The sequence below is a fragment of the Pontibacter sp. T17 genome (genome assembly GCF_057219875.1).
The window spans coordinates 1,601,772-1,657,814 of record NZ_JBXVVW010000001.1; the positions used below are offsets into that span (position 1 = coordinate 1,601,772).

The window sequence follows — 56,043 nt, forward strand, 5'->3', positions numbered from 1 at the left end:
TCGGGTAGCAATTCCAGCACCAATTCGGTTAGGGGCCTGCGCCGTGTCATTATTTTTCTGAGAAGCTCGCGTGCCCTTGAAGGCTCCAGACGAAACAGCCGTCGTAGCGCCTTCCGATACACATCGCCCATGATTTCATTCTGGTAGGGGTTCAGGTTCTGGCTGCCCGCCATCAGCAGAAACAGAATAAAACCAGCCGACCCGCCGAAGACCAATGACAGCGCCGAGACATCGGCAGTCAAAATCCCAAACGCTATAAGCGTGAAAACCAGCAGAATCCGCAGGCCATACCAAGTCCGCAGTTCTTTCAGGGCGGTGGTGCGCAACACTACTTCCTGTGCAGTCTCCCCATCCGGCTGGTCCTCTGCTTCTTTCAGCGCCTTCTTCCACCGTTCCTGCCAGGCCGTGAAGGGCTCCCAGACCATCTTGCGCACGCGGGAGAATTGAAGCCCTGCAAGTAGTCCCAATACCAAAAACACAATTGTCATACCTACTGGAAAGATGCAAAAAATGCGCCTCGGTTGTCTGTTCTCATAAAGTTGTTCTGCCTTTCAGCGTGAGTACTTCCTGCCGCCCTGTGCTGTAGCTTGCAGCATGGAAACCCCCCTTCACGATCCCACCAGGCCCCTTCACGACAGCAAGGAAACCTTCGGCCAGCGCATGGCCGACAAGGTAGCTGCGTTTGGCGGCAGCTGGACCTTCATCGGCTGCTTCGCCTTCGTCCTCTTCTGCTGGATCGGCGTCAACACCGCTCTGCTTGCCCAGCCCTACGACCCCTATCCCTTCATCCTCCTCAACCTCATTCTCAGCTGTCTGGCTGCCATTCAGGCGCCCATCATCATGATGTCGCAGAACCGTATGGAGGCCAAAGACCGCCAGCGTGCCATCCGCGACTTCCACGTCAACCGCAAAGCCGAGCGCGAAATCCGTGAGCTCCACACCAAGCTCGACGACCTCACCATCCAGCACCGCCAGCTCCTGCAACTCGTCGAGGAGATGCACCGCCGCCAACAGGGAACGTGAAATTATCGTGCTGATAATCAATAGTTCTGCTGGTTGTTGCGGCGGCGCATACTAAACCGCATCGTCGCCAGCGTTATGCAGGGGCTCTTTTACAATTGGGGGTGTATTGGACTTGACGGGTTGATCTGAGGCAAGGTAAGCATGCAGCGCCATGAGGGTTGAGCGCTTTAACAACCGCCTTCACGGCTATAAATGCCAACAACAACAACTACGCTCTGGCTGCCTAATTAAACAATTAGGCCCCTGGCTGTCTCCCGCTCTGGCTGTCTGTTGTCGGGGCGATGAGGCATCATCAATAACAGAATCGGGCTGCGACGTCCATAAGCAGCTTTAAACTTTATGGGCTGGCGCTGTGGTGTTTGGTTCGCTTTGAGCCACAGCGTAAGATCCCCGAAGCGGGATAAGCATGTAGAAAGCTTTGTGGCAGCCTTCGCCGGACGCGGGTTCAACTCCCGCCACCTCCACCAGTAGCACAAGCCCCGACACACGTCGGGGCTTTTTTGTTTGTGAGGCCCAACATTCGGCAGCCCTTGTGCCCGCCCCGCCGGACGTCCCCAGCATTGACAAGCTGAGGTGGGTGGGCTTCTGCGTAAAAGACAGCCTGAATGCCTGGAATTGTCATGTTGCCCAACCACATGGGCATTTCAACATGTGTAGGCTGGTAAATTCCCGGTGGTAGTTGTCAATCCCACTGTTGCGGCGGCAATACAGTGTAGTAATTCGATTGGTTTCAGCTGGCCCATTTTATATCGGTTCCATACAATTTGAGCAGGAACCAGTGGAGCTGGTAGATTGCTTTGCCATAAATTCCTACTAAATGAAAATGAGAACCTTTTGCAAAGCAGTAGCGGCTGCCTGTTTCCTGAATTTTGGCTTTTCTGTAAATGCCCAACAGACACCCACTATCTACCGTCTGTTACAGGTTACACCAACCGATTTCACTGCTAACCGTGACAGTGCAAATGCAGATCCCTATTATGCCTTGCGCAAACTGATTATTGGGAATAACCGTTTTATTTCCAATAAAACAGTTCGCCCCCGTCAGACGGCTGCCGATCTTCGCAATACTAGTGGCGGGCAAAAACCTTTTGCCACTATAGTAGGTTGCTCAGACAGTCGGGTGCCAAATGAAATTATTTTCGACCAGGGTGTAGGCGATCTCTTCATTCTCCGGACAGCTGGTCAGGTGATGGCACAGGCGTCTTACGGCTCAATTGAGTTTTCGACTGAAGCCTTGAAAACAAAACTCATTGTGGTGCTGGGCCACGAGTCGTGCGGTGCTGTTCAGGCGGCAATTAACCCTCCTGCAAATCCTCCCGGTCATATCGCTACCCTGATCAATGCAATCAAGCCAGCGGCTGTGCGTGTCAAGCGAAGCAATCCGGCGGCTGAGCAGGTTTTGCCAACTGCCATCCGTGAAAATGTAATCAACCAGGTAAATGAATTGCGCTCGCTTGAGCCAGTATTAAGCAGTCGGTACGAACGTGGGGAAATTCTCATTGTTGGCGCGGTTTACGATCTCGACAGCGGTGTCGTAGAATTCATTGAAGAGACCATTACAAGCCTGCCGAAATTCAGGTCTGCCAATCGATGATACCTGTCAGTTCTGCTGTTCCAGTACTGTACGATTTTGCCCCAACATGAAACATTTACTTTTGACACTGGCACTTCTGCTGTGTGCGGGCACTGCTTTTGCTCAACAGCTGAACCCACAGTGGGGTGCCTGGTATATGTATTTCTTCCAGAAGCGTTACACCGAGAGCCGTTTTGGATTCCAGGGTGATTTTCAATACCGGGCATGGAATCTCGGCAACGACGTGGAGCAGCTGCTTCTGCGGGCTGGGGCAACCTATACCCCCAGGTCCAACGACGTGACCTTCACAATGGGCTACGCCTACGTGGGCACTGGGCCTATCGGAGAAGGAGATGTGCTTTTCCCAGAGCATCGGTTTTATCAGGAAGCTCTGATGCCGACATCTGTCCTGAAGCGGGTGTTTCTCACGCATCGCTTGCGCTATGAGCAACGCTTCATACAGAACCAGGATTACAGGACCCGGTTTCGCTATATGTTGATTATGAACATTCCTATCAACAAACCCCGGCTATCGCGTGGTGCGGTCTATGCATCTGTTTCCAACGAGATTTTTCTCAATGGCGAGCGTGCCAGCGTCAATGAAGTGCCCGTGCAGTTGTTTGATCGGAACCGGGCGTTCTTTGGTCTCGGTTACGGTCTTTCAGACCGATCGCGGGTGCAGTTTGGGGTCATGCGACAGGCAACGACTGGCGGGGCCAAGTGGCAGTGGCAGTTTGCATTGTTGCAAAACCTGTAGCGCAAAGCCGCGTCGCCTCCACCAGTAGCACAAGCCCCGACACCCGTCGGGGCTTTTTTGTTGTGGGGGGAAATAGTCAATCTCGATTCTTATTTTAAGTCCACTTACGTCTTCAGGCCTGGGCTACGCGCACTTACGCAGAGGCAACTACCAAAAACCAGCTAGTTGTACAGCCTTATGCTCGCAGCCTTTTCTGCTACACCGCCAGCCTTGCCATCCTCAGTGAGGGTATCTGAAAGTAACTTCCCCCATGCTCCCCGACTTCGACGAACTCCTGAACCTCCCGTTGCCTGCGCCTACCCAGCCGGTGCGCACGTTCTTCGATGTGTCGGGCTTCCCGCGCCGCGAAACCGTCGTCACCAACTGGTACGCCTACTTCCTCTCTACCAACCAGGACCATACCCTCGGCGATCTCTTTCTGCAAGTGCTCGTGTCCGCTATTCAGCAGAGGCGCACAGAATTTGTCTGGAGTGGCAACGTCGCGTATGCCCACACCGAGTACACCACCACCAAGCGTAATTTCATCGACATCGTCATCTCCGATGCAGAAGACATCAGCGAGGCCCAGTGCGCCATTGTGCTGGAAATGAAGGTGGACGCCGGCCTCTACAACGACCTCGCCGACTATTTCGATTCCGTGCCAGCGCCGCCGGACTGTAAGGTTGGGGTTCTCCTTACAATCGCACCTGTTTCCCCTGGCAGCATCACCGACGCCCGCTTTGTCAATCTTACCCACGCTGAGCTGAGTTACGCCATCCAGCAGCGCACCGCAGTCTATCTCCCCCAGGCCGATGACCGCAGCCGCTTCTATCTGCATGAGTTCCTGCTCCACCTCCACAACATGACCACCCCGCCCCTCAGCCCCGAAACATTCCAGTTGCTGGCAACCCATGGAAAGCAGATTCACCGCTTGGCCGAACTCAAGAGCAAGGCCGAGACAATACTCATGGAACAGATTGCAGCAGCGGCCAATGCGGTAGATGGCTGGGCAGGGCTGTTCTGTAGGGACCCGAATGCTGTGCTGGTGCTAACGGGCACGCCCTTGCGCGTGTATGTTTCAGTCGAGAAGTTTTTTGCCGAGGGCACTTTGGGCGTAACCGTTTGGCTGGTACACGAACTGCTGGACCGCTGGGACACCTGGCAGCAGACAGAGGCGTTCCGGACGTTCAGCGCCGCGTATCCAAACCTGCCTTTCCTCCTCGGCGATGTTCAGAAAAACCAGCGACAGATTACCCACGATAAACAGTACCCACTATTGAATCCGCAGGTTTCTGATCTTCAGGTAGTAGCGCGTCAGGTGTTGGCGATTTTGGAAGCCGAATGGCGAGTGCCATTAACTGCCCTCTACACTGCGCTGGCTCATCAGTAGCAATGATACCCGAAGATTGCAGTCAATGTGTTGCAGTGGGCTTTTGACAATATGGCTCACGCCCAAAAACTCCCCCTCTCCCGGAAACCTTCCCGCCGCTTCGCCTGTCTAGTACTCCAACTGGCCCTTGTGCCCGACCCGCGGTGCCACTGGATGCTCCGCAACTTCCTGTGTAAGAACTGCTCGCACACAGGCTGGCGCCATCGGCTGCTGTATCTGGTCCGGGGTTCGCTGTTAGTTGCTGTGCTGTACTTTCCGGTCTGGGTCGGTGCCTTGCGCTTTGTCGGGCATGAAGGGTGCGGTAGTTCACTTCACTCCATGTTACGTTACTTCGCCGCCATATTTTTGTGGGTCGCAGGCACTGCGTATGCCCACGCCCAGCAAAACCTCTTCAATATTCCCAGTGGGGCCATCACACCCCAGGGCGAGGTTTTCTATCAGCACCAGGTCAACGTCTATGGTCTGGGCTATATCGCCAGCAAACAGCACGTGGTCTTGGGCCTTGGCAATGGCTGGGATGTAGGCGCCAACCTACTGGGGCTTTCCTTCCGCGACCAGGGGCGGGGATTTGTGCTTCAGGAAAACGCCATCCCGCAGGGTAGCCAACTGAAACCCGCACTCGTGGCTACCTGGCAGAAGCAGTGGCAGCTAGCCGACCACTGGCGCCTCAACCTGGGCGGGCAGTTCGGCGGCAACCTCTCCCAGTCGCTCAACAGCAAGCAGTTTCTGGCCTTCAACTACCTGCTGGCGGTGTGGCAGCAGGGCCACACCCGGCTGGTGGCCGGGCCATATTGGGGCACGCCCACCTATCTGGGGCCGGGCAATCAGGCAGGCCTTCTGGTTGGGGCGGAGTACGGCCTCACCGATCGTCTTCTTATCATGGGCGACTGGATCGTCGGCACAAACGACGAGTCGGTGATGGTGGCAGGCATCGCGTGGTTGGCCACACCCCACATTCAGCTGTGCCTCGGCGGGCAGCTGCCCAGTTTCGACAGCGACAACAAGCCTGCTATCGTCTTCGAGCTCAACCTGCTCTCCTGGCGCGAATGGCCCGCCGACAACGACGACTCAGCGCACTGAGGGTCTGTTACGTACAGTACGTAGTTATCGCCGCCCCCTCCCCACTTTCAGTGAGGGGAAAACCGCAGAAAGAGTGCATCTTAAGGCGCAAAGCCTGAACTCTGCCTCCTTCTGCCATGCGTTTCCTCCGTCCGTTCCTGCTGGGATTTGTCCTGTCGCTGCCTGTTGTGTTGTCGGCACAGCCTTTGGTGCGCCCCAACCCCCGCACCGCCACTGCCGACCAGCTTCTGCGCTACAGCTGGGCCAGTACCAGCCCTGCCGATAAGGTCACCATGCGCTGGCATCTGTATAAGCGCTTCCCCGGCACAGTACATGCACTGCTGGGGCAGGCCTATCACGAGGCCCGCTACGGCGACGAGGCCAAGGAAATCCAGCTCTACCGGCAGGCCCTCGCCAAAGACCCCGACAACCCCTACGCCCTCTACAATCTGGCAGTCTCCCTGGCCGACACACGCCCCTATGAGGCAGAGGCGTTGGCGCAGCGCATCATTAATAAGGACCCCAACTTCAACCACCAGCAGGTATTCCGCATCCTCTATTTCAATATTTACGTTGAGGCACTGAAGAACCAGACCAAAGCCGACTCCCTCATCCGGCACTGGAAACCCCGCCTGGGCGACAGCTACATCTTCCCCCTGCTGGAAGGCATCCGACTGGAGGTGCAGGACAAAAACTACGTTGCCGCTGCTGCCCAGTACGAAGAGGCTCTCAGCTCGCCCGGTGGAGAATACTTCTTCGAAACCTGGCAGCGCCTGATGAACCTTCAGACCGGGCCGCTACTGGGACGTTCCGGCACTGCTACGCTACAAGATAAATACAACAGGCTGGGCCGCCTCATCAGCCATGTAAAGGAGGAAGTAACCAATACCCCTCAAGGACTCTCGCTTGATCAGGCGGCCTTTGTCTCTACCGCCGCCGAGTACATCGCCGACATCCTCAAGTCTGACGATTACGAGGACGTCAGTCTCGAGATGTATCAGGCATCCTGGCTGGCGATGCCCCGGATTGAAGTGGCGGCCAAGTGGTTCGAGTTGCGTCGGGCCCGAAACGGCAACCCAGAAACCTGGATGGAGTTTGCCCAGCAGGTGGCGGCCTCCCACAGTGACCTCGCCCTGGCACAGGCGCTTCTCGGCCGCGCTTATGAGTACAGCAACAACCTGCCCAAAGCCGCCGAGTGCTACAAGAAGGCATTCAGCACAGGCCTTACCTCCACTGACCGCTGGAACATTGCCCAGCAATACTATCTGCCGCTCATGCAGAACCTTCAGGGCGATGTCGATGGCGCCTATTCCCTGATGATAGGCCTCTTGGGCAACGACTACAAGGACAAGGCCAATGTACTGGTGGAAATGTACTACAACCGCGTGCTGGCAGGTAAACTGCCCGAAGCACGTACCCACCTAAACGAGACTGCCGACTTCCGCCGAAAGCAGAACAACATCAATGAGGGCTTTTTTACCCGGAATGGCATGTTTCTGGCCCACTGGGCCGAGCTCGACAGCATCGCCCGCACAGGCTCTTTCATCCGCTCGACAGTTGGTATTGCGGCCACCGCAGGGCTTGTCACCGACTGGGCCGCGTTCGCTCCCGACGGCCGCACCGCTCTTATGGGTTATGGCCCTATGGAGCTTTGGGACCTTCAGCAGAAGAGTAAGATTGTCTCCTACCTAGGCCCAATGAGTGGCTTACGGGCATTCTCGCCCGATGGCCGCTATTTCGCCATAGTCACCCGCCACACATCCGACTTTGCCGGGTGTGTGCTGCTGGTTATCGAAACGGCAACCGGCAAACTCGTGAGCCGCTACGCCACTGCGTTGGCACTTGAGGGGCCCAATTGGTCGCCCGATGGCAAGCGGCTGGCTTTTGTGGTGGATGGCAACCAGCTTCTCGTGCTCGATGCCTTTACCGGCAAGCAGATTGTCAGGGGCTACCCTGCATTCGGCAAGCCTCAGGTCAAGCTCAAGGTTTCGTTCCTCGCCGACGGCAACTCGCTGGCGGTGGCCCAGGGCTACTTCGGTGGCAGAATTGGCATTCTCGATGCCAACACTCTGGCGGTGCAGCAGATACTTTCAGGCCCCGACTTTCCCCATGCGCTGGGTGTCAGCCCCCGCACGGGGCAGGTGCTGGTGGTCGACAACAACCGCACGCTTTTCATGTATACCCCCAGCACGTGGAAGCCCCGGGCTGTGCGCCTGCCTGTCATCCCCAACCGCATTGTCTTCAACCCCAAGCGAAACGAAGCCATCTTCAACGACTGGGGCGGCCGGCTGGAAAACCGGGGCCTCGTACTGGACCTTGATTCACTCATCAGTCGCGCCTCTTTCAATATGGGGCCATATGATGATGTGACCTATGGCTACCTCGGCGACGGCGACGGCATTATCGCCACCGATCCCGACTGGGGTGGCGAAATCCGTATGTTCTCAGGCCCACGCCTGTCCGTTCAGGATACGCTCCGAGGTGAGTCCGACCGCCTGCTGACGGGCTTCTATCACGCTCCGGCCAAGGCGCTCATCACCTGGGACGATGGGGGTGTGCATTACTGGGGTCTGGAGCAGGGGCGTCGATTGGGGGGCTGGCTCTCGAGGGTGGAATTTGTCATGCCGGTTCCTGAAGAAGCAGGGGCGGGGCTCATTTTTCTCCGCTACAAAGGGCTGCGCACCTTCATTTACCATCAGGAGGAGCCACGTTCCGTGCCCCGCGTCATCGACAGCCTGGACTTTCGCGTAACCTGGGCTGGCTACAAGGCTGGAAAGTGGCTGCTGGCTGGCCGCGATTTCTATCCGATGGACAAGGCTACCGACCGCGTCTGGCTTACCCTCCGCGATGGCAAGACCTGGAAACCCCTCGGCCGTTGGCAGATGCCAGCTGTCATGGGCCCTCGTTTCTTTGAAGAGCTCACGGGCGTGGGCATAGCGGGTATTGACCTCAGCCCCGATGGCAACCGCATAGCTGTGGCAACCTGGTGGGTCGATGGCTGGCGGAGAGGCCTGTCCTATGGCAGCAGGGTTCGGGTGCTCAACATCACCGATGGCCGAATCGCCACCTATACGCTCGCCAGTTCGGCACGCGCACAGGATGTCTGGTTCGATGGCAACGACAACCTCGTTGTGGACAAGCAGCAGTACCGGCTTGCCGACTGGGAGAACATCGCCTACCGCAACGACCGCCCCAATCCAGTCATTCGCGACTTTGGCCAGGCACGCAGTTTCCGCGGCCTCGACATCCCCGACATGAAACTCAAGGTAGACGGCCGTTCCACCAACGAGCTCATCTTCCACAACGCCGAGTCGGGCCGGCAGGTTGGTACACTGGTAATTCGGCGTGGCGGCGAATGGGTGTTCTTCACTGATGCAAACCAGTACGAAAGCAGCTACAGCGCTCCCCAACGCATGTTCCTCTACGAGAAGGGCAATCTGGCCTTGCCCTTCGACCAGTTCTTTGAGTCTTACTTCCAGCCCCATCTCTTTGGCGAAACGCTCACCAATGTGAAGAAGCTGGGCGGCCTTGAGGGCGGCGGCCTCGGCCTCTCGGGCTCCGGCCAGGGTGGGGGCGGTGTCAGCGAATATGCAGGCCTTGGCAATGTGGGTACAACGGGCAAAGGCGGTGGCGGTGGGCGCAGCCGCACGGGTGCAGTAAAGCCCCGCAATGCTCCTGCTGCCGCAGCATCATCCCCACAGGCCGACGCCGCCAATCCGGCCCCCACCATGCAGGAACTGATGGGCGAGCAGCTCCTGACCAATGCCCGTCAGGTGCCAGTGGTGCGTATTACCTACCCACAGCCCGGGCAGAAGCTGCAGGGCTCTACCCGTGTACTCCTGGAAGTAGAAGAGCAGGGTGGGGGGCTGTTGGAGGTCCGGCTCTACCAGAATGGCAAGTTGGTAGGCATTGTAGACCACTCGGGCCGGGGCGAGAATCCTCCTGGTACCAAGCTGGAAGAAACTTTCAGCCTGCCGCTCGTCTCGGGCACCAACGAATTGCGTGCTGTGGCTGTCAGCAAGGCCCGCGTGGAGTCAGCCCCAGTGGTGGTGAAAGTAGAGTCTGAAGCGCTGCAACCACAGTCCAGCCTCTACATACTCGCTGTCGGGCTCGACAAATACCGAAACAGCCAGTATGACCTCAACTTTGGCACCGCCGACATGCAGGCTTTTGGCGATGCGGTGAAAGGCGTAGGCAAAGACATATTCCGAACCATCAACGTCGTAAACCTCCGCGATGCCCAGGCTAACCGTGCGCGGCTGGTCGCCGTGTTCGATTCGCTCCAGCAGCTTGTCAAGCCCGAGGACGTCTTCATTTTCTTCTACGCCGGCCATGGTGTGATGTCAGAAGGAGATGCTGCCACCAGCCGGCCAGCCGACTTCTTCTTCGTCCTGCATGGCGTAACCCAGATGTTCGGTAACGACGACCTGCTCCAGGCCCAGGGTTTCTCGGCCTCCGAGCTCAAAGCTAGATGTGCGGCCATTGCGGCACAGAAGCAGATGGTCGTGCTGGATGCTTGCCAGAGTGGCGCGGCTGTAGAAACCTTCGCCGTCCGTGGCGCCGAGAAGGAAAAAGCCATCATGCAGCTGGGGCGCAGCACGGGCGTGGTAGTCATGGCTTCTACAGGCTCTGAGCAGTTTGCCTCCGAGTTCCCCAAACTGGGCCACGGAGTCTTTACCTATGCGTTTCTCGAAGGGCTGTCTGGCAAGGCCGATGGCGGTACCCGCGATGGCAAAATCACCGTCAAGGAGCTGGAATCCTACCTCACAGACCGCATCCCCGAACTCACCCAGCTCTACCGCGGCAAACAACAGTGGCCCAACAGCTACTCCAAAGGGCAGGACTTCCCAATCGGGCTTGTCAAACACTGACAGCCCGCCCGTCCATAAAGTGTCTGGAAGCAGCAGGGGCAGGTCACGCGTGGACCTGCCCTTGTTCTACCCAGCGCGCAAAAGCTTGATAGTCGGCCGCAATAGCCTTTTTCATACTGCCAATAAACAGCTTGCCCAGCAGACTCATCAGCCAGCCCGAGCCTGTGATTTCCCCGTGCATCTCCAGACGGGTACCGCTGTTATCAGGACTCAGGTTGTAGGTAAAGACATAGAACCCGCGGCGGCTGCTGCCTTTGCTGCCATCCACCATCAGCGTGAAGGTGCGCGGCCGCTCATAGCGCGTGATCTCGAACAGTTCGGTGGCTTCGCGCCCGAACAGGCGGCGCGTCTGCCGGAACTGCGTGCCCAGACCTAGCTGTGGGCCACCCTCGTGGGTCGTTCCTACCAGACCCGGCATCCAGTGCTTCAGGTTTTCGGGGTTTACCAGCCGCTCAAACACCACTTCCGGTGGTGCGGCTATATGCTGTACCAAATTGAACGTCAGGGACATAAAAAGGTTGTCTTGTAGTCTTACAAGCTACATTTTTTTTGAAACGTCCGCCACCCCTTGGCCTGTTTCGCACATTTGGGCATCTTGCAACCATGAAAGCCCTTCTTGCCTTCCTCGCCGCAGCCTGCTTGCTGGCGGCCTGCGCCAATAAGACCGAAGACCTGAAGAACCAGGTAATGACAGTGCACGACGAAATGATGCCCGTGCACAACCGCTTGCATAAAATGGCCGCCCAGTTGCGACAGGCAGAAGACTCGCTCAAGCAGTCGCCGGGCATTGCCGCATTACCCCAGGTGCATGTAGCGCTGCTGGAAGTAAGCTCGGGCATTCAGGCAATGGACGTATGGATGGCCCAGTTCGATATTGAGAAGGCCAACGCCGAGGGTGGCGAAGCCTATCTCCAGGACCAGTTGCTGCAGGTGAACATCATGAAAGACCTGATGCAGCGTGGTGAAAAAGCAGGCGAAACGCAGCTGAAAGCATTGGGCCGCCCTGTGCCTGTAGACCCCCGCGCCCAGGCCCCGGCTGCGGCGCAAGAGGGGCATGAAGGCCACAGCCACTGATTGGCCCGGCTCTTGCGGTTGTAATTAACCGACAGTTTAAAATGGTTAATATCGCGTAACCTTAGGGTTACGCAGGTCCTCTTATTTGCCTGCGTTTTCTGCTTTCCCAGCACTTCGCAGGCATGAACCACTACTTTACACGCTTACTGGGGGCCCTGTCCTGGCTCCTCTTGCTTGGTCTGATTTTTCCCTATCAGGGAAAAGCGCAAATCGCCATCACCACCTACCCGCAGTCCTACAGTCAGAGTTTCAATACGCTTGCGGCTACAGGTACTGGAGTGGTCTGGACCGACAACTCTACCTTGGCTGGCTGGTATTCGAGCCGTACCACTTACAATACAGGCACTGGCAGCAGCAACACCGGTGCATTGTACAGTTTTGGCACGTCTACTTCGGATACCAACCGCACGCTTGGCTCGGCTGCTTCTGCAGGGACGGGGACTGTGCTCTACGGTGTGCAGTTCCAGAATACGGGCGGCGGCACGGTCACTTCCTTCGACCTCTCGTTTGTTGGCCGTCAGTGGCGAAATGGTGGCAACTCAGCTTCCCAGACCCTGAAGGTGCATTACAAAATCAGTTCAAGCCCTATTGTTTCGACAGGAACGCTTACCGCACTGCCTACCTCTTCTACTGAGCTTACTTCCCTGGCATTCACGTCGCTGGTGAACACCGCTACTGCCGCCGCAGTTGTCGGCACGGCCTCCGGCAACTTCACCAACCTGTCAGGCAACGTTTCCGTTACCATTCCTGCCGGTAGTTATCTGGTACTGGTTTGGGAAGACCTCAACGACGCAGGTAACGACCACGGCCTTGGTATCGACGACGTGCAGGTAGTTTTCAATGGCACTCCTGGCGCTGCGCCTGTCATCACTGCGCCGGCCACTGTCGCTTTCGGCAATGTCCCCACCGCCAGCAGCAAAGGCGCCAGCTACACCCTCTCCGGCAGCAACCTCACCAACGACATTGACCTTACCCTCACAGGCGCCAGCTATCAGATTTCCAAGGACAGCAGCACCTGGGTCAGCAACCTCACCTACACCGTAGCCGAGGTTGCTACTTCGCCCAAGGTGTATGTGCGCTTCAGCCCCACTTCCGATGGCGCGGCTGCGGGCAGCATTCTGCACACTTCCACTGGCGCCAGCGATGTCACCGTCAACCTCACTGGCACGGGCTTCACCCCCGCCCAGCTCATCATCTCACAGTATTACGAGGGCCTGAGCAACAACAAGTGGATCGAAATCACCAATACGGGAACCACCACTGCCAATCTCGCTGGCTATTATCTCGTCCTTTTCAGCAACCGGACAACCTCTCTTCCGGTTGGTGTTGCCCCTAACAGCAATTATGCACTTACTGGCACCCTTGCCCCAGGTGCGTCGCTGATATTCCGTAACAGCGCAGCGGCACTTCCCGGTGCGGGCAACATCACGGGCACTGCCATCAGCACGGCTGTCTGCAACTTCAATGGCGACGACCTTGTGGCCATCTCACTCTCCACAGGCACCGCCAGTTGGGCCGACCGAATTGATGTGGTAGGCACCATCGGTACCTGGGGGCAGGACGTCTCGCTCTACCGGAATGCCAACATTACTTCCGGCAATGTCAACTTCGCTTCCGGCGAATGGACACAGGTCGGCAACGACATCGTTGACGGCGCCAACAGCACCCAGACCGAGCAGATTGGTGTTCATATCTACGAAGGCGGAACGCTGCCTTTCATCAGCACTACGCCTTCAGCACTCAGTTTTGGTGGAGTAGTCATCGGCAACAACAGCACCCTTACCTACCAGCTGCGCGCCGGCAATCTGGCTGGCAGTATGGTCACGGTAGATGTACAGGGTGGAACTGAATATCAGGTATCCCGCGATGGCATTACTTTCGGCGATACCATTCAGTTTGCATCCGCCCAGCTGGCCACAGCCCAAACGGTGTATGTGCGTTTCGCTCCCACGGGTACAGGCATTCTCAGCAACACTCTGCAGGTAACGGATGGCTCCTCCAGTGTCACAGTCAATCTCTCCGGTATTGGACAGGTCGCCTCTGTGTTCGCTGAAGACTTCGAGGGCTGCCCCACTGTGACGTTCTCTGCCGTGAGTGTTACCGGCGCCCAGGCATGGGGGTGTACCACCTTCGGCAACAATGCCACCAACGGCTATCAGATGAACGGCTTCTCGGGCTCGGCTCAGCTGAATGAAGACTGGCTGATTTCGCCCGCCTATGACCTCTCCGGTATTGCCGATTTTGCCGTGTTGCAGTTCTACAGCATCTCGGCCTTCGCTGGCAACTCCTTGGAGCTGTACATTACCACCAACTATACCGGTAACCCTGCCACCACTGTTTGGCAACAACTGGACGGCCGATTCCCCGCCGCCAACTCCAGTGTCTGGACGCTTTCTCAGGTAGACCTCAGCGCCTACAAGACCTCCAACGTACGCATAGCGTTCAAGTATACTTCCACTACTGCGGCGGCTTCACGCTGGACGCTCGACGACATCGCAATCATCAGTTCGGCTACGGCGCCTCCGGCGGCTGTGGCAACCTCACTCAGCCCCTTGCAGAACTGGATTTTTGGTTACACCACCGCCGGTGTACCCACCGCTGGGCGCAGCTTCCTATTCAAGGTAAGTGGTGCCGACACGCTTACTGTAACTGCACCTGAGGGCTTCGAGCTCTCGACCAATGATCTCGCCTACCTGCCCCAGCTTACCTTCGGCAGCACCGCCCTTGCCGATACCCAGACGCTCTATGTGCGCTTTGCGCCTTCGGTGGTCATGCGGGCTTTTGCTGGCGGTATCTCCTTTGTAGGCAGCGGGCTCAACCGCACGCTCGGCTACTTCTCTGGCACCACCTTCCCGCCCGACAGCTCCTTTGATGTCGTTACCTGGAACATCGAGTGGTTTGGCAGCACTTCCAACGGCCCCGGTAATGAGACGCTCCAGCGCGACAACGCCATTGCAGTGCTCAATACCCTTGCACCGGAAGTAGTGGTGGTAGAAGAGATATCCGATACCGTTGGCTTTGACAATCTGGTGGCGGCGCTCCGTGTCGGCACTGGTCGTAATTATGTAGGCACACTCTCGCGCTTTACCTCTAATACGTTCTCTGATAATAACCAGCGCGTAGGCTTCATCTACGATACCAGTTATGCACGGTTGGCTCCGGTAAGCGCATTGCTGCCCGAGAACCCCCGCGCCATGTTCAAGAGCATATACAGCTACAGCAGCGGCGCAAATTTCCCCGGCTATCCGGGTGGTGATGGCACCAACTTCTGGGCCAGCGGCCGTCTGCCTTATATGATAGGGCTGGATGTAACCATTGGTGCGAATACCCAGCGGGTGTATCTGGTTGCAGTGCATGCCAAGGCCAACACCAATCCGCTGGCTACCTCCTACGCCCGGCGCGTTTACGACAATCAGGTATTGAAAGACTCGCTTGATTTCTACTTCGGCGGCGAGAATGTAATGCTCCTGGGCGACTATAACGACGACCTCGATGCAACAGTGAACGAACAGGCTGGCACCACGGCTTCTTCCTATGCAGTGCTGGTCAACGATTCGCTCAACTACGAGTTCCCCACTTTGGCGCTCAGTAACGCTGGCCTTCGCAGCTATGTAGACCGCGAGAACATGATTGACCACATCATGCACACCAACGAAATGCAGCGGTTGTTCATCAGTGGGTCTGCCAATGTTTTCCCGCCCGATTACTTTGCTTCGCTGGGCATTGCCAACTACAGTACTACTACCTCCGATCACCTTCCGGTGATGGCCTCTTACGACCTTCGTCAGCCGCTTACGCGCGTACTGTACGCTGGGCCGGGTGGTGCAGATGCCAACCCCGGTACCACGCCAGGCCGCCGCAAGCTCACCATGGCTGCCGCTGCTTCCGATGCACTGGTCACTGATAATACCATCCTTCGTATCGCTGCCAATGGCACCTATCCGGCGGCTACCCTCACCGATGGCGTAACCGTGGAGGGCTATGCTACCGAGGCTTACACCACCCGTGCTGCGGTAACGGTAGGCGCACTCACAGTGAATGCTCCCGGCAAGACTGTAACACTGGATTCGGACCTTTCGGCCAGTACGCTCAGCCTCACCGCTGGCAGTGTAGCCACTGGTGGCAACATATTGGCTGTCACCAGCACCGATTCCACCGCCATTTCTGCCACCGCTGGGTGGGTGAACGGCAGTCTGCGCCGCTATCTGGCCCCTGCCACCCCTTACGCGTTCCCCGTTGGCTCGACATCTGCACCGCAGACATTCGAGGTGCGGTTCGACAGTATCATCGTGGGGCCCAGCTATCTCACCGTTACCTTCAACAGCACAGCCCCCACTTCACTCGGCTTCCCGCTGAACGACGGTGGCCGACTCTTCCCCGCAGCTGGGTTGTTGGATGCCGGTTACTGGACCGTAACCCCCAACGTTCCTCTGACCAGCGGCACCTACAGCGCCCGGGGCTGGCTCACTGGCGCTACCAACGCAGGCCTTGCCAATTACATTCTGGTGAAGCGCGATGGCCCGGCGCAGCCCTGGACCAATGCTGGTTCTGCCGGTACGTTCTCGGAAGTCGGCAGCACCGTGTCGGTAGGCCGCACTGGCCTCACCAGCTTCTCTGAGTTTGGCTTCGGCGGCTCCAACAGCCCGCTACCAGTAGAACTGCTGGCTTTCGACGCCCGTGTACAGAATCGTATGGAGGCCCTGCTCACCTGGTCTACGGCTTCGGAACTCAACAACGAAGGCTTTGTACTGGAGCACAGCCGCACCACTGACAACTTCCGGCAAATTGCATTTGTACCCGGCTCTGGCACCACCACCGAGCAGCAGTCCTACAGTTTCACTGTGCGCGAACTCGGGAATGGCCGCCACTATTTCCGCCTTGTACAGCGCGACTTTGACGGTACCACCTATGTCAAGGGTATTCGCGAAGTTGTAATTGACCTTGATGGTGCGCTGCTGCCGCTGGCCGATGTCGTGAAAGTATACCCCGTACCTACCCGCGACCAGCTGACCATCGAGCTGCTGGAAGACCTCAGCAGCGTCCGCGCAGAGCTGATGAATGTGCATGGCCAGGTAGTACGCCTGTGGCTCCTCAATGGTGATAGCTTCCGACAGGTGGACGACCTCCCGGCGGGTGTTTACTTCCTGCACCTGAAGGCTGCCGATGGTCGCGCTACTACCATCCGCATCGTAAAGCAATAACTGGGACTTTCCTGTGAACGAAAGCGGGGCCCAGACAGGGCCCCGCTTTTTTGTTGCAGTTCGATCTAGTCTCCCTTTTGATAGGCCTGTGGCGTGGTGCCCGTTTCGGTGCGGAAGTCATTGGTGAAATGTGCCTGATCAAAGTAGCCGAGGTCCAGCGCCAACTCGGTGAGACGCGGGGGCGGTGTGTAGTCCAGCCGCTCCAGACTCTCGTGCACCCGGTAGCGCCGAATCACCCACTTGGGGGTTACACCGATGTAGTCGGCAAAGAGGCGTTGCAGGCTCCTTTCCGAGCAGCTCATGTATGCGGCTATCGCCTGTGTGCTGCTTAGTTCCGGCTGTGCGCTGATGGCTTCCAGAAGGCTATGCAGCGCCCCAAGAACAGGGTCATGGGGTGGCAGATAACGCAAAAGAAGCGCCTCGGCCAGCGCCACCTTTCCGGCGTTGCTGTCGGCCTGTACAATGGCTTGGTGCAGGGTATGTGCCTCAGTTTTCGGCAGCCAATAGCTGAGCGGCACACGCTGGTCGCGCAGCTGGTGCATTGGTTGCCCAAGAAACGGGCGGAATCCTCCGGGCCGGAACTTGATGCCAAATGCCCATCCACTGCCCTCCAGTGTTTTCCGGAAGCGGGTCGTCATCACCCCCTGTATATAGCACTCCGCGGGGTCAAATACGATGTGCACACTGGGATAGGGCAGTACCTCCGAGCGCGATGGCGGCTGGTTGGTGAGGTCCCATGCCACAGGCCAATAGTGTTCTATGAATGGTGTCAGTGCCGCGCTGGGAAAGTGTCGCTCCAGCCGGATGCTGTGCAGGGCCTCCTGCGGGTACAGAATGCCTTTGGGCAGCCGCCCCAGTCGGTTCCAGTCCAGCATACGCGCCATACGGCAAAATCGTCAGCCCTGTCGCACTTTTCCAATACCTCCTGTCGGAAAAACCGTTGCTTTGGCTACCATTATCATTGCACGCTATGAAGAAAACCCTCAACAGTCGTTTCAAGGTGGCCCACTGGGATGAGAAACCCTATCGTGAGGCCGACGGCTTCAAGTTTACCCACTCCAATGTGGCTTACACCTATGCCGGGCCCATCGAAGGCACGAGCAAACTGGAATACCTGATGGTTTATACCCCCAGTGGCCACACCAGCTTCATTGGGTTGGAGGAATTCAAGGGTCTGCTCGACGGAAAGCAGGGCACTTTCGTGTGGCAGCACACGGGCACCGACAATGGCCTCGGTACCAACGGCACGTTCTTCGTTGTGCCGGGTTCCGGCACAGGCGAGCTGAAACACCTGCGCGGCGAAGGCCACATTGCGCTCAATGGCCACGCCGACGACTACCCCATCGAGTTCACCTACTGGTTCGAGCCCGAGGGCATCTGACGCGCCTGGGCCAGCAGTTGCCTAAACTGCGTATCGCCATAGCCGTATACACCCAGTTTGGCCTGAAAGCGCCGGAAGAGCTCGGCTTCCGGGATCGGCCCATCGGCCAGCAGAATCCGCAGTACTGCCACCGGGTGTGGTGGCGACTCCAGCCGCCCCAGCTGCGCTGCCACGGTATCGGCCAGATACGGAAATGCCTCAGAGGGTGTTTGGCCAAGTGCCGCAAAGCGGTTCCAGTCGGCATCGGCGTAGGCTTCCCACAGGTGGCAGGCCAGTTGCATGTCTGCCGCTGATATACTGTGGGCCTGCTGAAAGGCGTATGTCAGGTCTTCGCCATCCAGCGGCCCAAACTCGGCCCAGCGGGCCGTAACAGGCTCCAGCGGTGCAAACACCCGCCAGCAGGCGGGCCGTTGGCCGTGGGCGTGCAGCAGCCAAAGGCAGCACCACAGGTTTACCTGGCAGAACAGGTCTTCGCCAAACCAGGTATACACCTGTGCATCTGCCGGAATGGTCACCAGGCGTTCCAGTTCGGCCTGCACCTGCTGACGGTAGTCGGCAGGGCTGGCGCCATAGTGTGCGGCGAGGAAGGCGGCGCGGGCCTCCCACAACGACGAAAGGCCCAGTCTGCTCACCGGGCCTTCCATCAACACCTCCCGGCACACAATGCTCTCCCCGAGCACGCTACGCGGGAGTTTCTGTGCCAGAGCGTCGCCGTTGAGCAGGTGGTAAGTCATGCCCTAAGCTACGCTCTTTCTGCATCAGCAGATAGCTTTGGCTGGAGTGCGCGGCACTTCCTGTTGTAGGCTGCCCAACTGCGCCGCATATCTGACCACCAGGCTGGTGATGTCATCCGAGCGCAGGTTATGGCCCAGCCCTTCGGTCACTGACACCTCGGCATGGGGCCACACTTCTTTCAGGTCCAGTATGTAGTGCAGGGGTGCCATGCGGTCGGTGCGGTCGTGCACCAGCAGGGCAGGCACCAGCACTTTCTGGGCCAGCCGGGGCAGCAGATAGTGTGAGGGGCGGTTGCCCAGTCGCTTCTCCAGCGTGTCTTCCACCAGCCGCAGGGTGCGGGGCGTCAGGCCCAGCGTGCGGCGGTAGTGCTCCATGAAGTCGCTGACGTTGGCGGTGGCAGCCAGCAACACCAGCCGGTTGGGCGTCAGTTCGGGGTGGTTATGCAGCATCAGTACGCTGGCAAATGCCCCTATGGAGTGGCCGACAATAGCTTCAAACGGACCGTGCTGGCGCACTACCTCGGCCAGCACCTGGGCGTAGCGCACAAGATTCAGCAGGTTGCCTTCCGAGCGGCCGTGGCCTGGTGCATCTATGGCTATCACCGTGAAACCCAGTGCTGTCAGCTGCTCTATGTAGTTTTTCCAGAAGTAGGTGTGGCTGTTCCAGCCATGCACCAGCAGCATGCGGCGTGGGCCGTTGCCCCAGCGGTAGCCACGGATGAGGTCGCCGTTGTCCATGACAGTGAAGGCGTCTGCTTTTTCCAGAAAGTGCGCATGATGAGGCTTCAGTCTGGGCCGCTGTGGCCGGCAAAAGAGCCGGAAGCCGAGGTCGCCTGCTTTTTCAGGCGCCACCAGGCCCCAGGCGTTCAGCCCGAGACCAATAGAGCGGAGTATGAGTGTGGTAAGCATGGTGTGAGCGAGATTATATTTGATACCGATTGGTATGTGTTTGGTCAAAAAAAGGTCATGCCTCTATCGTACGAAGCCAGTTTTCCAGAATGCCCATCACGGCCTCTATATCGCGTGAGCTGCCTTCGACTCGGCTCATGAACACGCCGCCTTCTACCATGGCAAGTATGTAGGTGGCGCTGAGCGGTACATTGGTGTCGGGTTTCAACTGACCCATCTCTATCCCTTTGGCCAGCAGACGTTCCAGCGTAGCGCGCAGACTGGCCAGCATCTGCTGTGTCACTACCCGCAGGCTGGGGTGGGCGTCGTCGGCCTCGATACCGGCATTCAGCAGGGGGCAGCCACCCGCCACCACTGGGTTGTGCACATACGCTGCAAAGAACCGGAACACTGCCCGCAGCTTGGCTGGTGCGGTGGTTTCGGCTTTGATGACCGCGCCCAGTCGCTCCGATACCCGCGCCATCATGAACTGCAGTGCCTCGATCTCCAGCATCTCCTTGTTCTCGAAGTGCTGGTAAATGGCGCCCTTGGTCAGGCCCGTGGCATCGGTGATGTCCGACAGCGACGTCGCCCGATAGCCCTGCTGGTTGAACAGCGCCGAGGCATGTTCAATCACGGTTTGGCGAGTAGCTTTCGGGTCACGCATGATGCAAAAATACCGATTGGTATTTACTTGTCAATAGCCAGCATGAAAAAAAGGGGCATGATGCCCCTTCTTGCCTGCGAGAGGCATGTTTTTACTGTTCGTCCAGCAGCAGGGCCAGCTTTTCCAGCCCTTGTTGGCCCAGTTCCACTGCGCCAAAGCCTTTCACCTGCTCGCATTGCTCGCGGGTGCGCAGCACCAGGTGCATGGTCAGCAGGGTGCCGGTGGCCGTGGGCGCAAAGGTCACGGTTACGTGGAAGCGCTCGGGATCGTCGTCGAGGTCGCTGCCGTGCAGATACACCAGCTTTTCCGGCGGCACCACTTCCAGATACTCAATCCGGTTGGGGAAGAGCATGCCTTCGGGCCCGTGCATGTTGTAGCGCCAGCGGCCTCCGGGGCGTACATCCATTTCCAGCAGTTCGTTGCTGAAGCCGTTGGGCCCCCACCAGCGGTTCACTTTCGCGGGGTCGGTCCAGGCGTCAAACACGCGGTGTGGCGGGTGGTTGTAGGCCCGGCTCAGCTTCAGCTCACGGTCGACAGTGGGGGTGTTGAAGTAGTCTATCAGCATGGCTCAGGCGCGGGTAAGCGTGTGCAGATAGGCTTCCAGCTGCTCAAAGGTGCCGGTCCAGCCCTGCGTCATGCTGGCGTGGTTGTCGTCAAACATCTGCTGCTCGCTGGCGGTGGCGTCATAGGCATACCACTCGATGTGGATCTCGGTTCGCTGGTCGGTCAGTGCTTCAAATCGCACCCGCGTATACATGCGCTGGGGCCATTCGGGTGCCAGAGGGTGCCGGCCCAGTCCACCGTCGGGGTCCGAGAAGCCGCTGAGCATCACCAGTCGCTCGGGCGGCACAATCTCCAGGTATTCCCATTTGCCCCACATCTCCACGCCTTCTGCATTGGCCATCCGGTAGTGGAATACCCCACCGGGGCGGGCATCGTTGCGCGCATTGCTCACGATGAAGCCCTTCGGGCCCCACCAACGTTCCAGATGGGCGGTTTCGGTAAAGGCTCTAAACACCAGTTCGCGGGGCGCCTGTACTACCCGTGAGATACGGAAGGGAGTGGTGGCGGGCACTGGAGGCATGGGAGTCTGCGACATAGGTATAAGTCAGTGTGAGTGAGTAGGAAAGGTTGCGTTACGCCAGCGTGGCGAGGTAAGTGTCAAGCTGCTGGAAGGTGCCTTCCCAGCCGGTGTGCAGGCTTTTACCGTGTTCGGCAAAGAAGGCCAGTTCTTTCTCGGTGGCATTGTAGGCCTGTGTCACCATGCGCACTTCGGTTTTGCCATCTGGCGTAGCATGAAAGCTCGTGCGGGTGATCATCCACGAGGGCCAGTCGGGGGCCATGGGGTGGTGCGTCAGGCCGCCGTCTTTGTCAGAGAAGCAGGAGATGGTGGTGAACGCGTCGGGCGGCGTCACCTCCAGATACTCCCACTTGCCCCACATGGCGTTGCCGTTGGGGTCTTCGATGCAGTAGTGGAAGATGCCGCCGGGCTTGGGCTCGTTCCTGGCGGCAGTTACAGTGAAGCCTTTCGGGCCGAACCACTTCACCAGATGCTCGGTCTGGGTGAAGACGTTGAATACCAGCTCGCGTGGGGCGTTCAGCACCCGGCTGATGTGTACGGCTTCGCCAGCGGCCAGGTCGTAGGGCAGGGGTTTCGAGTGGGTCATGTTGCGTGTCAGTTGGAGTGGGAATAGGGTCAGTTTTTTTCCAGTGTTGCCAGCAGGGTGTCCAGCAGCTGGAAGTTCTGCTCCATGCCGTCGGGTATGCCATAGTCCATGTTCTGCTGGCAAATGGCAGGTGTATCATAGGTCAGCACGTGCGTTACAAGGGTGCCGCCCTTCGCCTCCTCAAACCGGATGGTGACCCTGTAGGGCCCCCCAGTCCAGTCTTCCTCAAAGGCTTCCAGACTTACCAGCAGCCGGTTGGGCTGTACTTCCAGAAACTGGCCCAGCAGTACAATGTCACGGCTGCCGGGGCGCTGCCACAGGTAACGATAGCGGCCTTCGGGGCGCAGGTCCAGCACGCATTCGGCCAACACCAGGCCCGGTGGGCCCAGCAGCCATTGCTTCAGCAGGGCCGGTTCGGTGAAAGCGCGGTACACCCGTTCGGTGCTGGCCCGGAAGTGCCGCACGATTTCTACTTCGGTATCGGTAGGGTAGGAGACAGCAGAGCGCATGGGAGTGGGGAAAAGAAGTGCATTTCAGCTCTTTTGCAGTGTTGACAGCAGGGTGTCGAGGTTCACGTAGCCACTTTCCATACCGTCGGCCATGCCGCTGGCGACAGCCCCATCGCGAGCCTCGGGGCTCTCGAACAGCATGTGGCAGGTGACGGTGGTTTGGCCGCCATCGTGGCTCACGAACAGGTTGGTGAGCCGGCAGGTGCCGCCCATGTCGGGGTCCATAAAGGTTTCGTCGGCTACGATTTTCTCCGTCGGCACGATGTCGAGATACTCGCCCACAAACTCCACTTCAGTAGGGCCTTGGGCGGGGCCTTCCACCTGGCGCCAGATGTAGTGGTATTTGCCGCCAATCCGGAAGTCCATTTCGCAGACCGGGAAGCTCCAACCGGGCGGGCCCGTCATCCACTGCTTCAGCAGCTGGGGTTCGGTAAAGGCACGGTACACCAGCGCGCGGGCCGCTTTGAACGAGCGCGCGACCACCAGTTCGCGGTCGCTGGGCAGGGATACGGTAACAGGCATGGGTGTGAGGGGAAAAGGGTGAATAAATAAATGAGTGTGAGTGCAGTAGGGGTCAGGGCTGCGGCGGCTGTTGGGCGTCGGCCTGTTGCAGTTCTTCCAGCAGGGCTTCCAGCCGGTCAAAGCGGTCTTCCCATAGCTGGCGGTATTGCGCCACCCAGTCGGCTGCTTCCTGCAACGGCTTGGGGTCCAGGCGGCAGGGGCGCAGCTGGGCGCGGCGGCTGCGCTTCACCAGCCCGGCACGCTCCAGCACCTTCAGGTGCTTGGTCACGGCAGGACCGCTGAGGTCAAACGGCTCCGAAAGTTCCTTCACGGAGGTTTCGCCCTTTGCCAGCCGCTGGAGCATGGCCCGCCGCGTGGGGTCGGCCAGGGCGGCAAAAGTGGCGCTGAGCTGATCGGTATCCATTGTTTGCTTACAGGTTAATTAACCTGAAGGCTAAGTAATGGCGGGTCTGCTTCAGATGCAAGCCCAAGGGCTGATTTTGTTTTCAATATATTGAAAACCAGTGTATAAAACTTTCTGGTTAAATACGAAGGCATGGCTTTGTCCTTCTGCTGCCTACCTTATCGTATGCAGAAAATCGCCCCATTCCTCATGTTCTCGGGTGCACAGGCGGGCAAGGCCGAAGAAGCTGTGCGCCTGTATGTGTCGCTCTTCCCGGATTCCGAAGTCCTGTCAATCGAGCGGTTTCAGGCGGGTGAGCCCGGCGGTACCGAGGGTCAGGTGAAGCAGGCGCGCTTCCGGGTGGCAGGGCTCGAGTGCCGGGCGCTGGACAGTGCCTATCCGCATGCCTTCGGCTTCACGCCGTCGCTGTCGCTGTTCGTCGCCTGCGCCAGTGTCGACGAGCTCAACCGCCTCTTCGCGGCCCTCTCCGCCGACGGCGCCGTGCTGATGCCACCGGCCAACTACGGCTTCAGCCAGCACTTCACCTGGCTCTCCGACCGCTACGGCGTCAGCTGGCAGCTGAATGTGGAGTGAGGGGGAGTTTGTAACGTGCCCTCAACTCAAACTTCTCCACAAGTAAAACACCAGATAGCTTTGCCAGCCGCGGTAGCGGGCAAACAGCTTCTCGGCTTTGGGCCGCTGAATGGGCAGCGGAAAGTCCTTCAGGCGGTGCAACGCCTGGTTCAGGCCGGCGTCGCCGTAGGGAATGCTGTCGGGGTGGCGCAGGCACTTCATCAGCGCGTACCGGGCCGTCCATTCGCCGATGCCGCGTAGGGCTGTCAGTTGGGTAAAGGCGTCTTCCGGCGCGGGGCCACGCAGGTCGGCGTCCAGCGTGGGTGTATTGGAAAAATGCTGCGCCAGTCCCAAAACATATTCGGCTTTGCGGCCCGAGTACTTCATGGCCCGCAGGTCTTCCACTGTTGCGCCCAGCAGTTGCTGCGGCGTCGGGAACAGCCACAGCGGCCCCAAGGGGCCTGCCACCTGCGTGCCGTAGGCTTCCACCAGCCGGCGCTTCAGGGCATAGGCAAACGTCAGGTTGATCTGCTGCCCGATGATGGCCCAGCACAGCGCCTCGAACAGGTCTGGTATGCCCACCAGCCGTAGACCGCGGTATCGATCGGCCAACGGCGCCAGTTGCCTGTCCTTCTGTAGCAGTTGGTAGAATGGCGTCAGGTCGCGGTGGGTGTCCAGCCAGTCGGCAGCGTAGGCAATGGCAGCGGCGTGCAGATGGGGTGGGGCGTCGGTCTCCAGGTGCAGCAGGGACTGCCCATCGGCCGGATACAGGTGTAGGATTGCGGGTGCTGCGCTGCCGGGCAGGAGCACCGCGCGCGTAATGCTGGCGGGTCCCAGTTGGTACAGACAGTCATCGTAGCCGCGGTCCAGGTACCAGTGGCACTCGGCAAAACGGAAGTCGGACTGTGTGGCCAGCGCCAGCCGATGGGGCAGAGAAGTAGTGCCAGACATGCCCCAAGGTCTGCAATGCGCCCGGGCTGTGCAATGGCCCGGGCCAAGCGCGCAGAAAACCGGAGTTCTGTCATTATTCGGGAACATCGGCTGCCGTTCGTTGGTAAAGACAGTAAGAGTAATTGCGAGATAGCCTCATAATTAGATGGATCAGCGGCCCCACTTCATCCGGAGTGGGGCTTTTTTGTTTGTGCATCAATGAATTGACGCAGGAAGGTGGCGGGGGTGGCGCGTCTGCGGGTGGCACCTTTCGGTGTCCCTCACCTGGCTGCCCTGCAACTTGCCGGCATGGATAACACGCTCATCGCTCTTTACACCAACGCAGTCGAGTTCCAGAACCGGCTGGAAGCCCTCTACGATAATCTGATGGAGGCACTGGAAAAGCATATCAAGGAAGGCGCGCCCCTGCCGGAAGGCTACAAGCAGCTGAATCGGATTATCGGCTTGTACCGCACACAGGCAGGCGTCTGTGCCCGACTTTCGGCACAGGTGGCCAAGGGACAGCAGACACTTGAAAAGCAGGTCCAGAAGCAGTTTGAACGCCTGACTGGCCAGCAGGCTGCGCCGACTCCAGCGATGCCCCTTTCAGAAATGGGCACCGACACAGATGCAGAGTCCACAGATACAGGAGAAGCACCCGTGTTGGCAGGCGGAATGGCCGCAACCGCACAGCAGCCCCACAGCAAAGCTGGAGCGACCTCGCCGCAGACACGCGTGCGCGACCTGGACGACACCCATCCGGCAAAGCAGTTCCTGGCCGAACTGGCCGAACTGCGCCGCCAGCTGCGCCTGCAACAGGAGTGAGGGTGTGGGGAACAGGCACTACGTCATTTCGAGCGCGCGCAGCGGCGTGAGAAATCTACTCGTGGGCTGTCGTAGGCAGCCCCGTGCGCCCCTGCGGAGAGGGAGCGCAGTACAACAAAAAACCCCGCGTGGTGCGGGGTTGTAGTGGAGGATAACGGAGTCGAACCGATGACCTTCCCGACAGGTCGGGACGCTCTCGGCCGTGCGCTTGCCCTCTACAGCCCCGTGCGCCCCTGCGGATGGGGAGCGCAGTACAACAAAAAACCCCGCGTGGTGCGGGGTTGTGGTGGAGGATAACGGAGTCGAACCGATGACCTTCCCGACATGTCGGGACGCTCTTAGCCAGTGTGTTGCGCAATATAGGCTTCGAGATAGGCGCGACTCTTCATGCGCTTGAGGGTGCGTTCAGCCTGCGCAGCTTCAGTTCGGGAGGGAAAAGGCAGCGCCAATTTCAGCTCCCAAGGAGCGCCACTGCGGGTGGAAGTATTGCGGCCCGTGTTATGCTGAAGTAGGCGGTTGTCGATATCCGACGTAATGCCGATGTAGTATCTGTTGCGGGAGGGGGAGAAGAGGACATAAAGAAAGCAGGGCTCCACGGCAACAAAAAACCCCGCGTGGTGCGGGGTTGTAGTGGAGGATAACGGAGTCGAACCGATGACCTCTTGCATGCCATGCAAGCGCTCTAGCCAGCTGAGCTAATCCCCCGTGTCTTCAAAGTGGATGCAAAGATAGGGGCAGCTACACATGCAGCGCAAGAGGGGGCGCAAGAAAAACCCGGAAAAAGCGCCAAGCACCTGAACGATCGTTCGTTAGATTTCAATTTTTTGGCATTTTCCGCGCGGAATTGGCACAGGAGGCGTGGGCTTTGTGTTAACTTGTAAGACCGCCAATTACCCTGGCCCGGCGAAAGCTTTCGTGCGTCGGCGGGCTGGGGCGGCGGAGAGTCAACCAAATCTCCATTCATTCATTTAGTATGGTTTCCTCCCCTGTGGCCAAAGATGCCACGACGGCACCCAGCGCCAATGGCACCGCTGGGTCCAACCGCCAGATCCGCAAAGTTGCGGTTCTGGGTGCAGGGATCATGGGTTCGCGCATCGCGATGCACTTCGCCAACATCGGTGTGCCCGCGCTGCTGCTCGACATGGTGCCCCGCGAACTTACCCCCCAGGAGCAGGCCGCTGGCCTCACCATGGACAGTCCCGCTGTCCGCAACCGCATCGTCAACGGACTGTTTGATACGGCGGTAAAATCCAGCCCTGCGCCGCTCTATGACAAGAGCTTCACCAACCGCGTGGAGCTGGGCAACTTCACCGACCACATGTCCCGCATCGCCGACTGCGACTGGGTGATTGAGGTCGTCGTCGAAAACCTCGACATCAAGCGCAAGATCTATGAAGAAGTAGAGAAGCACCGCAAGCCCGGCACCCTCATTACCAGCAACACCAGTGGCATTCCCATCCACATGCTGTCGCAGGGCCGCTCCGACGACTTCCGCCGCAACTTCGCCGGTACGCATTTCTTCAATCCGCCCCGCTACCTGCGTCTGCTGGAAATCATCCCCACGCCCGATACCGACCCCGCCGTCACCGACTTCCTCATGGAATACGGCGACCGCTTCCTCGGCAAGCAGACCGTACTGTGTAAGGACACCCCCGGCTTCATCGCCAACCGCATTGGCATGTTCGCCTTTGCCGACACCTTCCGGCTGGTGCTGAAGCACAACCTGCTGGTGGAGGAAATAGACGCGCTGACCGGCCCCGTCATTGGCCGCGCCAAGTCTGCCACCTTCCGCACCTCCGACATCGTAGGCCTGGACACCGCCATGAAGGTGTGCCAGTTCCTTTACGACACCTGCACCACCGACGAGAAGCGCGACCTCTTCCAGGTGCCCGACTTCGTGAAGAAGATGGCCGAGAAGAACCTGCTGGGCGACAAAACCGGCGGCGGCTTCTACAAGAAGACCAAAGGCGCGGGTGGCGAAAGCGAAATCGTGAGCCTGGACCTCCACACCTTCGAGTACAAGGCCCAGACCAAGCTGCGCACCGATGCCCTCGGCACCGCCAAGAAGAGCGAAAACCTGCCCGACAAGCTGCGCGTGCTCCTGGCTGCCGACGACAAGTACGGTGCCTTCCTGCGCGAGCTCCACTATGGCCTGTTCGCCTACTGCTCCAATCGCATCCCCGAAATCGCCGACGAGCTCTACCGCCTCGACCAGGCTGTAGCCGCCGGTTATGGCTACAGCTTCGGCCCCTTCGAAGCCTGGGACATCCTCGGCGTGAAGGACACCGTTGCCAAGATGAAAGCCGACGGCATAGCCCCCGCCAAGTGGGTGGAGGAAATGGTGGCCGCCGGGCACGAGTCGTTCTACAAGGTGGAGAAAGGCAAGCGCCTCTACTACGACCCCGCCTCCAAGAGCTACAAGGCCGTTCCGATGCCGGAAGGTGCCATCGTGCTGGACAACATCCGCAGCACCAACGTCATCTGGAAGAACATCGGCTGCTCGATCTTCGACCTCGGCGATGGCGTGCTGGGCGTAGAGTTTCAGACCAAGATGAACACCATTGGTGCCGAAATCATCGAAGGCGTACACCACGCACTGGACCTGGCCGAAAAGTCGGGCCGTGGGGTGGTCATCGGCAACCAGGGCGAGAACTTCAGCGCGGGTGCCAACATCGGCATGATCTTCATGATGGCTGCCCAGCAGGACTGGAAGCAGCTTGAAGAAGCCGTGCGCGTGTTCCAGAACACCTCCATGCGTCTGCGCTACAGCAGCGTGCCGGTGGTGCTGGCTGCTCATGGCCTCACCCTTGGCGGCGGCTGCGAGTTTGCCATGCACGCCGACAGCACCCTCGCTGCCGGTGAAACCTACATGGGCCTCGTAGAAGCCGGTGTGGGCCTGCTGCCCGGTGGCGGCGGCACCAAGGAACTGGCCGTGCGTATCTCCGACGAGTACATGGCTGGCGACATCGAGTTGAATACCTTCCAGCACTACATCATGAACGCCATGATGGCCAAGGTGGCTACCAGCGGCGTAGAAGCGTTTGGGCTGGGCCTGCTGAACCGGAAGAAAGACCGCATGGTCGTGAGCAAGGACCGCCTGCTGGGCGATGCCAAGCGCCGCGTGCTGGAGCTGTCGGCTGCGGGCTACACCGCGCCTGCCCCCCGCAAGGACATTCGCGTGCTGGGCAAGAACGGGCTGGGCGGCATTATGGTAGTGGCCCACACCATGCTGGCGGGTGGCTACATCAGCGAGCACGACAAGCTCATCGCCGAGAAAATCGGTTACGTGGTGTGCGGTGGCGACCTGTCGCAGCCCACACTGGTATCCGAGCAATACCTGCTGGACCTCGAGCGTGAGGCCTTCCTCCAGCTCGCTGGCACTCCAAAGACCCTCGAGCGTATCCAGCACATGCTCACCACTGGCAAACCCCTGCGCAACTAACCGGCAGCGTGTTGCCCTGTTTTTTCATCCCAATCTGACATCATTTCCATGAATGCATATATCGTAGCCGGTTGTCGCACTGCCATTGGCAAATCCGGTCGTGGTGGCCTTCGCTTTGTCCGTCCGGACGAGATGGGCGCCCACGTTGTGCGCGAACTCCTGAAGCGCGTTCCCAGCTTCGACCCAGCCCGGGTCGACGACGTCATCGTCGGCAACGCCATCCCTGAAGGCGAGCAGGGCCTCAACTTTGCCCGCTACATCGCCCTGATGTCGCTGCCGGTATCCGTGCCTGCGGCGGTGGTAAACCGCTACTGCGCCAGTGGTCTGGAAGCCATTGTGCTGGCGGCTGCCAAAATCCACTCTGGTCTGCACCACGCGGTGATCGCTGGTGGCGCCGAAACCATGTCGATGGTGCCAATGGGCGGCTACAAAGTAGTGCCCAGCTACGACATCGCCGCCAAACATGCCGACTACTACTGGGGCATGGGTATGACCGCCGAGGCTGTAGCACAGGAGTATAAGATTGGCCGCGAGGAGTGCGACCAGTTTTCCTACGAAAGCCACCAGCGGGCCATCAAGGCTATCGAAAGCGGCAAGTTCAAAGACGAAATTGCGCCGCTTTCGGTAGAAGAAGTATATGTGAAGGACGACAAGCGCGCCACCCGTTCCTGGGTAGTGGACACCGACGAAGGCCCCCGCAAGGACACCTCTGTGGAGGCCCTGGGCAAGCTGAAGCCTGTGTTTGCCGCCAAAGGCGTAGTGACCGCCGGCAACAGCTCGCAGACCTCCGATGGCGCTGGCTTTGTGCTGGTGGTGAGCGAGCAGGTGCTGAAAGAGTTCAACCTCACGCCCATTGCCCGCATCGTGGGTTACAGCGTGAAGGGCGTAGAGCCGCGCATCATGGGCATCGGTCCGTTGGAGTCCATCCCGCAGGCGCTGAAGATGGCAGGCCTGAAGCAGGACGACCTCGATGTCATCGAGCTGAACGAGGCGTTCGCCACGCAGTCGCTGGCCATCGTGAAGACCCTGGGCCTTGATACAGCCAAGGTGAACCCGAATGGCGGTGCCATCGCCCTGGGCCACCCCCTCGGTGCCACAGGCGGTATTCTCACCGTCAAGGCGCTGAACGAGCTCAAGCGCCGCAACGGCAAGTATGCCATGGTATCTGCCTGCGTAGGCGGCGGTCAGGGCATTGCCGGCATCTTCGAGCGTCTCAACTGATTTTCTTCACCAAGATTCCCCTAACACACACAATATGAGCCAGGTAGCTCAAAGTAAACTCGTCCGTGGCGGCGAGTTTCTGGTACGCAAGTTCAACGCCGCTGAGGCCTTCATCCCTGAAGACTTCAACGAAGAGCAGAAATCCATGGCCGAAATGGCGATGGACTTCATTAATACCGAGGTATTGCCCAAGGTGCCCGAGCTGGACAGCATGACCAACCCCAAATTGATGCCGGAACTGTTGAGCAAGGCAGGCGCACAAGGTCTGCTGGGCCTCAATATTCCCGAGGCCATGGGGGGCTATGGGCTGGACACCAACACCGGTATGTTCATCACAGAGCAGATTGGCGCTGGCTATTCGTTCTCAGTGGCGCTGCTGGCGCACAGCGGCATCGGTACGCTGCCCATTCTGTACTTCGGTAACGAAGCGCAGCGGGCCAAGTACCTGCCCAAGCTGGCAACCGGCGAATGGAAAGCTGCTTATTGCCTCACCGAGCCCGGTAGTGGTTCCGACGCCCGTGGTGCCAAGTCGAAGGCTGTGCTCTCGGCCGACGGTAAGCACTACATCCTCAACGGCCAGAAGATGTGGATCACGAACGGGGGGTTTGCCGACGTGTTCACTGTCTTCGCCAAGGTTGACGGCGAGAAGTTCACGGCCTTCATCGTAGAGCGCAGCTACCCTGGCATCACCATGAACGAAGAGGAGAAGAAGATGGGCATCAAGGGTTCCAGCACCCGCCAGATCTTCTTCAACGACGTGCATGTGCCCGTAGAGAACGTGTTGGGCGAGATTGGCAAGGGCCACCGCGTGGCTTTCAACATCCTGAATATCGGCCGCCTGAAGCTGTCGGCGGCGTGTTTGGGTGGGGCCAAGCTGGCCATGGCCAACGCCGTGCGCTACGCCAACGAGCGCGTGCAGTTCAACCAGCCCATTGGCAAGTTCGGCGCCATTCAGCACAAGCTGGCTGAAATGGCCATCCGCATTTACGCCAACGAGTCGGCCACGTACCGCTCCACCAACGACATCGACGCATTCGAGAAGCACCTGCACCACGACGGTGCGGCCTTCGAAACCGCACTGCTGAACGCTGCCCAGGAGTTCGCCAGCGAGTGTGCCCTGATGAAGGTGCATGGCTCGGAAGTGCTGGACTACGTGGTGGACGAAGGTGTGCAGGTGTTCGGTGGCTACGGCTTCTCGGCCGAGTTCCCGATGGACCGCGCTTACCGCGACTCGCGCATCAACCGCATCTACGAGGGCACCAACGAGATCAACCGCATGCTCTCCGTCAGCTACATCATGGGCAAGGCGCTGAAAGGCGAATTGGACATGATGACGCCCGCCATGGCCGTGCAGCAGGAGCTGATGGCTGGTGGAAGCGGGCATGCCGCTTTCGAGGGCTACCTCGGGGCCGAGCACGCCGCCGTCGAGAACTTCAAGAAGGCCATCCTGATGGTAGCCGGGGCCGCCGCCCAGCGTTACATGGCCGAGCTGGAGAAGGAGCAGGAAGTAGTGATGCACATCTCTGACATGCTCATCGAAGTGTATGCACTGGAATCTGTGCTCCTGCGCGTGCAGAAGCTGGAAGGCCGCGAGGGCCAGGCATACCGCGAGGACATCCTGCGCACGCTGCTGAGCGCCGCCGCCGAGCGCGTGTATGCCCACGGCAAGGACGCCGTTACCCGCATTGCCCAGGGCGACATGGCCAAGGGCATGCTGTCGGGCCTGCGGAAGTTCACCCGCACCGAGCTGTTCGACACCGTGGCGGCCCGCCGCCGTCTGGCCGAAAAGCTGCTGGAAGCTGGCGAGTTCTGCTTCTCGGTGTAACCGACCGCTTCTGTTTTAACGCACACAGCCGGGCTTGCGCCCGGCTGTGTGCGTTGTTGCGCCTTCCCCCGCCTCTCCGATCCAGTATCACCCTGCACGTCATTTCGAAGGTTGCCCCGAGGCATCGGGACTTCCTGAGAAATCTACTTTTGGGCTGCGAAGCAGTCCTCTACAAGCAGAGAAGGCGGCAAGCCGCCTACAGGTAGATTTCTCACGCTGCTTCGCTGCGCTCGAAATGACATGAAGAAGGGGGCGCTCGCTCGAAATGACGTGGCGCGAATGCTTACGCAAAACCGACCTGCACAATTTGCTCAGGCTCTACACACAAAAACAGCCGGGGGTAAACCCGGCTGTGATATCTGGTGCGTTTAGCTGGTGGCCTCAGAAGTTGGCGCGGATGGCTTCGGCCATCTTTGCCAGCTCTTCGTCGGCGACCTTCACGCGCTGCGGGCCCTGAAAGTTGAGCTCGGAGATGGCGTTGATAGGGATGAGGTGGATGTGCGCGTGTGGCACTTCCAAGCCTACTACGGCCACGGCTACTTTGGTGCAGGGCACGGTTTTCTTCACGGCCTTGGCCACATGCTTGGCAAACAGCTGCAGCCCGATGTAGGCTTCGTCGTCCATGTCGAAGAGGTAGTCGACTTCCTGCTTGGGGATGCAGAGCACGTGGCCGGGGCGCACGGGCATGATGTCGAGGAAGGCCAGGTAGTCTTTGGTTTCGGCTACCTTGTGGCCCTGGATTTCTCCGGAGACGATCTTGCTGAACAGGCTGGACATGATGTTTGTGTTCGAGGCGTGAAAGAGACCTGAAACTAGCGGGAGATTTCGAGGATTTCAAACTCCATCTGGCCGGCGGGCACCTGAATGGAGGCTTTGTCGCCCACGGCTTTGCCCAGCAGGCCCTTGCCGATGGGGCTGTCCACGGAAATCTTGCCAGTATGGAGGTCGGCTTCCTTGGGGGCCACGAGGGTGTAAGTGACCACCTGCTTGGTCTTGGTATTCTTCAGCTTTACTGTGCTGAGTACCAGTACCTTGCTGTTGTCCATGTTGCTGTCGTCCAGAATGCGGGCGTTGGCAATCATGGTCTCCATCTGCTGGATGCGCAGCTCATGGAGGCCCTGGGCCTCTTTGGCGGCATCGTATTCGGCGTTCTCGCTCAGGTCGCCTTTCTCGCGCGCTTCGGCGATGGCACGGGCGATTTCCTGACGCCCTTTGCTCTTCATTTCGTGAAGCTCCTGCTTCAGCTTTTCATACCCCTCACGGGTAAAGTACGACACCTCAGCCATAACACTGATGCTTGAATGTGATTGCCTAAAAAGTGGGGATCAGCGCAGCACAGACGGGGTTTGTCCCAAGGCGGCCTTTCGGCGGCCCGGAGCGCAGTGAGGGCGCGGGGACAGGTGCATGCGGTTCGCGTTAGAAAAAGACAAAGGCCGGCGCTGCCGCCTGCCTTTAGACAAAGATAAGGCTTTTCCGGAAAAAGCAACTCCTCTCAGGCCTTGCCTTCGGTAGGGGTGAGGTGCTCTACCTGCACCAGCACCACTTTGTTGCGAAGGGCCTGCTGCACAGTGAGTTTGAGACGGGGCAGCAGGAGCACCTCGCCGGCTTCGGGAATGCGCAGGGCCAGGTGCAGGATGAGGCCGCCGAGGGTGGTGTAGTCGCCTTCTGGCAGACCCAGGGCGTAGGTTTCGTTGAGGTAGGTGACCTCTAGCCGGGCACTGAAGCGCCACACGCCAGTAGCCATCTGCTGCTCTACCATGCCATCGTCGCTGTCGTCGTCGTGCTCGTCCTCGATTTCGCCGAAAACAGCTTCTACAAGGTCTTCCAGCGTGACCAGCCCGGCAGTGCCGCCATATTCGTCCACCACGATGCAGAGGCCCTTGTGGTTTTCGCCAAACTGGGCCAGCACCCGTGCGGCACTCATGGTATCGGGCACCATGAGGGCAGGCTGCACCATCGAGGCCACATCGGGCGGATTGCCGAAGAGGGCCAGTGAGTGCACGAAACCCAGTATGTTGTCCAGCGACTCCCCGTAGACGATGATGCGGGAGTGCTCAGTCTCGATGAATTTCTGGCGCAGGGCTTCCAGACCAGCCTGTGCGGGGACGGCGACGATTTCGGTGCGGGGCACCATGAGTTCGCGGACGCGGGTGCTGCTGAAGTCGAGCGCTTTGGTGAAAACCTGCTGTTTGAGGTCGTCAGGGTCGTTAAAGTCTTCCTCGGCATAGTCGAGCAGCGACTCCTGATAAGCGGCCCCAGCGGGCAGAATGGGGTAGGTGTGGTTGGTATTGCTGTCGCCGCGGCGGTGGCGGGCTTTGCCAGCGATGGCGCCCAGTACTTTTGTAAGGGTCAGGAGGAAGGGTTCGAGCCAGCGGACGGCAAGGTCGGTGGCATCTAGCGTGGCTTCGGGGCTGCGACGGCCCCACCAGCGTGGCAGCAGGTCGGAGAGGACGAGGATGGTGACGAGGGTGCCCGCGGCCAGGCCCAGGAACGACAGCCAGTCGATGGTCTGGAATTGCAGATAGACTGCCACCACCAGCCCCGACCAGGCGAGCAGCATGCCTACGAGTCGGCCGGCCCAGAGCATACGGAGGGTCTGCTGGGGGGCAGTTCGGAAGGCGGCCATCAGACGCTGCCCCCGTCGCACAACCGCGCCATCGCGCAGGGGGCTGCGGAGGGCGAAAGCCAGCGAGGTTTCGCGTGCAGCGTGCAGGGCTGTAAGCAAGAGCCCAGGCAGGATGAGGAGAAGCGTGAGGAAGACCATACGATCACTCGGCAGAGTCGGTGGGGGGCGGGTTCTGGCGCTCGTGTTTCTCGCGAAGGATGCGGCGCTGGCGGCGCGCGCTGTAAATGCCCGCACAGAGGGCCACCATCACGAGCATGATGCCGCGGTTGGTCCAGCTGAGCGACTCCCAGCGGATGGCCATAGCGAGGAGAACGGCCAGCCCGGCCACGAGGTAGAGGTATTCGAAGAGGCGGTTCATGCGAGTGGAATCATTTTTCAAGGGCGACAGTGCCCTTGAACTTGGTAATGCGATAGGTGGTGAAGGCGGTGTTGGAAACGAGGCCGTCGCCGAAGAGCAGTTCCTGGGCGGTGGTGATGCGTACTGGGGCGTCGGTACGGATCTGGTCGGTCTTCTGCTCCCAGGTCAGCTGTTCGGTCTCCAGCTTTTCGCCTTTCACATTGATAACGACAACTTTGCCTGTAGCATGGGCAAGGCCCTTGGCAGGGTAGTACCGGCCCTGGTTGGCGGTGATGCGGCTCTCCTCATTGCCCAGGCGGTCGTAGAAGATGAGTTCGAAGCCGCGGTCAAAGAGGTGAAAAGTGCGGGCAATCTCGCTGCTGGGTGTCTCGGGGTCGAAGCGCTCGATGTCGTGTGGGGCTTTGAGGCGGGCCTTGAGGCGGGCACTGTCGTTGTAGGTGTAGGTGATGGCAAACGACTCGGAGAACGCCTCCTTGGCCCGCAGTTCCTGCAGGTTGGGGGGGATGGCCTGGGTGGCACTGTCGCCGCAGCCCGTCAGCACGAGCAGCAGCAATGCCAGGCAGAGAAGAAAAAGCCGTTTCACAGGGTACAAAGATAGGGCTTTCGGCGGGGCAGGGTGCGGTGCTAACTTGTGGGCATGAATCTGCGGAGAATTGTGGGCGTGGCAGCCCTGCTGTGCCCGCTGCTGGCGCCAGCGCAACAGACAGGCGACGACTGTCACCTGACGGCCCTGTTGGCCGTAGGGCCGGGGAAGAACGGTGTTTACAGTACGCTGGCCCCCACCGTGGGCGGCCAGATGGACCGCAGCCGGACCTTCGGCAGCACCTGTGGCTGGCTGGAGCTGTCGGGGACGGGCGAGTTTCCGCGCTTCCGGCGGGTGGCTGGGCTGGACAAGCCCGGCATTATGCTCAGCCGGGGCCGCAACGAGCTGCTGGTGGTCGGTGGGCTGGAAGACCCCGCTGATACGCTCAGTGCCCCAGGTATGCCCTATGTGGCGGGCATCAACTCGGAGACGTTTTCGCAGAACTGGCGTACGCCCCTGGACCTCGCGGGTGTGCAGTGGTGGGTGCCGGGCGGCGCGGCGGTGCATTCCTCCGGGGCGCTGTATGTGGTGGCGGGCCGCAGGGTGTTCCGTATCGGGGCCAATGGCGCAGTGGAAAGCAGCCGGGTGTTGCTGGGCGATGGCCCCAGTGCGCTGGAAGGCCTGCTGATATTGCCCGACGGCAAGCTGATAGTGACAGTGGTGCACAAGCCCGCCAACACGCCGCAGATGGGCCTTGCTGCACGTCGCCGTGGCGGCATGCCTGCGCCCAGCCAGCTGTTGCGGCTGGACCCCCAGAGCCTGGCCACGCTGGATTCCATCGCTCTGCCCGAGCCTGTGTATGGGCAGCCTGCACTGGGCTTTTTCCGCACGCAGTCTTACGTGTATTTGACAGGCCACACCCACCTGCTGCGGCTGGGCTATGCGGCGGGCAAGCTGACGCTGGATGGCGCGTGGCTGCCCGAATATGTGCGGCGCACACAGCGCCCCGGTTATGGCCCTGTGGTGATGGGCGATTGGGTGGTGGCCACCAACAACGCCCTGCCTGCCAGCGAGCCAATGTCGGTGGTGGTGGTGCCGCAGGTGGATGGCCGCCGGGTGACGGGCCTTCGCCCCCTGCTGGAAGTGGAGAACAGCTATGCGCCAATAGGCCTGGCGGCCGACCCCATCAACCGCCGTATTTACGTTACCGACCTGGCCAATGGCCGTCTGGCGGCGCTGGTGCTGGACATTCGCAAGGGCGAGCTGGAGATACTGTGGAAAGCCGAGCAGGTGACCGTGGGTGCGCCTGCACTGCTGGGCAGCGAGCTGCAACGGATGGTGCTGACGGCAGCCCGCCCCACCGAGCAGGGGGTAGGCAGCAAGGTGCAGCAACTGGTGTGGCGCAGTGCAGTGGACGGCGAGGAACTGGGCCGGTCGGCGACGATGGATGCCGGCGGAGCTGTGGGGCCCTTGCCAGGCTTCCGGGCCACTTTTCTGACCCTGTGCCCCGCCCGCAGCGAACTCATCGAGTTTCGCTTTGTGGTGGAGGGGCCAAAACAGTCCAAGCCCGTGAAGAGCAAGGGCCGCTGACGAACGCTTTGGGGGCTTCGGGCGTTAGGAGTGGGCACAAGCGCGGGTTTTGGTTAACTTGCGCGCCCAAACACTAACCCCTATCCTGTTCTGTCATGAAGCTCCATCGTGCTGTTGTATTGGTAACCGGCGCAGCGTCCGGTCTGGGTGAAGCCACGGCTCGCCATCTGCATGCACAGGGCGCCCATGTGGTGCTGGTGGACTTCAACGAAGAGGCCGGCAAGAAAGTAGCTGCCGAACTGGGCGAGCGCGCCGCCTTTGCCAAAGCCGACGTGTCCAACGCCGAGCAGGTACAGGCCGCCATTGACCTGGCCCGTACGTTTGGCCCGCTGGTGGGCGCCATCAACTGCGCTGGCGTAGCCCCCACCATCAAGACGGCTGGCAAAAAAGGGCCCCACGACCTGGAGGCCTTCGAGAAGACCATCCGGGTGAACCTGATTGGCTCGTTCAACGTGGCGCGTCTGTCGGCGCAGGCCATGCTGGACAATACGCCGAACGAAGAGGGCGAGCGCGGTGTCATCATCAATACTGCGTCGGTGGCAGCTTATGAAGGCCAGATTGGCCAGGTAGCCTATGCCGCCAGCAAAGGCGGCGTGGTAGGCATGACCCTGCCGATGGCCCGCGACCTGAGCCGCGACGGTGTACGCGTGATGACCATTGCCCCCGGCACATTCGACACGGCGATGATGGCGAGCTTCTCGCAGGAAGTGCGGGATGCACTGGGCGCGGCGGTGCCGTTCCCCTCGCGTCTGGGCCGCCCGTCGGAGTATGCGGCGCTGGTGCAGCACATTTTCGAGAACGTGATGCTGAACGGAGAGGTGATCCGCCTGGACGGTGCCCTTCGGATGCCGCCCCGGTAATATGGCACTGGAAGTAGCGGTAATAGACTATGGCGCAGGCAATGTGCAGAGTGTGCTGTTTGCACTGGCACGGATAGGCCTGGCCGAGAACGCCTATGCGCTGACCGCAGACCCCGCAGCCATCCAGGCGGCGCGGCGCGTCATTTTCCCCGGTCAGGGAGAAGCGTCTACCACGATGCGCAACCTGCACGCGCGTGGGCTGGCGCAGTTGATTCCGACACTGAAGCAGCCCGTGCTGGGTATCTGCATAGGCCTGCAACTGCTGTGTGCCCACAGCGAGGAAGGCGGCGGTGTGGACTGTCTGGGCGTTTTTGGCGAGCAGGTGCGGAAGTTTCCGGCTGAGGTGAACGGCCAGAAGCTGAAGATTCCGCAGATGGGCTGGAACAAGCTGGACACCGCCACGGGCCCTCTGCTGGACGGCCTTGCCGGGCAGTATGCCTACTTTGTGCACAGCTATTATGTAGAACTGGGTGCGCACACCAACTGTACCGCCACCTACGGCATTCCGTTTGCGGCAGGTGCGTGGAAGGACAACTTCCACGCGGTGCAGTTTCACCCCGAGAAATCGAGTACGCTGGGCGAAACCCTCCTGAAACGCTTTCTGGCATTATGAACAAGGCCTTCCGATTGTTGCCCGCAATAGACCTGATTGGCGGGCGCTGCGTGCGTTTGACCCACGGCGACTACGCCCAGCAGACCACCTATGCCGAAGACCCGCTGGAACAGGCACAGCAGTTTGCTGCCGAAGGCGCTGAATACCTCCACCTTGTAGATCTGGATGGCGCCAAGGCCGGTGCCGTGCAGCAGTGGGATGTGCTGAAGCGTATCTGTGCCCACACGCAGCTGAAGGTAGACTTCAGCGGGGGCTTTCAGCAGACGGAGGACCTGGAGAAGGCCTTTGACCTGGGAGCAGCGCAGGTGGCGATTGGCAGCCTTGCAGCGCGTGCGCCCGAGCGGTTTGTGGCTTGGATAGATAAGTTTGGGCCCGAGCAGGTGGTGCTGTCGGCCGACGCCCGGAATGGCCGCATTGCGGTGTCGGGCTGGCTGGAGGCTACCGACCACGAGGTGGGCGAGTACATCCGCGCGTGGCACGAAAACGGCGTAGGCTATGTGGCCTGCACCGATATCTCGAAGGACGGCGCGCTGGCTGGGCCTTCCTTTGAACTGTACCAGCGGCTACAGACGCTGTGCCCCGGCCTGAAGATCATTGCCAGCGGGGGCGTAACCACTGCCGAAGATGTGCGCCGCCTGGCCGAAATGGGGCTGGACGGTGCCATTATTGGCAAGGCCCTGTACGAAGGCAAAACCACTGTTTCACAACTGATTGCCGCGCTGCGGCCCTGACGCTCCCATGCTGACGAAACGCATCATACCGTGTCTGGACGTGAAGGACGGGCAGACGGTGAAGGGCATCAACTTTGAAGGGCTGCGCGTAGTGGGCGACCCCGTGGAGCTGGGCGCACGCTATGCCGCCGAAGGTGCCGACGAGCTGGTGTATCTCGACATCACGGCCACGCACGAAGGCCGCAAGACCTTTGTGGAGCTGGTGCGCCGGGTGGCCGAGCGCCTGAACATACCGTTCACCGTGGGCGGGGGCATCAGTGCGCTGGCCGACGTGGAAGCTCTGCTGGGTGCCGGGGCCGACAAGGTGAGCGTGAACAGCGCCGCCGTGCGCCGCCCCGAGCTGATCAACGAGCTGTCGGGCCACTATGGCAACCAGTGCGTGGTGGTGGCCGTGGATGTGAAGCGCCACGATGATGGCCTTTACTACGTGTACGTGTCGGGTGGGCGGCAGGCTACCAGCCGCGAGGCGCTGGCCTGGAGCCGCGAAGCCGTGGACCGCGGTGCGGGCGAGCTGCTGCTGACCTCGATGGACCATGACGGCACCAAAGCCGGATACCCCTGCGAGTTGCTGGCCCAGTTGTCGGAGGCCGTTCCGGTGCCGATCATTGCGTCGGGTGGGGGTGGGGCGCTGCCGCACTTCCGCGACGTATTCACACAGGGCAAAGCCGATGCCGCGCTGGCCGCCAGTGTGTTCCACTACGGCGAAATCGCCATTCCCGACCTGAAGCAGTACCTTGCTGCCGAGGGCATTGCCATCCGTCTCTGACCTCCCGTTCCCGCCAATACCAGCCATTACAATGGGCTACGACCTGAAGATAGACTTCGACAAATCGACAGACGGGCTGGTGCCTGCCGTGGTGCAGGATGCCAACACCCGCCAGGTGCTGATGCTGGGCTACATGAATGCCGCCGCCTATGCCGAGACACTGCGTACGGGCTGCGTGACGTTTCACAGCCGGTCGAAAGGGCGACTGTGGACCAAAGGCGAAACCACAGGCCACTACCTGCGCCTGGTAGATGTGAAGGTAGACTGCGACAACGACACCCTGCTGGTGCGTGCCCGGCCCGAAGGCCCCACCTGCCACACAGGCACCGACACCTGCTGGGCCGAGGAGAACACGGGGCACTATGGTTTCCTCTCGGAGCTGGAGGCCCTGCTGGCGCAGCGGATTTCGGACGTGGACACCGAGGATGAGTCGTACACGAAGAAGTTGCTGCGCAAGGGCCTGCCGAAGATAGCCCAGAAGGTGGGTGAGGAAGGTGTGGAGCTGACCATAGAGGCCGTGCTGCAACATGGCGGCAAAGGCAACCGCGACCAGTTTCTGGGCGAGGCGGCCGACCTGATGTTCCACTACCTGCTGCTTCTACGGGCGGCAGGCTACTCGCTGGAAGAGGTGGTGGAAGTGCTGCGGGCACGGCACCGGAAATAGAGAATGCAAGGAGAGGGTACTTGACGGAAATTCCAAAAGCCGTACATTTGCACTCTCAAACTGCCAGGATAGCTCAGTTGGCTAGAGCGGCGCATTCGTAACGCGCAGGCCGCCGGTTCGAATCCGGCTCTTGGCTCCAGAAACCCGAAAACCCGCCCTGCAAGGCGGGTTTTTGCTTTTGTCGTGGGGTTGCGTACATTTACAAGGGGCCGTACTGATTTACACACACTTATTTATCCGGCAGCCGCATGTAGATGCTGCCACTGACTGATGGCCAAATCCAAGAAGAACAACACAGAGACCGCAGGCGCAGCGCCTGCCGCCACCACCCGCACCCGTCGCCGCAAACCTGCCGCCACCACTGGCGATGACACCAGCAAGGGTGCCCGCTCTGGCAGCCGCAAGGCCGCCCCCAAAGCCGAGTTGACCCCCGCCGACGTAGAAAAGCAACTGCTGAAAACCCTGCTGGCCCGTGTGGGCAGCGAGGCTGACTTCAACGACCTGCTGCGCGAAGCCGGGCTCACCGCCAAGGAACTGAAGCAGAAAGCCTGGGACCTGCGCGATGCGCTGGCAGCCCGTGCAAAAGCCGAACCTGACGATACGGGAGACCAACCCCGCGAGGCCCGTCCCCGCACCGAGCGTCCCATGCCGACCCAGCCGTTGGCAGTGCCGATGGATGTGCAGATAGGGGCCGAGTATGAAGGCAAGCTGGAGATAACCCGCGAAGGCATCGCCCGCGTGCTGTTGCCGGTGATTGGGGAAATCCAGTTGCCGTCACCGAGCACGCTGAAGGCCATGCCGGAAGACACCCTGCTGGTGCGCATCGATGGGGTGTACCGCGGCAAGGTGTTTGGCAGCATTGTGCGCGTGGTAAAGCGCGCCCGCACCGAGTTTGTGGGCACGCTGGAGTACAACGGTGGCAAAACCGCCAGCTTCATTCCGCAGTGGAACAAGATCCGGCACGAGTTCGTGATTCCGAAGGCTGCACTGAAGGGCGCCCACAGCGGCGAGAAAGTGCTGGCACGCATCACCTCTTGGAGCGGGCCCAAGCCCGTAGGCGAGATTGTGGAGGTGCTGGGCGAAGCCGGGACGCACCTTGCCGAGATGCACGCCATTGTGCTGGAGTTTGGCATAGACACGGCACATGATCCCGAGGCTGTGGCCGAAGCCAACGCTTTCCCCGAAACGCTGTCGAAGAAAGACCTGGCCAAGCGCCGCGACTTCCGCCCGATAACGACCTTCACCATAGACCCGGACGACGCGAAAGACTTTGACGACGCCCTGTCGTTTGAGCGCCTGCCCAACGGCACTATGGAAGTGGGCGTGCACATTGCCGATGTGACGCACTATGTGAAGGAAGGCACTGCGCTGGACCGCGACGCCTACGAACGCGCCACCAGTGTGTACCTCGTAGACCGCACCATCCCGATGCTGCCTGAGCGCCTGTCGAACAACCTGTGTTCGCTGGTGCCGAACAAAGACCGCCCGGTGTTCTCCGCCGTCTTTACGATGGCCGAGGATGGCCACATCCTGAACCGCTGGTTTGGCCGCGGGGTGATTCACTCTGACCGCCGTTTCTCTTACGAGGAAGCCCAGAAGGTGCTGGAAACCGGCCAGGGCGACTACGCCGAAGAGCTGCTGACGCTGAACCGTCTGGCGCACATTCTGCGCAAGGAACGCTTTGCCGCTGGGAGTGTGAACTTCGAGACCGAAGAGGTGAAGTTCAAGCTGGACGACCAGTTCCGGCCCGTGGCGGTGTATCGCAAGGAGCGGAAGGACGCCCACAAGCTGATTGAGGACTTCATGCTGCTGGCCAACCGCGAGGTGGCCGAGTTTGTTGCCAAAGCACGGAGCAACCCGCCGTACCCGATGGTGTACCGGATACACGACATCCCGAACGAGCAGAAGCTGGAAACGCTGCGCAAGTTTGTGGCGGGCTTCGGCTACCGGATGGACGTGTCGGACAAGCGGCAGGCCTCGCGATCGCTGAACCGACTGGTGCTGGAAGTGATGGGCAAGCCGGAGGAGAACCTGATTCAGACGATTGCCATCCGCTCGATGCCGAAGGCGATTTACACGACGGTGAACTCGGGCCACTACGGGCTGGGCTTTGAATTCTACACGCACTTCACGAGCCCCATCCGCCGCTACCCGGACGTGCTGGCCCACCGCATTCTGCAACAGGTGCTGGACGGGAAAGTGCACGTGGACGAAATACACCTGGAAGAGATGTGCCGCCACAGCTCGGATCGCGAGAAACGCGCCGCCGACGCCGAACGCGCCAGCATCAAGTACAAACAGGTGGAATACCTGCAAGGCATGCTGGGCCAGGAAGCCGAAGGCATGGTGAGCGGCGTGACCGAGTGGGGGATGTATGTGGAACTGGAAGGCAACAAGTGCGAGGGCATGGTGCCCCTTCGCGAGATGCGCGACGACCACTACGACCTTGACGAGCAGAAATACCGTCTGGTAGGCCGCCGTACGGGCCGAACTTTTCAGTTGGGCGACCGTGTTAAGGTGCGAGTCAAGAAGACCAACCTGGTGAAACGGACGGCCGACTTCACCTATCTGGAAAAACTACCGCCCAAGCCTCTCGCCAATGCCCGCGCCTGATACCGCCACCCGTACCGCCCTTTCGCTGGAAGCCCTGCTGAAAGAAGTGGAAGCCGGGCTGGCCGCGCTGCCCTATCAGCAGCTGAAGCCCGAAAACCTGTATGCGCCCATGGCCTATATTCTGGGGCTGAAAGGCAAGCGGATGCGTCCGCTGCTGGTGTTGCTTGCCTACAAGGCGTTTGCTGAAAACGATACGGTGCCCAGCCGGGCACTGGATGCGTCGCTGTCGGTGGAGCTGTTTCACAACTTCACGCTGATACACGACGACATCATGGACAATGCGCCCACCCGGCGCGGCATGCCTACGGTGCACCAGAAATGGGACGCCAACACGGCCATTCTGAGTGGCGATGCCATGTTTGCTGAAGCCATGCGACTGGTAGCACGGCGTTTTCCGGAGTGCGCCGCTGACCTGGTGGACATCTTCGCCGATGGGGCCATGAAGGTGTGCGAAGGCCAGATGCAGGACATGGATCTGGCGGCACGGCCGGGCGAGTCGGTGACGGTGGAGGAGTATCTGGACATGATCGGCAAGAAGACGGCGGCCCTGCTGGGTGCCAGCCTGAAGCTGGGTGCCGCGGCAGCGGGTGCGTCGGTAGAAACGCAGAACCATCTGGAACGCTATGGCATGCTGGCGGGTACGGCCTTCCAGCTGCAGGACGACGTACTGGACGTGTATGCTTCGGCGGCAGAATTTGGCAAGCAGGTGGCCGGCGACATTCTGGAGAACAAGAAGACCTACCTGTGGCTGACGGCCTATGCCCGTGGCACTGCCGACCAGAAAGCCGAGCTGCTGCGGTGGTGCACCGTTTCTGACCAGTCCGAAGCCAAGATTGCAGCGGTGAAGGCCATCTATGCTGCTACGCAGGCCCGTGAGGAAACCGAGGCGCTGGCCAACCGTTATTTTGCAGAGGCCGACAGCCTGCTGACCCCTTACGCCGACCGCGAGGCCATACAGCAGCTGCGTGCACTGGCAGCCCTTCTGGGTAACCGTAAACACTGACCGACCCCACTCCGATGCTGGAACTGTTGATGGCCGCTCCAGTGGCTGGCTTCTTATTCCTACTGACACTGGTAACGAGCATCCATGCCCTGTTCATAGACCAGGGCATCCTGATGCGGTTCATGCTGATACCGTGGCGGGTGGTGGAGCGGAAAGAGTATTTCCGTGTGCTTTCGAGCACGCTGATACACGGCGACGTGTTTCACCTGCTGTTCAACATGATCACCTTCTACTACTTTGCACCGGTGCTGGAAATGGGGTATCTGGGGCACGTGAAGTTTGGGCTGGTGTATGTGCTGGGCGCGATTGGCAGCCACGTGCCAGTGATCGCGAAGCATGCCCGCGATTCCAGTTACATGGCGCTGGGGGCATCGGGAGCCATCAGTGCAGTAGTGTTCTCGTTCATCCTGTACCAGCCGATGGCCATGCTGGGGGTAATGTTCGTGATACCGATGCCAGCGTGGCTGTTTGCGCTGCTGTATCTGGCGTTCAGCTACTGGGCCGACCAGCGTGGCCGCAACAACGCCCTTCTCGGCGGCAACATTGGCCACGGTGCGCACCTCTGGGGCGCAGTCTCGGGCATAGTGCTGACGGTGCTGCTGGACCCGCCGGTAATTCTGCACTTCCTGGGCTCTTTCTGACAGATTTAGATTGGTTCTGGCAGCCAACCGAACGCGCGTTCGGCAGGTTTTGAATTATCTTGGGGAGACGAAAAACACATCTCCCCAATTCATGGCAAAACCGTTTGTCAATCCCCGAAACCTGCAGTTTCTGCTGCACGAGGTGTTCGGCGCTGAGAGCCTTACCAAACACCCCCGCTTTGCCGACCACAACCGCGAGGCGTTTGATATGGCGTTGGATGCCGCCCTCAAGCTTGCGGAAACGCAATTGCGGCCCTATTACGAAGAGATGGACCGCCAAGAGCCCGACCTGCACAACGGGCAGGTAAAAGCGCACGACGCCGTGGCCGACATGATGAAGGCCTTTGGTGAAGGTGGCTGGCTGCTGACGCCCGTGCCCGCCGAGCACGGCGGCCTTCAGATGCCGACCATTGTGCACATGGCTACTGCCTTCATTTTCTCGGCAGCCAACAAAGCGGCTTACAACTTCGCAGGCCTTACAATGGGCGCTGCACGGCTGATCCGCAACTTTGGCAACGAAGAACTGCGCAACACTTACCTGCCGAACATGGACATGGGCAAGTGGCAGGGCACCATGTGCCTGACCGAACCCCAGGCAGGCAGTTCGCTGGCCGACATCGTATCGACGGCTACGCCCAAAGGCGACGGCACATATCTGGTGAAGGGCGCCAAGATTTTCATTTCGGCGGGCGACTACCACTCGATTGAGAATGTGGTGCACCTGGTGCTGGCGCGCATTCCCGGCTCGCCTGCTGGTACGAAGGGCATTTCGCTGTTTGTGGTGCCCAAGCTGCGCCCCGAAGGCGGCAAGCTGGTGCCCAACGACGTGATGACAGCAGGCGTCTTCCACAAAATGGGTGAGAAGGGCACGCCTGCGCTGCACATCCAGTTTGGCGACAACGGTGGCAGCATCGGCTGGCTGGTAGGCGAGGCAAACCGTGGCCTGTCGTATATGTTCCAGATGATGAACGAAGCGCGCCTGGGCGTGGGGCTGAGTTCTACGGCCGTGACAACAGCAGCTTATCATGCGTCGCTGGAATATGCACGCGAGCGGCCGCAGGGGCGCAGTGCCGCCAACCGCGACCCGCAGTCGGCCCAGCAGCTGATCATAGACCACGCCGATGTGCGGCGTATGCTGCTGATGCAGAAAGCCGTGGCCGAAGGTTCACTGGGTCTTCTGCTGCAACTGGCCATGTATGAAGACCTTACGCACACCACCGAAGGTGACGACAAGGCCCGTTACGCCATGCTGCTGGACCTGCTGACGCCCATCGCGAAGACATATCCCTCTGAGCACGGCATTCTGGCCATTTCGGCGGCGATGCAGGTGTTTGGTGGCTATGGCTACTGCCGCGACTTCCCGGTGGAGCAGTACTACCGCGATGTGAAGATCAACACCATCTACGAGGGCACCACGGGTATCCAGAGCATGGACCTGCTGGGCCGCAAGGTGACGATGAACAACGGCGCCGCCATGATGGCGCTGGGCCAGGAGATAGGCGCAACGGTGCAGGAAGCGATGGCACACGAGCGCCTGAAAGCCCATGCCGAGGCTTTGGGTGCCGCGGCAGGTAAACTGCAGGCCGCCACCATGCACCTGCTGCAATATGCCATGAAGGGCGAACTGGATACGTTCCTGGCCGATGCCAACCTGTACATGGAAGCCGCCAGCATAGTGGTGATTGGCTGGCAGTGGCTGAAGCAGGGTATCAAGGCACAGCAGGCAATGGCCGCTGGGGCCAGTGGCACCGAGAAGGCCTTCTACGAAGGCAAGCTGGTAACGTTGGACTACTTCTTTGCCTACGAGGTGCCGATGCTGGGTGGCTATCTGCGCCGCCTGCAGGATGGCAACCCGCTGACCGTGAAGTTTGACCCGGCGGTGCTGAGCTGATCAGCAGTCACCGGGCCTGTAAGGCAATAAGCGCGAACGGCGACTGTCAGGCGAAGAGCTTGATGGTCGCCGTTCCGTCTATTACGAGGGTTTCATCCTGCTTGAGGCAGGTGGTGCGGAGGGTGACGATCTTCTTGTCGACGTTGAGGTCTACTACCTCGACGCGGGCGGTGAGGGTGTCGCCGAAGTGAACGGGGGCCTTGAACTTGAGGTCCTGCGCCAGGTAGATGGCACCGGGGCCGGGCAGACGCGTGCCGAGTACGGCGCTGATGAGGGCCGCGCCCAACATGCCGTGGGCTATACGCTGCTTGAAGAACGTGCCCTTGGCGTACTCGGGGTCGAGGTGGACGGGGTTGCGGTCTTCGGAGATGTCGGCAAAGAGGTGTACCAGCTCTTCGGTGACGAGCTTGGAGATTTCGGCGGTGTCGCCCACTTTGAGTTCGGCGAAGGGGATGGAGCGCATGGCGGTAGTGTGGGGGGAAGCGGTGGAGGTAAGTACCCGTAAGCTACGAAAGGGCGGGTCTCAAGGCTAGAGTTTGCCCTCGAGCCGGAGGAGCTGTGCACGGAAGAGTGCGGCCACGCTCATGGCGTCGGTGATTTCGCCGCGGAGGGCCATGTCAATGGCGTCGGCAAGGGGCAGTCGGCGCAGGCGCAGTTCCTCGCTCTCCTCGGGCTGGGCTTCGCCGGGGGTGAGGCCAGTGGCGAGGTAGATTTCGGCGGCTTCGTCGGAGACGGAGTTGCTGAGGTGCAGGCGGGTTAGCAGGGAGTAGTGGGAGGCAGTGAGGCCAGTTTCCTCTTTGAGCTCGCGGGCAGCGGCTTCGAGTGCGGTTTCGCGGTCCAGTCGGCAGCCACCTTCGGGTATTTCCCAGGAATAGATGTCGAGGGGGTAGCGGTACTGGCCTACGAGCCAGGTGTAGCCTTCTGCGTCAACAGGGAGCACACCCACGGCCAGGTTGTGGTAATGCACCACTCCATAAATGCCGGGGTTGCCGCTCGGGTGCACCACCTGATGCTCGGTGATGCGGATCCAGGGATTGTCGTATTTCACCTCCGAGGACAGGGTTGTCCACGGGTTGCGGTGTTCGGGTTGCATGGGGCAAAGATAGCGTCAAAGCCCAGCCTGTGACCCGCTGGTGCGGTTCATATCATGATGATGCGCACCTCGACGCGGCGGTTGCGTGCGCGACCTGCCTCGGTGGCGTTCTCAGCAACAGGCTTGGTGGCACCCAGGCCGTTGACGCCGACACGGCTGGCGACAATGCCCTGTTCGATGAGGAAATCGGCCACGGCACGCGCGCGTGCTTCGGAGAGCTTGAGGTTGGCGTCGGCATTGCCTATGGCATCGGTGTGGCCCAGAATCTCGATGATCATGGTGGGGTATCGCTTCATCAACTCGGCGAGGCGCAGGAGCTCTGGGCGCGAGTTGGGGGCGAGAACGGCGGAGGCGGTGGGGAAGAAGAGGTTGTTGAGACGGACGGTCTGTCCGGCTTCGAGGCGGGCCAGAGTAAGGTCGCGGGTGAGGCGGCCATAGGTTTTGCCCGCGGGCATTTTCACCTCCAGGTTCTCGCTGACGGCCATGTAGCCGTAGGCTTCGGCCATGAACCCGTAGGTTTTACCCGCGGGCAGGATGATGCTGTAGGTGTTGGAGACGGTGTCGGTGTTTGCGATGCCCAGTTCTTCGCCGGTGGCGAGGTCTTCGTAGCGGATGGAGGCGGGCAGGGTGGCCTGGGTGCGCTGGTCGAGCACGCGGCCCGTAACAAGCATGACGGGCTTGGGCAGGATGGAGGCGGGCAGCAGGGCGCGATAGATGTCTTTGCTGGGCGACTGGTAGTTGCTGACGAAGTAGCCGTATCTGGCATCGGCGGCGAAGCGGAAGTAGTATTCGTCGCCGGGAGTGTTGATACGGGGGCCGAGGTTGACGGGCTTTGACCAGTGCTGCCAGGTGTCGTCGAGGCGGCGGGTCATCCAGATGTCGTCGCCGCCCTGTCCGCCTGGAAGGCCGTTGCTGGAGAAGTAGAGGGTGATGCCGTCGGGGGCGAGGAAAGGCGTGATTTCACTGCCGGTGGTGTTGAGGACCGCACCGAGGTTGCGGGGTGTGCTGAAGCTGCGGGTCTGCTTGCTGTAGAAGCTGACGTAGAGGTCTTCCTGGCCGTGGGAGTCGGGGCCGATGATGGAGAGGAGCAGGGTGACGCCATCGGCGCCGAGATAAGCGGACATGGATGCCTGCCCGGCGTTGGCATAGCCGTCGATCTTGAGGGGTGTGGGGCGGCCCCACTGGAGGGGTTCGCGGCGGGAGACGGCTACATCGGAGCCGGTTCGGGCGTTGGGGGCGTAGACAAGGAGCTGGGTGCCGTCGGGCGTGACGGCGAAGGGCATGTTGCAGGTCTGGTCGTTGAGGGGGGCGCCGGCATTGCTGGCAGGCAGGAAGTGGCCCTGGCTGTCCTGTACGCTGATGTAAATGTCCTGGAGGCCATAGCTGTCGGGCCGGTTGAGCGACCAGAAGAAGAGCATGCGGCCGTCGGAGCTGAGGAGCGGCGCGCTTTCGTCGTACTCGTCGGTGTTGATTTGCGGCCCCAGTTTTTCGCGGCGGTATACATCCTTGGCAGCAGTCTGTGCCCAGCTTCCGGTAGCTGATAGGAGCAGGAGTACGACCGTGGCCAGCCCAAAACGCCTCATCGTGTAGGTTGTAGTAAATAGAAGAGTTGCGCAAAGATAGGGTGTTCAATGAGTTTGGCTGTTTTATTCGGGGGTGAAGTGTATAAACAGCGCAAGGATGTGCGGCAGGCTGTCGGTGTGGCTGCTGGTGTTGGGCCCGCATTTGGTGTATGGTTGGGGCTTTTGGGCGCACCGGCAGATCAATCGGCGGGCGGTATATGCATTGCCGGCCGAGCTGCAGGCATTCTATCGGCCATTTGTGGGCTATCTGGGGGCCCAGGCTGTGAACCCCGACAAGCGACGGTACATTCTGCCTGTCGAGGCACCGCGGCATTTCATCGACCTGGATGTATACAGCCAGCCACCGTTTGTCGATGTGCCACGTGGATGGGAAACAGCTCTGCGGCAGTATGGGGCCGATTCGCTGGCCCGGCACGGGCTGCTGCCCTGGTATGTACAGCAGCTGTATCAGCGCCTGATACGCGCATTTGAAGACCGCCGCCGCGACGATATTCTCTATCTCTCGGCTGAGCTGGGGCACTATCTGGCTGATGCCCATGTGCCGCTGCACACCACCTGCAACTACAATGGCCAGCTGACCGGGCAGCACGGCATACATGGCTTATGGGAGAGCCAACTGCCCGAGCAGCTGCCCAAGCAGTTCGAGCGACTGGCCCCGATGGCCCGTTACTACGAACGGTTTGACATGGCAGTGTGGGCAGCAGTGTTTGCCTCGCATGCGGCGCTGGATACACTGTTGGCTACGGAAAGTGCCTTGCGGCACAGTATGGCCGAAGGCCGCCGTTGGCAATATGTGCAGCGTGGGCGGCAGTTGCAGAAACGCTATGCACCAGCTTATGTGGCTGCCTGGCACCAACTGCTGGAAGGGCAGGTGGAGCGGCGGTTTCTTGCGGCGGTGCATCTGGTGGGGTCGTGCTGGTATTCGGCGTGGGTGGAGGCGGGGCAGCCGCCGATTGCAGCCCTGCTCACAGCCGAGCCCCTGCCGCTGCCCGAGCACTATGACCATACTCCCGCACTGCTGGACAGCCTGCCCGAAGACCGTGAGGCCAGCGAGGCGGGCGGCGAAAAAGTTGGAACAATTCTGAATTTTCAAAAAAAATTGAAACCTGCCGAGGGGTGGCCGTGTTGTGCACATACATCCTTCTCCTCAACAGGTTATGCTTCAGAACAAGGTAATACTCATCACGGGCGGGTTTTCAGGTATCGGCAAGGCGGTGACAGAGCTGTTCATGCAGTCGAAAGCGAAGGTGGTGGCGGTGGGGCGCAACCAGGAAAACAAAGTGCCTTCGTACGCCGGGGGCAACTATCTGCCCATCGTGCGAAACCTGCGTACCGAGAAAGATGCCGAGGAGATTGTAGAGTTTGCGAAGGATAAGTTTGGCCAGGTGGACATCGTGCTGCACTGCGCGGGCAAGGGCCTGATCAAGCCCGCACAGGAGCTGGAGAAAGGCGATTTTGACCGTCTGTTTGCCGACAACTTTTTCAGCGCCATGCTGCTGACGCAGGCACTGCTGCCACACTTCCAGGAGCGGAAGGAAGGCACCATACTGTTTGTGCCGGGGGTGCTGGGTGCCAGAACGATGGCGGGCTCGGCGGCCTATTCGGCGTCGAAATATGCGCTGGTGGGCTATGCTAAAGCGCTGCGGGAAGACCTGCGGCGTACCCGCGTGAAAGTGACGACACTGTTTTTCGGTGGGGTGGACACCGAGTTCTGGAACGACATTGGACTGAACCCACAACGCGAGAAGCTGATTACGGTGCAGGACGCTGCGCGGGCTATCTGGTTTGCGGCGCAGCAGCCCGACTCGGCCGTGATGTCGGAGATGGTGCTGCAACCGTACAACCACCAGCTGATCTGAGCAGCAGGACAGCTTTTGCCGAACGGCCTGCGGGGTGTATCTTGGCCTGACCGATCACCGCGCCATGGTACGTATTGCCGTACTCTGTATCATCCTGCTTTTTGCTACCTCGGCCCGCAGCTCGCGGTATCTGGTGGGCAGCGCGTTTGTGGTGGGCAAATCGGAGCGGGCGCTTACCGAGGTACTGAGCGACAGCCTGCCCTACACGTGCTTTCAGGAGTTTTACGAACGGCACTATGCCCGATTTGAAGGGGTGCCCTACGGTGCCGGAGGCTGGGGCTGCAAGGCGGGCCAGACGCTTGTGAACCTGGAACAAATGGACTGCGTGACGTTCGTGGAGAACATACTGGCACTGGCGCTGGCCGCCCGAAATCGTCAGACGCAGCAGGGGCGTACACTGGAGCAGTTTGTGAGCCACCTCAACGCGGTGCGTTACTTTGGGGGGCGGAACCAAACCTGGGAAGACCGTCATTACTATTTCACTGGCGCGCTGGCTCAACTGGAGCGACAGGATTTGCTGGTAGACTTAGGCAGCGGCGTAGGTATGGCCTTCGCAAAGCCGATAGGCTACATGAGCCTGCACCCGGAGAAGTTCAGGGGTATACGCGACTGGCAGCGGATTACAGCACAGGAAGCTGCACTGACGAATGCCGAGCGGTATTACGTGCCCATAGACGGCATTGCGGCGTACCTGCCCTATGCCCAGACGGGCGACATAGTAGGGCTGGTGACGGAACAGCCGGGGCTGGATGTATCACATTGTGGGTTTATCCACGCAGAGGCTGGCGAAGTCCAGCTTACCCATGCGTCGTCGAAACAGGGACAAGTGGTGCTCCGCCAGGATCTGCTGGAGTATCTGGCCGAACGGACGAGCATTATCGGCATCGTGGTGTATCGGCCAGTGTTCTGAGCGGTGTGCGTCAGACGCGCTGCATCACCAACTGCACCCGCCAGAGTTTCTGGATGTCTTCTACCCGCACCTTGATAGGCGGGAAGTTGACGTCGGCGGCATAGAGCTCGATAATGCCCTGCTCCTGTACGCGGTTTACGACGCGGCGGATACCGAAGTGGCCGGCGTAGATGATAGCATAAAGGAGGCCGCTCTGGATGTAACGCATATCGCCGGTTTCGGCGGTACAGATGGCCATGCTGCCAGCGTTGAGGCCGGGCGCAGCACCGTCGCTGTCTACCTCGAAGGCAATGACTTCGCCTTTGAGCGAAAAGGCCTCGGGGAGGGCAAAACGCTGGAGGTCTTCTACGAGCGCCAGGTTATCGTAGTGGGCTACGAAACCCTGAATGGCGCGGTAGGGTACGAAGGTGTAGGTCTGGGATGGACGTGCGCTGGTACGTGGCAGGCCATAGGGCGATATGGTGTCCTGGAGCTCGAAGCCAGCGAAGGAGCCGCCGTCAGAGCCTTTGAGGAGCCAATCGGTAGAAACGCCGAGCTCCTGCGCCAGGGATACGACGACATCTGCTTTCGGGCTTTTGGACTTGCCAGAAAGAATATCACGCAGACCTTGGCCACTGAGACCGATTTTCGCGGCTAGTGCATTGATTTTAATACCCTTGGTACGAATGAGATGTGTCGTACGTGCGGATATGGTGTCTAGGGCAATCATGACAAAACTTGTACGTTTGGTTGTCAGTAAGCCTGCCCGAAATACCTTGCAACAAAAACGTACTGATGGTCAAACCAGGGAAAATTTGCCTGCAGCGCGATTGAGTGCTGAATATCGTTCAGACTTTTACTGGAAGTCCAAATTTCATCATTCCTCCGGAATTCCTCACTACCAAAACTAACCAATCGATAAAATTTTGTGAATCAGCACATGAGCTTCCGCAAGCGGCAATGGGTTCCTGACTGGATACGCCGCTGGTTTTTCAGATTTCTGATTCTGGGAATCTTGATTGGGCTTCTGTGGCTCTTGCGCTATCCCATATTGCGGGGCTTTGGCTATTATTTGTGGGCAGAAGATGCTGCTGCCCCAGTTGAGGTAGGTTTTGTGCTGGGGGGCGGGGAGCTGTCGCGGGGCGAATATTCGGCGAAGCTTTACACCCAGCGGTTGGTAAATCGGCTGGTGTTTACGGGGTCTCAGGCGCCGGAGCCAGTAGTAGCGTGGACCGACTCGGCTGTCAGTGAGGCAGATGTAACAGCACATGTAGCCAAAAAGGCAGGGGTTCCGCTGTTGGCAACGGAAATTCAGCGCGTGGGTACCTCAACTGTAGAGGAGTGTCAGTTTATTGTGAAACTATGCCAGGCGCGGAAATACAAGAAAGTGGCAGTAATTACCAACCGGATGCACCTTCGCCGCACGCGGTGGCAATTTGCCCGCGAAATGGAAAAGGCGAAGCTGGAAGGCGTGGAAGTGTTGTTTTTTGGTGCACCGAGCAAACGTTTTGATGAAAATGCGTGGTGGGAGAAAGAAGATGGGCTGATTTTCGTTAACAACGAGTACGTGAAGCTCATGTACTATCTGGTGAAATACTGAGCCGCGGGTGCATCTTTTCCTTAATCGTAACGTCTCTTCAGCATATGGGCCCGATGGATGTGTTTAATTTTTTCAAGCAATTGGGTATGAACAAGCGCGAGAAAGCTGACGAGATCGTCAAGCAACAGGTGTTATGGTCTTTGGGGGCAGGGCTGGTGCCGGTGCCACTATTGGATATAGCGGCAGTGACGGCAGTGCAGGTGGGCATGGTGAAAAAGCTGTGCGAACTGTATGAGGTGAAGTATGACGAAAGCTCGTCGAAGGCCATCATTACCTCGCTGGTGACGTCTACGCTGGCGAGTGTCGGCGCAAGCTTCGTGAAGGCGATTCCACTGGTAGGTACACTGTTGGGTGGGGCATCAATGGCGATTCTGAGTGGCGGTGCCACATATGCCATCGGCCAGGTGTTCATCCGGCATTTTGAGCAGGGCGGGACGCTGGAAACGCTCGATTCGGCAGCGGCCCGGAAAGTATTTGAAGAGGAGCTGGAGCGGGGCAAAGAAGTAGCCGCCCGCCTACAAAAGGAATGGATGGAGAAGCAGGCCAGCGGTAAAACAGAGGAGGCTGCCAGTGCCACAGGAACAAATGCCACTACGGCGGCACCTTCTGCACCGGATGATGTGTTTACGAAGCTGGAAAAGCTTGCAGCTCTACGGCAGAAGGGAATAATTACTGAAGCTGAGTTTGAGCTGAAAAAGCAGGAACTGCTACTTTCGCTCTGAGATGGCAAAACACAGACGGGCAGCCCGCGGCGCTGCCGACGACGCCCCCAAAGGCAAACTGGATCGTAAAGGCATCCGGGAGCTGGCGGGGCTTTTCCGTTACGTACGGCCCCATGCGGGCTATCTGATACTGGGCCTGGTGTTTCTGGCGCTGAGCAGCGCCACTACGCTGATGTTCCCTGCCATCATAGGTGGGCTGGTAGACACGGCGTCGAATGGGAACTCGCTACTGACGCAGATAGACCGATTGTTTGGAACAACGATGAGCGTTTCTGCGACATCATTGGCGACGTCCATCAACTCGCTGGCGATGGTGCTGGTGGTGGTGCTGGTGTCACAGTCGGTGTTCTCGTTTCTACGGATTGTGATGTTTGTGCGGGTGGGCGAGTATTCAGTCGCGGCGCTGCGCAAAGACCTCTATTCGCACATCATTCAGCTGCCGATGAGCTTCTTTACGTCTCATCGGGTAGGCGAGCTGAGTTCGCGCCTGTCAAACGACGTAAGCATGATCTACGATACGTTCACGTTTACGCTGGCGGAAATGCTGCGGGGCCTTGCCAGCCTGACAGTGGGTGTGGCGGTGATCTTCTACATCTCGACGGAGCTGTCGCTGGTGATGCTGGCATCGTTTCCGCTGCTGATAGTGGTGGCCATTTTCCTGGGGCGCTACATCCGGAAGATATCGAAGGAGGCGCAGGACCGCCTGGCCGAGGCGCAGGTGGTGGTAGAGGAGTCGCTACAGGGTATTCAGGCAGTGAAGTCTTACGCCAATGAGTGGTACGAGCGCAAACGCTACGAGACGGCCATAGAGGGCATGGTGAAGGTGGCACTGAAGGGAGGGCTGTTCCGGGGGGCTTTTGTTTCGTTTGTGATTTTTGCGCTGTTTGGGTCTATCGTACTGGTGTTGTGGTATGGCAGCCAGTTG

General features: G+C 59.7%; 52 protein-coding genes, 2 tRNA genes and 1 other RNA gene (2 of these 55 running past the window's edge). 31 read left to right on the forward strand and 24 right to left on the reverse strand.

Annotated elements, in window-relative coordinates; all coding sequences use genetic code 11:
* Positions 1-488, reverse strand: the start of a protein-coding gene (locus AC2D8O_RS07045) for a HEAT repeat domain-containing protein (protein WP_484678091.1). The gene continues 1,567 nt to the left of window position 1, outside the view; only the first 488 of its 2,055 coding nucleotides appear in the window; it begins with the start codon at positions 486-488; its stop codon lies off the left edge, out of view.
* Positions 489-594: 106 nt separating this feature from the next.
* Between AC2D8O_RS07045 and AC2D8O_RS07050 the strand changes: the two genes are divergently transcribed.
* The 7 genes from AC2D8O_RS07050 (at position 595) to AC2D8O_RS07080 (ending at position 10,652) form a co-directional block, all read left to right on the forward strand.
* The gene (locus tag AC2D8O_RS07050; protein WP_484678092.1) at positions 595-1,023 is read left to right on the forward strand and encodes a DUF1003 domain-containing protein; all 429 of its coding nucleotides are present in this window, start codon (positions 595-597) and stop codon (positions 1,021-1,023) included.
* A 97-nt stretch (positions 1,024-1,120) separates the two neighbouring features.
* Positions 1,121-1,490: a transfer-messenger RNA gene (gene ssrA / locus AC2D8O_RS07055) on the forward strand.
* Positions 1,491-1,840: 350 nt separating this feature from the next.
* A complete protein-coding gene (locus AC2D8O_RS07060) occupies positions 1,841-2,617 on the forward strand; it encodes a carbonic anhydrase (RefSeq protein ID WP_484678093.1) in 777 nt (258 codons plus the stop codon).
* A gap of 46 nt (positions 2,618-2,663) precedes the next feature.
* Positions 2,664-3,353 carry a DUF2490 domain-containing protein gene (locus AC2D8O_RS07065; protein WP_484678094.1) on the forward strand — a complete coding sequence of 230 codons (690 nt, stop codon included), beginning with the start codon at positions 2,664-2,666 and terminating at the stop codon, positions 3,351-3,353.
* 250 nt (positions 3,354-3,603) lie between these two features.
* A complete protein-coding gene (locus AC2D8O_RS07070; RefSeq protein WP_484678095.1) occupies positions 3,604-4,722 on the forward strand; it encodes a PD-(D/E)XK nuclease family protein in 1,119 nt (372 codons plus the stop codon).
* Between the two features lie 318 nt (positions 4,723-5,040).
* Positions 5,041-5,802, forward strand: coding sequence for a hypothetical protein (locus AC2D8O_RS07075; protein WP_484678096.1), 762 nt, complete (start codon positions 5,041-5,043; stop codon positions 5,800-5,802).
* Positions 5,803-5,918: 116 nt separating this feature from the next.
* Positions 5,919-10,652, forward strand: a complete 4,734-nt coding sequence (locus AC2D8O_RS07080) for a caspase family protein (RefSeq protein ID WP_484678097.1) — start codon at positions 5,919-5,921, stop codon at positions 10,650-10,652.
* A 43-nt stretch (positions 10,653-10,695) separates the two neighbouring features.
* On the opposite strand, the gene AC2D8O_RS07085 is transcribed toward AC2D8O_RS07080, so the two are convergent.
* Positions 10,696-11,163 (reverse strand): SRPBCC family protein, encoded by a 468-nt coding sequence (locus AC2D8O_RS07085; protein WP_484678098.1) that lies wholly within the window; start codon positions 11,161-11,163, stop codon positions 10,696-10,698.
* 92 nt (positions 11,164-11,255) lie between these two features.
* Between AC2D8O_RS07085 and AC2D8O_RS07090 the strand changes: the two genes are divergently transcribed.
* Together AC2D8O_RS07090 and AC2D8O_RS07095 are read left to right on the forward strand one after the other, a co-directional pair.
* Positions 11,256-11,726 (forward strand): hypothetical protein, encoded by a 471-nt coding sequence (locus AC2D8O_RS07090; RefSeq protein ID WP_484678099.1) that lies wholly within the window; start codon positions 11,256-11,258, stop codon positions 11,724-11,726.
* 122 nt (positions 11,727-11,848) lie between these two features.
* Complete coding sequence (locus AC2D8O_RS07095) at positions 11,849-16,927, forward strand: choice-of-anchor J domain-containing protein (RefSeq protein WP_484678100.1); 5,079 nt, start codon at positions 11,849-11,851, stop codon at positions 16,925-16,927.
* 65 nt (positions 16,928-16,992) lie between these two features.
* Here AC2D8O_RS07095 and AC2D8O_RS07100 read toward each other — a convergent pair whose 3' ends face one another.
* Positions 16,993-17,811: an AraC family transcriptional regulator gene (locus AC2D8O_RS07100; protein ID WP_484678101.1), complete on the reverse strand. Its 819-nt coding sequence runs from the start codon at positions 17,809-17,811 to the stop codon at positions 16,993-16,995.
* 86 nt (positions 17,812-17,897) lie between these two features.
* On the opposite strand from AC2D8O_RS07100, the gene AC2D8O_RS07105 reads away from it, so the two are divergent.
* Positions 17,898-18,308: a DUF3224 domain-containing protein gene (locus tag AC2D8O_RS07105; RefSeq protein ID WP_484678102.1), complete on the forward strand. Its 411-nt coding sequence runs from the start codon at positions 17,898-17,900 to the stop codon at positions 18,306-18,308.
* Here the strand turns inward: AC2D8O_RS07105 and AC2D8O_RS07110 are convergent.
* The 9 genes from AC2D8O_RS07110 to AC2D8O_RS07150 all read right to left on the reverse strand — a co-directional run bounded on the left by AC2D8O_RS07110 (position 18,281) and on the right by AC2D8O_RS07150 (position 23,698).
* Positions 18,281-19,042, reverse strand: coding sequence for a DUF1835 domain-containing protein (locus tag AC2D8O_RS07110; RefSeq protein ID WP_484678103.1), 762 nt, complete (start codon positions 19,040-19,042; stop codon positions 18,281-18,283). The genes AC2D8O_RS07105 and AC2D8O_RS07110 overlap by 28 nt on opposite strands.
* A gap of 24 nt (positions 19,043-19,066) precedes the next feature.
* Positions 19,067-19,951: an alpha/beta fold hydrolase gene (locus tag AC2D8O_RS07115; protein ID WP_484678104.1), complete on the reverse strand. Its 885-nt coding sequence runs from the start codon at positions 19,949-19,951 to the stop codon at positions 19,067-19,069.
* Positions 19,952-20,006: 55 nt separating this feature from the next.
* Positions 20,007-20,597, reverse strand: coding sequence for a TetR/AcrR family transcriptional regulator (locus tag AC2D8O_RS07120; RefSeq protein ID WP_484678105.1), 591 nt, complete (start codon positions 20,595-20,597; stop codon positions 20,007-20,009).
* A 91-nt stretch (positions 20,598-20,688) separates the two neighbouring features.
* A complete protein-coding gene (locus AC2D8O_RS07125; protein ID WP_484678106.1) occupies positions 20,689-21,162 on the reverse strand; it encodes an SRPBCC family protein in 474 nt (157 codons plus the stop codon).
* Positions 21,163-21,165: 3 nt separating this feature from the next.
* Positions 21,166-21,696 carry an SRPBCC family protein gene (locus AC2D8O_RS07130; protein ID WP_484678107.1) on the reverse strand — a complete coding sequence of 177 codons (531 nt, stop codon included), beginning with the start codon at positions 21,694-21,696 and terminating at the stop codon, positions 21,166-21,168.
* Between the two features lie 37 nt (positions 21,697-21,733).
* On the reverse strand, positions 21,734-22,264 hold the full coding sequence (locus AC2D8O_RS07135) for an SRPBCC family protein (protein ID WP_484678108.1): 531 nt from the start codon (positions 22,262-22,264) through the stop codon (positions 21,734-21,736).
* A 29-nt stretch (positions 22,265-22,293) separates the two neighbouring features.
* A complete protein-coding gene (locus AC2D8O_RS07140) occupies positions 22,294-22,773 on the reverse strand; it encodes an SRPBCC domain-containing protein (RefSeq protein WP_484678109.1) in 480 nt (159 codons plus the stop codon).
* A gap of 24 nt (positions 22,774-22,797) precedes the next feature.
* Positions 22,798-23,295: an SRPBCC domain-containing protein gene (locus AC2D8O_RS07145; protein WP_484678110.1), complete on the reverse strand. Its 498-nt coding sequence runs from the start codon at positions 23,293-23,295 to the stop codon at positions 22,798-22,800.
* Between the two features lie 52 nt (positions 23,296-23,347).
* Positions 23,348-23,698: an ArsR/SmtB family transcription factor gene (locus AC2D8O_RS07150; RefSeq protein WP_484678111.1), complete on the reverse strand. Its 351-nt coding sequence runs from the start codon at positions 23,696-23,698 to the stop codon at positions 23,348-23,350.
* 165 nt (positions 23,699-23,863) lie between these two features.
* Between AC2D8O_RS07150 and AC2D8O_RS07155 the strand changes: the two genes are divergently transcribed.
* A complete protein-coding gene (locus tag AC2D8O_RS07155; RefSeq protein ID WP_484678112.1) occupies positions 23,864-24,271 on the forward strand; it encodes a VOC family protein in 408 nt (135 codons plus the stop codon).
* Between the two features lie 21 nt (positions 24,272-24,292).
* On the opposite strand, the gene AC2D8O_RS07160 is transcribed toward AC2D8O_RS07155, so the two are convergent.
* Positions 24,293-25,201 (reverse strand): DNA-3-methyladenine glycosylase family protein, encoded by a 909-nt coding sequence (locus tag AC2D8O_RS07160; protein ID WP_484678113.1) that lies wholly within the window; start codon positions 25,199-25,201, stop codon positions 24,293-24,295.
* Between the two features lie 288 nt (positions 25,202-25,489).
* Between AC2D8O_RS07160 and AC2D8O_RS07165 the strand changes: the two genes are divergently transcribed.
* Entirely contained in the window at positions 25,490-26,005 is a 516-nt protein-coding gene (locus AC2D8O_RS07165; protein ID WP_484678114.1) for a hypothetical protein, read from the forward strand.
* Between the two features lie 338 nt (positions 26,006-26,343).
* Here the strand turns inward: AC2D8O_RS07165 and AC2D8O_RS07170 are convergent, their stop codons facing one another.
* The gene (locus tag AC2D8O_RS07170; protein ID WP_484678115.1) at positions 26,344-26,601 is read right to left on the reverse strand and encodes a GIY-YIG nuclease family protein; all 258 of its coding nucleotides are present in this window, start codon (positions 26,599-26,601) and stop codon (positions 26,344-26,346) included.
* Between the two features lie 35 nt (positions 26,602-26,636).
* A tRNA-Ala gene (locus AC2D8O_RS07175) sits at positions 26,637-26,710 on the reverse strand.
* A gap of 268 nt (positions 26,711-26,978) precedes the next feature.
* Between AC2D8O_RS07175 and AC2D8O_RS07180 the strand changes: the two genes are divergently transcribed.
* The 3 genes from AC2D8O_RS07180 to AC2D8O_RS07190 are packed head-to-tail and all read left to right on the forward strand — an operon-like array spanning position 26,979 to position 32,493.
* Positions 26,979-29,447 (forward strand): 3-hydroxyacyl-CoA dehydrogenase/enoyl-CoA hydratase family protein, encoded by a 2,469-nt coding sequence (locus tag AC2D8O_RS07180; protein WP_484678116.1) that lies wholly within the window; start codon positions 26,979-26,981, stop codon positions 29,445-29,447.
* A gap of 48 nt (positions 29,448-29,495) precedes the next feature.
* On the forward strand, positions 29,496-30,668 hold the full coding sequence (locus AC2D8O_RS07185) for an acetyl-CoA C-acyltransferase (protein ID WP_484678117.1): 1,173 nt from the start codon (positions 29,496-29,498) through the stop codon (positions 30,666-30,668).
* Positions 30,669-30,702: 34 nt separating this feature from the next.
* Positions 30,703-32,493, forward strand: a complete 1,791-nt coding sequence (locus AC2D8O_RS07190) for an acyl-CoA dehydrogenase family protein (protein ID WP_484678118.1) — start codon at positions 30,703-30,705, stop codon at positions 32,491-32,493.
* Positions 32,494-32,874: 381 nt separating this feature from the next.
* On the opposite strand, the gene AC2D8O_RS07195 is transcribed toward AC2D8O_RS07190, so the two are convergent.
* The 5 genes from AC2D8O_RS07195 to lptC all read right to left on the reverse strand — a co-directional run bounded on the left by AC2D8O_RS07195 (position 32,875) and on the right by lptC (position 36,060).
* Positions 32,875-33,270 carry an HIT family protein gene (locus AC2D8O_RS07195; protein WP_484678119.1) on the reverse strand — a complete coding sequence of 132 codons (396 nt, stop codon included), beginning with the start codon at positions 33,268-33,270 and terminating at the stop codon, positions 32,875-32,877.
* Positions 33,271-33,305: 35 nt separating this feature from the next.
* Positions 33,306-33,779 (reverse strand): transcription elongation factor GreA, encoded by a 474-nt coding sequence (gene greA, locus AC2D8O_RS07200; RefSeq protein ID WP_484678120.1) that lies wholly within the window; start codon positions 33,777-33,779, stop codon positions 33,306-33,308.
* Positions 33,780-33,985: 206 nt separating this feature from the next.
* Positions 33,986-35,257 carry a hemolysin family protein gene (locus tag AC2D8O_RS07205; RefSeq protein WP_484678121.1) on the reverse strand — a complete coding sequence of 424 codons (1,272 nt, stop codon included), beginning with the start codon at positions 35,255-35,257 and terminating at the stop codon, positions 33,986-33,988.
* A 4-nt stretch (positions 35,258-35,261) separates the two neighbouring features.
* Complete coding sequence (locus tag AC2D8O_RS07210) at positions 35,262-35,477, reverse strand: hypothetical protein (protein WP_484678122.1); 216 nt, start codon at positions 35,475-35,477, stop codon at positions 35,262-35,264.
* 10 nt (positions 35,478-35,487) lie between these two features.
* The gene (lptC, locus tag AC2D8O_RS07215) at positions 35,488-36,060 is read right to left on the reverse strand and encodes an LPS export ABC transporter periplasmic protein LptC (RefSeq protein WP_484678123.1); all 573 of its coding nucleotides are present in this window, start codon (positions 36,058-36,060) and stop codon (positions 35,488-35,490) included.
* A gap of 54 nt (positions 36,061-36,114) precedes the next feature.
* On the opposite strand from lptC, the gene AC2D8O_RS07220 reads away from it, so the two are divergent.
* The 11 genes from AC2D8O_RS07220 (at position 36,115) to AC2D8O_RS07270 (ending at position 47,372) form a co-directional block, all read left to right on the forward strand.
* Entirely contained in the window at positions 36,115-37,590 is a 1,476-nt protein-coding gene (locus tag AC2D8O_RS07220) for a hypothetical protein (RefSeq protein ID WP_484678124.1), read from the forward strand.
* Between the two features lie 95 nt (positions 37,591-37,685).
* On the forward strand, positions 37,686-38,450 hold the full coding sequence (locus tag AC2D8O_RS07225; RefSeq protein ID WP_484678125.1) for a 3-hydroxyacyl-CoA dehydrogenase: 765 nt from the start codon (positions 37,686-37,688) through the stop codon (positions 38,448-38,450).
* A gap of 1 nt (position 38,451) precedes the next feature.
* Entirely contained in the window at positions 38,452-39,063 is a 612-nt protein-coding gene (hisH, locus tag AC2D8O_RS07230; protein ID WP_484678126.1) for an imidazole glycerol phosphate synthase subunit HisH, read from the forward strand.
* Positions 39,060-39,794 (forward strand): 1-(5-phosphoribosyl)-5-[(5-phosphoribosylamino)methylideneamino]imidazole-4-carboxamide isomerase, encoded by a 735-nt coding sequence (gene hisA, locus AC2D8O_RS07235; protein ID WP_484678127.1) that lies wholly within the window; start codon positions 39,060-39,062, stop codon positions 39,792-39,794. The genes hisH and hisA overlap by 4 nt, the downstream gene beginning before the upstream one ends.
* A gap of 7 nt (positions 39,795-39,801) precedes the next feature.
* Positions 39,802-40,560, forward strand: coding sequence for an imidazole glycerol phosphate synthase subunit HisF (hisF, locus tag AC2D8O_RS07240; protein ID WP_484678128.1), 759 nt, complete (start codon positions 39,802-39,804; stop codon positions 40,558-40,560).
* Positions 40,544-41,224, forward strand: coding sequence for a bifunctional phosphoribosyl-AMP cyclohydrolase/phosphoribosyl-ATP diphosphatase HisIE (gene hisIE, locus AC2D8O_RS07245; protein ID WP_484678129.1), 681 nt, complete (start codon positions 40,544-40,546; stop codon positions 41,222-41,224). The genes hisF and hisIE overlap by 17 nt, the downstream gene beginning before the upstream one ends.
* A gap of 62 nt (positions 41,225-41,286) precedes the next feature.
* Positions 41,287-41,363: transfer RNA gene (locus tag AC2D8O_RS07250), tRNA-Thr, on the forward strand.
* A gap of 131 nt (positions 41,364-41,494) precedes the next feature.
* The gene (gene rnr, locus AC2D8O_RS07255) at positions 41,495-43,837 is read left to right on the forward strand and encodes a ribonuclease R (RefSeq protein WP_484678130.1); all 2,343 of its coding nucleotides are present in this window, start codon (positions 41,495-41,497) and stop codon (positions 43,835-43,837) included.
* Positions 43,824-44,840, forward strand: coding sequence for a polyprenyl synthetase family protein (locus tag AC2D8O_RS07260; protein ID WP_484678131.1), 1,017 nt, complete (start codon positions 43,824-43,826; stop codon positions 44,838-44,840). The genes rnr and AC2D8O_RS07260 overlap by 14 nt, the downstream gene beginning before the upstream one ends.
* Positions 44,841-44,854: 14 nt before the next feature.
* Entirely contained in the window at positions 44,855-45,481 is a 627-nt protein-coding gene (locus AC2D8O_RS07265; protein WP_484678132.1) for a rhomboid family intramembrane serine protease, read from the forward strand.
* A 91-nt stretch (positions 45,482-45,572) separates the two neighbouring features.
* Entirely contained in the window at positions 45,573-47,372 is a 1,800-nt protein-coding gene (locus AC2D8O_RS07270; protein WP_484678133.1) for an acyl-CoA dehydrogenase, read from the forward strand.
* A gap of 46 nt (positions 47,373-47,418) precedes the next feature.
* Here the strand turns inward: AC2D8O_RS07270 and AC2D8O_RS07275 are convergent, their stop codons facing one another.
* The 3 genes from AC2D8O_RS07275 to AC2D8O_RS07285 all read right to left on the reverse strand — a co-directional run bounded on the left by AC2D8O_RS07275 (position 47,419) and on the right by AC2D8O_RS07285 (position 50,048).
* Positions 47,419-47,835, reverse strand: coding sequence for a MaoC family dehydratase (locus AC2D8O_RS07275; RefSeq protein ID WP_484678134.1), 417 nt, complete (start codon positions 47,833-47,835; stop codon positions 47,419-47,421).
* Positions 47,836-47,901: 66 nt separating this feature from the next.
* Positions 47,902-48,465: an NUDIX domain-containing protein gene (locus tag AC2D8O_RS07280; RefSeq protein WP_484678135.1), complete on the reverse strand. Its 564-nt coding sequence runs from the start codon at positions 48,463-48,465 to the stop codon at positions 47,902-47,904.
* A 47-nt stretch (positions 48,466-48,512) separates the two neighbouring features.
* Positions 48,513-50,048 (reverse strand): OmpA family protein, encoded by a 1,536-nt coding sequence (locus AC2D8O_RS07285; RefSeq protein ID WP_484678136.1) that lies wholly within the window; start codon positions 50,046-50,048, stop codon positions 48,513-48,515.
* A 1,229-nt stretch (positions 50,049-51,277) separates the two neighbouring features.
* On the opposite strand from AC2D8O_RS07285, the gene AC2D8O_RS07290 reads away from it, so the two are divergent.
* Both AC2D8O_RS07290 and AC2D8O_RS07295 read left to right on the forward strand, forming a co-directional pair.
* The gene (locus tag AC2D8O_RS07290; RefSeq protein ID WP_484678137.1) at positions 51,278-51,907 is read left to right on the forward strand and encodes an SDR family oxidoreductase; all 630 of its coding nucleotides are present in this window, start codon (positions 51,278-51,280) and stop codon (positions 51,905-51,907) included.
* Positions 51,908-51,971: 64 nt separating this feature from the next.
* Positions 51,972-52,817, forward strand: coding sequence for an N-acetylmuramoyl-L-alanine amidase-like domain-containing protein (locus tag AC2D8O_RS07295; RefSeq protein WP_484678138.1), 846 nt, complete (start codon positions 51,972-51,974; stop codon positions 52,815-52,817).
* A gap of 10 nt (positions 52,818-52,827) precedes the next feature.
* Here the strand turns inward: AC2D8O_RS07295 and AC2D8O_RS07300 are convergent, their stop codons facing one another.
* Positions 52,828-53,526 carry a helix-turn-helix domain-containing protein gene (locus AC2D8O_RS07300; RefSeq protein ID WP_484678139.1) on the reverse strand — a complete coding sequence of 233 codons (699 nt, stop codon included), beginning with the start codon at positions 53,524-53,526 and terminating at the stop codon, positions 52,828-52,830.
* A gap of 210 nt (positions 53,527-53,736) precedes the next feature.
* Here AC2D8O_RS07300 and AC2D8O_RS07305 point away from each other — a divergent pair, with 210 nt between their 5' ends.
* The 3 genes from AC2D8O_RS07305 to AC2D8O_RS07315 all read left to right on the forward strand — a co-directional run.
* On the forward strand, positions 53,737-54,396 hold the full coding sequence (locus tag AC2D8O_RS07305) for a YdcF family protein (RefSeq protein WP_484678140.1): 660 nt from the start codon (positions 53,737-53,739) through the stop codon (positions 54,394-54,396).
* Between the two features lie 86 nt (positions 54,397-54,482).
* On the forward strand, positions 54,483-55,118 hold the full coding sequence (locus AC2D8O_RS07310) for a DUF697 domain-containing protein (RefSeq protein ID WP_484678141.1): 636 nt from the start codon (positions 54,483-54,485) through the stop codon (positions 55,116-55,118).
* Between the two features lies 1 nt (position 55,119).
* On the forward strand, positions 55,120-56,043 hold the beginning of the coding sequence (locus AC2D8O_RS07315) for an ABC transporter ATP-binding protein (protein WP_484678142.1). Its footprint extends 984 nt past the window's final position; only the first 924 of its 1,908 coding nucleotides appear in the window; it begins with the start codon at positions 55,120-55,122; its stop codon lies beyond the right edge, outside the window.

Excerpts from the sequence above, each read along its gene's own strand:
- AC2D8O_RS07050 (WP_484678092.1), top strand. The coding sequence starts at position 595 with ATGGAAACCCCCCTTCACGATCCCACCAGGCCCCTTCACGACAGCAAG.
- AC2D8O_RS07060 (WP_484678093.1), top strand. The coding sequence starts at position 1,841 with ATGAAAATGAGAACCTTTTGCAAAGCAGTAGCGGCTGCCTGTTTCCTG.
- AC2D8O_RS07065 (WP_484678094.1), top strand. The coding sequence starts at position 2,664 with ATGAAACATTTACTTTTGACACTGGCACTTCTGCTGTGTGCGGGCACT.
- AC2D8O_RS07070 (WP_484678095.1), top strand. The coding sequence starts at position 3,604 with ATGCTCCCCGACTTCGACGAACTCCTGAACCTCCCGTTGCCTGCGCCT.
- AC2D8O_RS07075 (WP_484678096.1), top strand. The coding sequence starts at position 5,041 with ATGTTACGTTACTTCGCCGCCATATTTTTGTGGGTCGCAGGCACTGCG.
- AC2D8O_RS07080 (WP_484678097.1), top strand. The coding sequence starts at position 5,919 with ATGCGTTTCCTCCGTCCGTTCCTGCTGGGATTTGTCCTGTCGCTGCCT.
- AC2D8O_RS07085 (WP_484678098.1), bottom strand. The coding sequence starts at position 11,163 with ATGTCCCTGACGTTCAATTTGGTACAGCATATAGCCGCACCACCGGAA.
- AC2D8O_RS07090 (WP_484678099.1), top strand. The coding sequence starts at position 11,256 with ATGAAAGCCCTTCTTGCCTTCCTCGCCGCAGCCTGCTTGCTGGCGGCC.
- AC2D8O_RS07095 (WP_484678100.1), top strand. The coding sequence starts at position 11,849 with ATGAACCACTACTTTACACGCTTACTGGGGGCCCTGTCCTGGCTCCTC.
- AC2D8O_RS07100 (WP_484678101.1), bottom strand. The coding sequence starts at position 17,811 with ATGGCGCGTATGCTGGACTGGAACCGACTGGGGCGGCTGCCCAAAGGC.
- AC2D8O_RS07105 (WP_484678102.1), top strand. The coding sequence starts at position 17,898 with ATGAAGAAAACCCTCAACAGTCGTTTCAAGGTGGCCCACTGGGATGAG.
- AC2D8O_RS07110 (WP_484678103.1), bottom strand. The coding sequence starts at position 19,042 with ATGACTTACCACCTGCTCAACGGCGACGCTCTGGCACAGAAACTCCCG.
- AC2D8O_RS07115 (WP_484678104.1), bottom strand. The coding sequence starts at position 19,951 with ATGCTTACCACACTCATACTCCGCTCTATTGGTCTCGGGCTGAACGCC.
- AC2D8O_RS07120 (WP_484678105.1), bottom strand. The coding sequence starts at position 20,597 with ATGCGTGACCCGAAAGCTACTCGCCAAACCGTGATTGAACATGCCTCG.
- AC2D8O_RS07125 (WP_484678106.1), bottom strand. The coding sequence starts at position 21,162 with ATGCTGATAGACTACTTCAACACCCCCACTGTCGACCGTGAGCTGAAG.
- AC2D8O_RS07130 (WP_484678107.1), bottom strand. The coding sequence starts at position 21,696 with ATGTCGCAGACTCCCATGCCTCCAGTGCCCGCCACCACTCCCTTCCGT.
- AC2D8O_RS07135 (WP_484678108.1), bottom strand. The coding sequence starts at position 22,264 with ATGACCCACTCGAAACCCCTGCCCTACGACCTGGCCGCTGGCGAAGCC.
- AC2D8O_RS07140 (WP_484678109.1), bottom strand. The coding sequence starts at position 22,773 with ATGCGCTCTGCTGTCTCCTACCCTACCGATACCGAAGTAGAAATCGTG.
- AC2D8O_RS07145 (WP_484678110.1), bottom strand. The coding sequence starts at position 23,295 with ATGCCTGTTACCGTATCCCTGCCCAGCGACCGCGAACTGGTGGTCGCG.
- AC2D8O_RS07150 (WP_484678111.1), bottom strand. The coding sequence starts at position 23,698 with ATGGATACCGATCAGCTCAGCGCCACTTTTGCCGCCCTGGCCGACCCC.
- AC2D8O_RS07155 (WP_484678112.1), top strand. The coding sequence starts at position 23,864 with ATGCAGAAAATCGCCCCATTCCTCATGTTCTCGGGTGCACAGGCGGGC.
- AC2D8O_RS07160 (WP_484678113.1), bottom strand. The coding sequence starts at position 25,201 with ATGTCTGGCACTACTTCTCTGCCCCATCGGCTGGCGCTGGCCACACAG.
- AC2D8O_RS07165 (WP_484678114.1), top strand. The coding sequence starts at position 25,490 with ATGGATAACACGCTCATCGCTCTTTACACCAACGCAGTCGAGTTCCAG.
- AC2D8O_RS07180 (WP_484678116.1), top strand. The coding sequence starts at position 26,979 with ATGGTTTCCTCCCCTGTGGCCAAAGATGCCACGACGGCACCCAGCGCC.
- AC2D8O_RS07185 (WP_484678117.1), top strand. The coding sequence starts at position 29,496 with ATGAATGCATATATCGTAGCCGGTTGTCGCACTGCCATTGGCAAATCC.
- AC2D8O_RS07190 (WP_484678118.1), top strand. The coding sequence starts at position 30,703 with ATGAGCCAGGTAGCTCAAAGTAAACTCGTCCGTGGCGGCGAGTTTCTG.
- AC2D8O_RS07195 (WP_484678119.1), bottom strand. The coding sequence starts at position 33,270 with ATGTCCAGCCTGTTCAGCAAGATCGTCTCCGGAGAAATCCAGGGCCAC.
- greA (WP_484678120.1), bottom strand. The coding sequence starts at position 33,779 with ATGGCTGAGGTGTCGTACTTTACCCGTGAGGGGTATGAAAAGCTGAAG.
- AC2D8O_RS07205 (WP_484678121.1), bottom strand. The coding sequence starts at position 35,257 with ATGGTCTTCCTCACGCTTCTCCTCATCCTGCCTGGGCTCTTGCTTACA.
- AC2D8O_RS07210 (WP_484678122.1), bottom strand. The coding sequence starts at position 35,477 with ATGAACCGCCTCTTCGAATACCTCTACCTCGTGGCCGGGCTGGCCGTT.
- AC2D8O_RS07220 (WP_484678124.1), top strand. The coding sequence starts at position 36,115 with ATGAATCTGCGGAGAATTGTGGGCGTGGCAGCCCTGCTGTGCCCGCTG.
- AC2D8O_RS07225 (WP_484678125.1), top strand. The coding sequence starts at position 37,686 with ATGAAGCTCCATCGTGCTGTTGTATTGGTAACCGGCGCAGCGTCCGGT.
- hisH (WP_484678126.1), top strand. The coding sequence starts at position 38,452 with ATGGCACTGGAAGTAGCGGTAATAGACTATGGCGCAGGCAATGTGCAG.
- hisA (WP_484678127.1), top strand. The coding sequence starts at position 39,060 with ATGAACAAGGCCTTCCGATTGTTGCCCGCAATAGACCTGATTGGCGGG.
- hisF (WP_484678128.1), top strand. The coding sequence starts at position 39,802 with ATGCTGACGAAACGCATCATACCGTGTCTGGACGTGAAGGACGGGCAG.
- rnr (WP_484678130.1), top strand. The coding sequence starts at position 41,495 with ATGGCCAAATCCAAGAAGAACAACACAGAGACCGCAGGCGCAGCGCCT.
- AC2D8O_RS07260 (WP_484678131.1), top strand. The coding sequence starts at position 43,824 with ATGCCCGCGCCTGATACCGCCACCCGTACCGCCCTTTCGCTGGAAGCC.
- AC2D8O_RS07265 (WP_484678132.1), top strand. The coding sequence starts at position 44,855 with ATGCTGGAACTGTTGATGGCCGCTCCAGTGGCTGGCTTCTTATTCCTA.
- AC2D8O_RS07270 (WP_484678133.1), top strand. The coding sequence starts at position 45,573 with ATGGCAAAACCGTTTGTCAATCCCCGAAACCTGCAGTTTCTGCTGCAC.
- AC2D8O_RS07275 (WP_484678134.1), bottom strand. The coding sequence starts at position 47,835 with ATGCGCTCCATCCCCTTCGCCGAACTCAAAGTGGGCGACACCGCCGAA.
- AC2D8O_RS07280 (WP_484678135.1), bottom strand. The coding sequence starts at position 48,465 with ATGCAACCCGAACACCGCAACCCGTGGACAACCCTGTCCTCGGAGGTG.
- AC2D8O_RS07285 (WP_484678136.1), bottom strand. The coding sequence starts at position 50,048 with ATGAGGCGTTTTGGGCTGGCCACGGTCGTACTCCTGCTCCTATCAGCT.
- AC2D8O_RS07290 (WP_484678137.1), top strand. The coding sequence starts at position 51,278 with ATGCAGTCGAAAGCGAAGGTGGTGGCGGTGGGGCGCAACCAGGAAAAC.
- AC2D8O_RS07295 (WP_484678138.1), top strand. The coding sequence starts at position 51,972 with ATGGTACGTATTGCCGTACTCTGTATCATCCTGCTTTTTGCTACCTCG.
- AC2D8O_RS07300 (WP_484678139.1), bottom strand. The coding sequence starts at position 53,526 with ATGATTGCCCTAGACACCATATCCGCACGTACGACACATCTCATTCGT.
- AC2D8O_RS07305 (WP_484678140.1), top strand. The coding sequence starts at position 53,737 with ATGAGCTTCCGCAAGCGGCAATGGGTTCCTGACTGGATACGCCGCTGG.
- AC2D8O_RS07310 (WP_484678141.1), top strand. The coding sequence starts at position 54,483 with ATGAACAAGCGCGAGAAAGCTGACGAGATCGTCAAGCAACAGGTGTTA.